The 56,179-nt window shown below is 69.6% G+C and carries 56 protein-coding genes (1 of these 56 cut by a window edge); 41 read left to right on the top strand and 15 right to left on the bottom strand.

What is annotated here, in order from left to right; translation table 11 throughout:
* Positions 1–188: the 3' portion of a hypothetical protein gene (locus Q0A34_RS00825; protein ID WP_291477516.1), read on the top strand. 640 nt of this gene lie to the left of the window's left edge; 188 of the gene's 828 nt are visible here — the last part of the coding sequence; its start codon lies off the left edge, out of view; its stop codon occupies positions 186–188.
* 127 nt (positions 189–315) lie between these two features.
* On the opposite strand, the gene Q0A34_RS00820 is transcribed toward Q0A34_RS00825, so the two are convergent.
* Genes Q0A34_RS00820 through purF form a run of 3 tightly spaced genes read right to left on the bottom strand, consistent with a single transcriptional unit; the run spans position 316 to position 3,669 of the window.
* Entirely contained in the window at positions 316–1,473 is a 1,158-nt protein-coding gene (locus tag Q0A34_RS00820) for an ABC transporter substrate-binding protein (RefSeq protein WP_291477514.1), read from the bottom strand.
* A 31-nt stretch (positions 1,474–1,504) separates the two neighbouring features.
* On the bottom strand, positions 1,505–2,158 hold the full coding sequence (locus Q0A34_RS00815; RefSeq protein WP_291477513.1) for a nucleosidase: 654 nt from the start codon (positions 2,156–2,158) through the stop codon (positions 1,505–1,507).
* Between the two features lie 17 nt (positions 2,159–2,175).
* Entirely contained in the window at positions 2,176–3,669 is a 1,494-nt protein-coding gene (gene purF, locus Q0A34_RS00810) for an amidophosphoribosyltransferase (protein WP_291477511.1), read from the bottom strand.
* A gap of 390 nt (positions 3,670–4,059) precedes the next feature.
* Between purF and rpsH the strand changes: the two genes are divergently transcribed.
* From rpsH to mgtE, 18 genes are all read left to right on the top strand, one after another.
* Positions 4,060–4,458: a 30S ribosomal protein S8 gene (gene rpsH / locus Q0A34_RS00805; RefSeq protein ID WP_244803616.1), complete on the top strand. Its 399-nt coding sequence runs from the start codon at positions 4,060–4,062 to the stop codon at positions 4,456–4,458.
* 15 nt (positions 4,459–4,473) lie between these two features.
* Positions 4,474–5,010 carry a 50S ribosomal protein L6 gene (gene rplF / locus Q0A34_RS00800; RefSeq protein ID WP_291477507.1) on the top strand — a complete coding sequence of 179 codons (537 nt, stop codon included), beginning with the start codon at positions 4,474–4,476 and terminating at the stop codon, positions 5,008–5,010.
* Between the two features lie 2 nt (positions 5,011–5,012).
* Positions 5,013–5,417: a 50S ribosomal protein L18 gene (gene rplR / locus Q0A34_RS00795; RefSeq protein ID WP_291477505.1), complete on the top strand. Its 405-nt coding sequence runs from the start codon at positions 5,013–5,015 to the stop codon at positions 5,415–5,417.
* Positions 5,418–5,457: 40 nt separating this feature from the next.
* Positions 5,458–6,105 carry a 30S ribosomal protein S5 gene (rpsE, locus tag Q0A34_RS00790; protein ID WP_244803619.1) on the top strand — a complete coding sequence of 216 codons (648 nt, stop codon included), beginning with the start codon at positions 5,458–5,460 and terminating at the stop codon, positions 6,103–6,105.
* A 5-nt stretch (positions 6,106–6,110) separates the two neighbouring features.
* Positions 6,111–6,296 (top strand): 50S ribosomal protein L30, encoded by a 186-nt coding sequence (gene rpmD, locus Q0A34_RS00785; protein WP_038551242.1) that lies wholly within the window; start codon positions 6,111–6,113, stop codon positions 6,294–6,296.
* A 2-nt stretch (positions 6,297–6,298) separates the two neighbouring features.
* The gene (gene rplO / locus Q0A34_RS00780; protein ID WP_291477503.1) at positions 6,299–6,748 is read left to right on the top strand and encodes a 50S ribosomal protein L15; all 450 of its coding nucleotides are present in this window, start codon (positions 6,299–6,301) and stop codon (positions 6,746–6,748) included.
* Positions 6,749–7,163: 415 nt separating this feature from the next.
* Positions 7,164–8,495: a preprotein translocase subunit SecY gene (gene secY / locus Q0A34_RS00775; RefSeq protein ID WP_291477501.1), complete on the top strand. Its 1,332-nt coding sequence runs from the start codon at positions 7,164–7,166 to the stop codon at positions 8,493–8,495.
* A complete protein-coding gene (locus tag Q0A34_RS00770; protein ID WP_291477500.1) occupies positions 8,492–9,037 on the top strand; it encodes an adenylate kinase in 546 nt (181 codons plus the stop codon). The genes secY and Q0A34_RS00770 overlap by 4 nt, the downstream gene beginning before the upstream one ends.
* A 52-nt stretch (positions 9,038–9,089) precedes the next feature.
* Positions 9,090–9,893, top strand: coding sequence for a type I methionyl aminopeptidase (gene map, locus Q0A34_RS00765; protein ID WP_291477498.1), 804 nt, complete (start codon positions 9,090–9,092; stop codon positions 9,891–9,893).
* A 201-nt stretch (positions 9,894–10,094) separates the two neighbouring features.
* Entirely contained in the window at positions 10,095–10,313 is a 219-nt protein-coding gene (gene infA / locus Q0A34_RS00760) for a translation initiation factor IF-1 (RefSeq protein WP_291477496.1), read from the top strand.
* 223 nt (positions 10,314–10,536) lie between these two features.
* A complete protein-coding gene (gene rpsM / locus Q0A34_RS00755; RefSeq protein ID WP_038546445.1) occupies positions 10,537–10,905 on the top strand; it encodes a 30S ribosomal protein S13 in 369 nt (122 codons plus the stop codon).
* Positions 10,906–10,908: 3 nt separating this feature from the next.
* Complete coding sequence (gene rpsK, locus Q0A34_RS00750; RefSeq protein WP_038546448.1) at positions 10,909–11,313, top strand: 30S ribosomal protein S11; 405 nt, start codon at positions 10,909–10,911, stop codon at positions 11,311–11,313.
* A 21-nt stretch (positions 11,314–11,334) separates the two neighbouring features.
* Positions 11,335–11,940 (top strand): 30S ribosomal protein S4, encoded by a 606-nt coding sequence (gene rpsD / locus Q0A34_RS00745; protein WP_038546451.1) that lies wholly within the window; start codon positions 11,335–11,337, stop codon positions 11,938–11,940.
* Between the two features lie 118 nt (positions 11,941–12,058).
* On the top strand, positions 12,059–13,072 hold the full coding sequence (locus tag Q0A34_RS00740; protein ID WP_244803626.1) for a DNA-directed RNA polymerase subunit alpha: 1,014 nt from the start codon (positions 12,059–12,061) through the stop codon (positions 13,070–13,072).
* Positions 13,073–13,178: 106 nt separating this feature from the next.
* A complete protein-coding gene (gene rplQ, locus Q0A34_RS00735) occupies positions 13,179–13,691 on the top strand; it encodes a 50S ribosomal protein L17 (protein WP_291477489.1) in 513 nt (170 codons plus the stop codon).
* 128 nt (positions 13,692–13,819) lie between these two features.
* Positions 13,820–14,713, top strand: a complete 894-nt coding sequence (locus Q0A34_RS00730; protein WP_291477486.1) for a DUF998 domain-containing protein — start codon at positions 13,820–13,822, stop codon at positions 14,711–14,713.
* Positions 14,710–15,570 (top strand): tRNA pseudouridine(38-40) synthase TruA, encoded by an 861-nt coding sequence (truA, locus tag Q0A34_RS00725; protein WP_291477479.1) that lies wholly within the window; start codon positions 14,710–14,712, stop codon positions 15,568–15,570. Before Q0A34_RS00730 ends, truA begins: the two co-directional genes overlap by 4 nt.
* A 219-nt stretch (positions 15,571–15,789) precedes the next feature.
* Entirely contained in the window at positions 15,790–17,148 is a 1,359-nt protein-coding gene (gene mgtE / locus Q0A34_RS00720; RefSeq protein WP_291477477.1) for a magnesium transporter, read from the top strand.
* Here mgtE and Q0A34_RS00715 read toward each other — a convergent pair.
* Complete coding sequence (locus Q0A34_RS00715) at positions 17,117–18,130, bottom strand: arsenic resistance protein (protein ID WP_291477476.1); 1,014 nt, start codon at positions 18,128–18,130, stop codon at positions 17,117–17,119. The two genes, mgtE and Q0A34_RS00715, sit on opposite strands and share 32 nt — an antisense overlap.
* Before the next feature lie 55 nt (positions 18,131–18,185).
* The gene (locus Q0A34_RS00710) at positions 18,186–19,040 is read right to left on the bottom strand and encodes a hypothetical protein (RefSeq protein ID WP_291477474.1); all 855 of its coding nucleotides are present in this window, start codon (positions 19,038–19,040) and stop codon (positions 18,186–18,188) included.
* Positions 19,041–19,210: 170 nt separating this feature from the next.
* On the opposite strand from Q0A34_RS00710, the gene eccB reads away from it, so the two are divergent.
* On the top strand, positions 19,211–20,452 hold the full coding sequence (gene eccB / locus Q0A34_RS00705) for a type VII secretion protein EccB (protein ID WP_291477473.1): 1,242 nt from the start codon (positions 19,211–19,213) through the stop codon (positions 20,450–20,452).
* Between the two features lie 17 nt (positions 20,453–20,469).
* Here eccB and Q0A34_RS00700 read toward each other — a convergent pair whose 3' ends face one another.
* Both Q0A34_RS00700 and Q0A34_RS00695 read right to left on the bottom strand, forming a co-directional pair.
* Entirely contained in the window at positions 20,470–21,594 is a 1,125-nt protein-coding gene (locus tag Q0A34_RS00700) for a S8 family serine peptidase (protein WP_291477472.1), read from the bottom strand.
* Between the two features lie 8 nt (positions 21,595–21,602).
* Positions 21,603–22,859 carry a hypothetical protein gene (locus Q0A34_RS00695; RefSeq protein WP_291477470.1) on the bottom strand — a complete coding sequence of 419 codons (1,257 nt, stop codon included), beginning with the start codon at positions 22,857–22,859 and terminating at the stop codon, positions 21,603–21,605.
* A 160-nt stretch (positions 22,860–23,019) separates the two neighbouring features.
* Here Q0A34_RS00695 and Q0A34_RS00690 point away from each other — a divergent pair, with 160 nt between their 5' ends.
* Entirely contained in the window at positions 23,020–26,373 is a 3,354-nt protein-coding gene (locus tag Q0A34_RS00690; RefSeq protein WP_291477468.1) for an FtsK/SpoIIIE domain-containing protein, read from the top strand.
* Positions 26,370–27,632 carry a type VII secretion-associated protein gene (locus Q0A34_RS00685; protein WP_291477467.1) on the top strand — a complete coding sequence of 421 codons (1,263 nt, stop codon included), beginning with the start codon at positions 26,370–26,372 and terminating at the stop codon, positions 27,630–27,632. The genes Q0A34_RS00690 and Q0A34_RS00685 overlap by 4 nt, the downstream gene beginning before the upstream one ends.
* Here the strand turns inward: Q0A34_RS00685 and Q0A34_RS00680 are convergent.
* Both Q0A34_RS00680 and Q0A34_RS00675 read right to left on the bottom strand, forming a co-directional pair.
* Positions 27,613–28,875 carry an alpha-hydroxy acid oxidase gene (locus Q0A34_RS00680; RefSeq protein WP_291477547.1) on the bottom strand — a complete coding sequence of 421 codons (1,263 nt, stop codon included), beginning with the start codon at positions 28,873–28,875 and terminating at the stop codon, positions 27,613–27,615. The genes Q0A34_RS00685 and Q0A34_RS00680 overlap by 20 nt on opposite strands.
* 90 nt (positions 28,876–28,965) lie before the next feature.
* Positions 28,966–30,651: an L-lactate permease gene (locus Q0A34_RS00675; protein WP_291477465.1), complete on the bottom strand. Its 1,686-nt coding sequence runs from the start codon at positions 30,649–30,651 to the stop codon at positions 28,966–28,968.
* Positions 30,652–30,812: 161 nt separating this feature from the next.
* Here Q0A34_RS00675 and Q0A34_RS00670 point away from each other — a divergent pair, with 161 nt between their 5' ends.
* The 9 genes from Q0A34_RS00670 to Q0A34_RS00630 all read left to right on the top strand — a co-directional run bounded on the left by Q0A34_RS00670 (position 30,813) and on the right by Q0A34_RS00630 (position 37,237).
* Entirely contained in the window at positions 30,813–31,535 is a 723-nt protein-coding gene (locus tag Q0A34_RS00670; RefSeq protein WP_291477463.1) for an FCD domain-containing protein, read from the top strand.
* Between the two features lie 144 nt (positions 31,536–31,679).
* A complete protein-coding gene (locus tag Q0A34_RS00665; protein WP_291477461.1) occupies positions 31,680–31,964 on the top strand; it encodes a WXG100 family type VII secretion target in 285 nt (94 codons plus the stop codon).
* 63 nt (positions 31,965–32,027) lie between these two features.
* Positions 32,028–32,309 (top strand): WXG100 family type VII secretion target, encoded by a 282-nt coding sequence (locus Q0A34_RS00660; RefSeq protein ID WP_291477459.1) that lies wholly within the window; start codon positions 32,028–32,030, stop codon positions 32,307–32,309.
* 306 nt (positions 32,310–32,615) lie between these two features.
* Positions 32,616–33,059, top strand: a complete 444-nt coding sequence (gene rplM / locus Q0A34_RS00655; RefSeq protein WP_291477458.1) for a 50S ribosomal protein L13 — start codon at positions 32,616–32,618, stop codon at positions 33,057–33,059.
* Positions 33,060–33,088: 29 nt separating this feature from the next.
* The gene (gene rpsI, locus Q0A34_RS00650; protein WP_291477546.1) at positions 33,089–33,604 is read left to right on the top strand and encodes a 30S ribosomal protein S9; all 516 of its coding nucleotides are present in this window, start codon (positions 33,089–33,091) and stop codon (positions 33,602–33,604) included.
* A 110-nt stretch (positions 33,605–33,714) separates the two neighbouring features.
* Complete coding sequence (glmM, locus tag Q0A34_RS00645) at positions 33,715–35,061, top strand: phosphoglucosamine mutase (protein WP_291477456.1); 1,347 nt, start codon at positions 33,715–33,717, stop codon at positions 35,059–35,061.
* Between the two features lie 135 nt (positions 35,062–35,196).
* Entirely contained in the window at positions 35,197–35,514 is a 318-nt protein-coding gene (locus tag Q0A34_RS00640) for a hypothetical protein (RefSeq protein ID WP_291477454.1), read from the top strand.
* Positions 35,514–36,983: a hypothetical protein gene (locus Q0A34_RS00635; protein WP_291477452.1), complete on the top strand. Its 1,470-nt coding sequence runs from the start codon at positions 35,514–35,516 to the stop codon at positions 36,981–36,983. Before Q0A34_RS00640 ends, Q0A34_RS00635 begins: the two co-directional genes overlap by 1 nt.
* On the top strand, positions 36,980–37,237 hold the full coding sequence (locus Q0A34_RS00630; protein WP_291477450.1) for a hypothetical protein: 258 nt from the start codon (positions 36,980–36,982) through the stop codon (positions 37,235–37,237). Before Q0A34_RS00635 ends, Q0A34_RS00630 begins: the two co-directional genes overlap by 4 nt.
* A gap of 11 nt (positions 37,238–37,248) precedes the next feature.
* Here Q0A34_RS00630 and Q0A34_RS00625 read toward each other — a convergent pair whose 3' ends face one another.
* Positions 37,249–38,145, bottom strand: a complete 897-nt coding sequence (locus tag Q0A34_RS00625; protein WP_291477449.1) for an alpha/beta hydrolase — start codon at positions 38,143–38,145, stop codon at positions 37,249–37,251.
* A 211-nt stretch (positions 38,146–38,356) separates the two neighbouring features.
* On the opposite strand from Q0A34_RS00625, the gene glmS reads away from it, so the two are divergent.
* The 5 genes from glmS (at position 38,357) to groL (ending at position 46,744) form a co-directional block, all read left to right on the top strand.
* Positions 38,357–40,231, top strand: coding sequence for a glutamine--fructose-6-phosphate transaminase (isomerizing) (gene glmS, locus Q0A34_RS00620; protein ID WP_291477447.1), 1,875 nt, complete (start codon positions 38,357–38,359; stop codon positions 40,229–40,231).
* Between the two features lie 18 nt (positions 40,232–40,249).
* Positions 40,250–42,043, top strand: a complete 1,794-nt coding sequence (gene alr / locus Q0A34_RS00615) for an alanine racemase (protein ID WP_291477445.1) — start codon at positions 40,250–40,252, stop codon at positions 42,041–42,043.
* A 223-nt stretch (positions 42,044–42,266) separates the two neighbouring features.
* On the top strand, positions 42,267–44,678 hold the full coding sequence (gene tsaD / locus Q0A34_RS00610; protein ID WP_291477444.1) for a tRNA (adenosine(37)-N6)-threonylcarbamoyltransferase complex transferase subunit TsaD: 2,412 nt from the start codon (positions 42,267–42,269) through the stop codon (positions 44,676–44,678).
* Between the two features lie 136 nt (positions 44,679–44,814).
* Positions 44,815–45,120 carry a co-chaperone GroES gene (gene groES, locus Q0A34_RS00605; protein WP_075811378.1) on the top strand — a complete coding sequence of 102 codons (306 nt, stop codon included), beginning with the start codon at positions 44,815–44,817 and terminating at the stop codon, positions 45,118–45,120.
* A 10-nt stretch (positions 45,121–45,130) separates the two neighbouring features.
* A complete protein-coding gene (gene groL, locus Q0A34_RS00600) occupies positions 45,131–46,744 on the top strand; it encodes a chaperonin GroEL (protein ID WP_291477443.1) in 1,614 nt (537 codons plus the stop codon).
* Between the two features lie 119 nt (positions 46,745–46,863).
* On the opposite strand, the gene Q0A34_RS00595 is transcribed toward groL, so the two are convergent.
* On the bottom strand, positions 46,864–47,181 hold the full coding sequence (locus Q0A34_RS00595; protein ID WP_291477442.1) for a WhiB family transcriptional regulator: 318 nt from the start codon (positions 47,179–47,181) through the stop codon (positions 46,864–46,866).
* Between the two features lie 321 nt (positions 47,182–47,502).
* Between Q0A34_RS00595 and Q0A34_RS00590 the strand changes: the two genes are divergently transcribed.
* Positions 47,503–48,087: a sigma-70 family RNA polymerase sigma factor gene (locus Q0A34_RS00590; protein WP_291477441.1), complete on the top strand. Its 585-nt coding sequence runs from the start codon at positions 47,503–47,505 to the stop codon at positions 48,085–48,087.
* Positions 48,087–48,962, top strand: coding sequence for a hypothetical protein (locus Q0A34_RS00585; RefSeq protein ID WP_291477440.1), 876 nt, complete (start codon positions 48,087–48,089; stop codon positions 48,960–48,962). Before Q0A34_RS00590 ends, Q0A34_RS00585 begins: the two co-directional genes overlap by 1 nt.
* Before the next feature lie 63 nt (positions 48,963–49,025).
* On the opposite strand, the gene Q0A34_RS00580 is transcribed toward Q0A34_RS00585, so the two are convergent.
* Entirely contained in the window at positions 49,026–49,433 is a 408-nt protein-coding gene (locus Q0A34_RS00580; RefSeq protein WP_291477439.1) for a DUF5319 domain-containing protein, read from the bottom strand.
* Positions 49,434–49,613: 180 nt separating this feature from the next.
* On the opposite strand from Q0A34_RS00580, the gene guaB reads away from it, so the two are divergent.
* A complete protein-coding gene (gene guaB / locus Q0A34_RS00575; protein ID WP_291477438.1) occupies positions 49,614–51,143 on the top strand; it encodes an IMP dehydrogenase in 1,530 nt (509 codons plus the stop codon).
* 7 nt (positions 51,144–51,150) lie between these two features.
* Positions 51,151–52,302, top strand: a complete 1,152-nt coding sequence (locus Q0A34_RS00570) for a GuaB3 family IMP dehydrogenase-related protein (RefSeq protein WP_291477437.1) — start codon at positions 51,151–51,153, stop codon at positions 52,300–52,302.
* Between the two features lie 57 nt (positions 52,303–52,359).
* Here Q0A34_RS00570 and Q0A34_RS00565 read toward each other — a convergent pair whose 3' ends face one another.
* Complete coding sequence (locus Q0A34_RS00565; protein WP_291477436.1) at positions 52,360–52,620, bottom strand: hypothetical protein; 261 nt, start codon at positions 52,618–52,620, stop codon at positions 52,360–52,362.
* Positions 52,617–53,924, bottom strand: coding sequence for a Na/Pi symporter (locus Q0A34_RS00560; protein WP_291477434.1), 1,308 nt, complete (start codon positions 53,922–53,924; stop codon positions 52,617–52,619). The genes Q0A34_RS00565 and Q0A34_RS00560 overlap by 4 nt, the downstream gene beginning before the upstream one ends.
* A gap of 240 nt (positions 53,925–54,164) precedes the next feature.
* Between Q0A34_RS00560 and guaA the strand changes: the two genes are divergently transcribed.
* The gene (gene guaA / locus Q0A34_RS00555; protein WP_291477543.1) at positions 54,165–55,709 is read left to right on the top strand and encodes a glutamine-hydrolyzing GMP synthase; all 1,545 of its coding nucleotides are present in this window, start codon (positions 54,165–54,167) and stop codon (positions 55,707–55,709) included.
* Between the two features lie 69 nt (positions 55,710–55,778).
* Here the strand turns inward: guaA and Q0A34_RS00550 are convergent.
* Positions 55,779–56,179, bottom strand: a 401-nt coding sequence (locus tag Q0A34_RS00550; protein ID WP_363316411.1) for a hypothetical protein, incomplete at its 5' end; no start/stop codon positions are given.

Genomic DNA, 56,179 nt, shown 5'->3' with positions numbered 1-56,179 from the left:
ACCAGGTCACCAGGTGGAACTGGTTGCTCTTGCGCTATGCGGACCACACTGTGAAGACCGTGCCGGGGTACGTGGGAGCCGAGGTGGCCGACACAGTGAGATTCGTGCTCGCCCATGACCGGCGCCGGCGGGAAGAGGAGGCACTCGACACCGACCGCCCGGTGCAGGACTGGTACCCGGACGTGTGAGTCAGGTGCCGACATCGGTCAGCCCTGACGCTCGGCGACGACTGCTTTCGACAGCTGGGTCGCACGGAGAACTGTCGGTCCTGCGCGGGCGCTCACCGGTGCAAGGGATTGACCGTCGCCAGGGAGCTCAGCCGCCGTACAGCGCGGCCGCGGCAGTGAGCAGCATCTCGCCGGACTGTGGCCCGAAGCTCAACGACTGACTGTCCGGAATGGCCAGGACCCGTTCGTTCTCGCCGGCGGTGGTCTGCGCGATCCCCGGCCTGGACAGCAGTCCGTCCAGCCCGCCGGCGGAGTCCAGGCCGTCCGCCATCATCACCAGTACATCGGGGTCGAGGTCCGCCAGCGACTCCGCGTTGGCGGGGGAGGCCTGCCCGATGCCCTCCTCCTTCGCGGCGTCGACGCCGCCGAGTGACTCGATGAGGTCGTCGGTGCCGTCGTCGGGGCCGAGGATGTAGAACACGCCGCCGTCGCCGCGGGCGTAGAGGAACGCCATGCGTAGCGGGCGGCCGGGGACGGCCCGGTCGGTGGCCTCACGGATGGCTGACGTGGCCTGGGCGATCTCCGAGTCGGCACGTTCGCCGAGGAGCTCACCGTTGCGCGGGAGGCCGACGATTCCCGCGACGGTGGCGATGTCGTTGCCCACGGAGTCCAGCGTGTGTCCGGGGCTGACCCTGACCACAGGTACCCCGGCGTCGCGGATCTGGTCGAGGGCCTCGGCCGGCCCGATGTTGTCGTCGACGAGGATCAGCGACGGGTTCAGGTTCAGCACGGCTTCGGCGTTGACGGAATGGCCGCCCCGGGTGACCACCGGGAGATCCCGCAGGGCGGGCTCGGTGGACGACACGGTGCGTCCGACGATGTTGTCCCGGAGCCCGAGTCCGGCGAGGGTCCGCGAGAGCGTGCCGTAGATGTCCAGGGGGATGATGCGCGAGATGTCGCCGACGGTGACGTCGTGCCCGTCGGCGTCCGTCAGTTCGACGGGGAGGTCGGCGTCCGCGGGGGACGTCACCCCGTCCCCGCTCACGGGGGTCACGTCGCCGACGGTCGCGGCGTGGGAGACCCCCTGCCTGTCACGGGCGTCCGGGAGGCCGTCCCCGACCAGGGAGTTGAACGTCCCGAGCGCCGTCCCGAAGGAGGTCTCCTGTGCCTGGGCGGTGCTTCCGGCACCGTTCTCCGCACCGATGCCGCAGGCGGTCAGTGAGCCCGCCACCAGTGCCGCGGCGGTGACGAGTGCGCTGATCGTGGCGCCGACGCGGCGCGGGGAGGTCGGTCGACGTGAGGGCATGGTCAGAAGTTAGCACATGCTTACCCGACGGTCAGGGGGCCGGGTGTGGCGGGCCTCCGAGCGCCTGGCGGGAGTGGTCCGCGAGCTGACGGGCCAGGGCGGGCAGCTCCCGGTGCCACGATGCCCCGGCCGTGTCGTCGGCCGAGTCGCTGACGATCTTCGCCAACTGCACCGGCACGCCGAACCACTGCGCGACGGCCGCCACGGCGTAACCCTCCATGTCCACCAGGTGGGCGTCCTGCGCCAGCCGGTCACGTGTGGCGGCGTCGTCGACGAAGACGTCGCCGGTGGCCAGGGTGAGGCCCGGGGAGGAGTCTGCGCCGGACGTCGCCAGGTCGATCGGCGGGTACTCGTCGCGGCCGGTCAGGGCGGCCACGCCGGCGTGGGAGAAGTCGTGCAGGATCACCCGGTCGACCCGGTGGACACCGGTGAGTCCCGGGCGCAGCGCACCGGCGGTGCCGATGTTGATGACCGCGCTGGGCAGCCCACCGGCCCGGAGGTACCGGTGCAGGCAGTCGGTCACCGCGAGTGTGGCGTTGAGACGTCCGATGCCGGTGATGAGGACCGGGGCGTCCTCGTCCATGTCGGCGGCCTCGGCCGCGACGGCGACGACGACCAGCGGCTGTCCGAGGGCCACCCGGCCCCGGAAAGTTCCCTGGAACCGTTCCTGGAAGAGTTCGAGCATGGTCCCCAATCTACCGCTCAGGACACCTGGTTGTCGCGGACCCACTCCAGGTACTCGTCGGTGACGGTGCCGGTGACGTACCGGCCGTCGAAGCAGCTCATGTCGAGGCCGTCGAGCCGGGTGTCCGTCTGCCCGTCAAGGATCGCACCCTCGAGGTCCTCGACCTTCTGGTAGACGAGGTGGTCGGCGCCGAGCACCTTGCAGACCTCCGGCACCGACCGTCCGGCGGCGACGAGCTCGTCCCTGTCGGGGATGTTGATGCCGTAGACGTGCGGGTGCCGGATCGGGGGAGCGGCGGAGGCGAAGCTGACCTTCCGGGCACCGGCGGCGCGGGCCATGGCGATGATCTCGTAGCTGGTGGTGCCGCGCACGATCGAGTCGTCGATGAGCAGCACGTGCTTGCCGGCGAACTCCGAGGACATGGCGTTCAGCTTCTGCCGCACGCTCTTCTTGCGCACCGCCTGCCCGGGCATGATGAAGGTACGTCCCACGTAGCGGTTCTTGAAGAAGCCCTCGCGGTAGGGGAGGTCCAGGACCCGGGCGACCTCCATGGCCGCCGGACGTGCGGAGTCGGGGATCGGCATGACCACGTCCACGTCCTCGGTGGGCACGTGTTCGGCGATGGTCGTCGCCAGCCGGGCCCCCATGCGCAGGCGGGAGTCGTAGACGCTGATGCCGTTCATCACGGAGTCGGGCCGGGCCAGGTAGACGTACTCGAAGGAGCAGGGCTCCAGGCGGGCGTCGGCGACACACTGACGCGAGTGCAGGACACCGTCGGTGGTGATGAACACGGCCTCGCCCGGGGCGATCTCGCGCTCGATCTCGTAGTCGGCGTTCTCCAGCACCAGCGACTCGCTGGCGACGACCCACTCGTCGTGCCCGCCGACGGCGCGCGATCCGCCGGTGGCCGTCGGACGACGCCGGCCCAGGACCAGGGGACGGATCCCGTTCGGGTCGCGGAAGGCCAGCAGGCCGTGGTGGGCGATCAGCGAGATCACACCGTAGGCGCCCTCGATACGTCCCATGGTGGCGGTCACCGCGTCGAAGATGCCGTCGGCGTTGAGCTCGTCCGGGCCGGTGGTGGACTGCAGCTCGTGTGCCAGGACGTTGAGCAGCAGTTCGGTGTCGCTGGAGGTGTTGAGGTGCCGGCGGTCGCGGTGGCGCATCTCCGTGGTCAGTTCACGGGTGTTCGTCAGGTTCCCGTTGTGCACCAGGGTGATGCCGTAGGGGGAGTTGACGTAGAAGGGCTGTGACTCCTGCTCGTTGGTCGCCGCGCCGCGGGTCACGTACCGCACGTGGCCCAGGCCGGCGGTCCCGAGCAGTGACCGCATGTCGCGGGTGCGGAAGGACTCCCGCACCATGCCGCGGGCCCGGAAGAGGTGCAGGTGTCCCCCCTCCTCGGCGGTGGCCATGCCCGTCGAGTCCTGCCCGCGATGCTGCAGAAGCAGGAGAGCGTCGTAAATGTCCTGGTTGACCGGCTGGTTTCCCACCATGCCGACGATGCCGCACATTGCGCTGGGGTGTCCTCACTGTGTCCCGGAAGATGGATGCAGGTCTTGAGCCTACGCCCATAGTTGACCACAACAACGGTCGGGCGGGGGAGTCGGAGGCCCGCAGGGCCACGGTTTTGCCTTTATTTTCCCTGGTTGGTAACGTGAACGGGTCTCGCTGTGGGGTCAACCGCGTCCGTCACGGACAGCACCGCACCACCGCAGCATGTCGAGACTCCTGAACATGAACCACTTTGTCGCAGGCCCACCGCCTATTGCGGCCGCGCGGAACACAAGGCAGCGAGCAAACCGGACTACTGAGTCCGGGGAGCGTGGAGTTGCCGGACACAAATGCGCGGTGACGCCCGGGTGGACGGGGAACCGTGACGAGAAAGGCTAGAGGTCACTTCCATGACCATGACTGACCCCATCGCGGACATGCTGTCCCGCGTGAGGAACGCGTCCAACGCGTACCACGACAGCGTCTCGATGCCGTCCTCGAAGATCAAGGCGAACATCGCCGAGATCCTCAAGTCCGAGGGCTACATCGCCGACTACGCCGTCGAGGACGCCTCGACCGGTAAGAAGCTCACCCTGGAACTGAAGTACAGTGCGTCCCGCGAGCGCTCGATCGCAGGGCTGCGTCGCGTGTCCAAGCCGGGCCTGCGCGTGTACGCCAAGTCCACCAACCTCCCGAAGGTCCTCGGCGGCCTGGGCGTGGCGATCATCTCCACCTCCCACGGCCTGCTGACCGACCGTCAGGCGACCGAGAAGGGCGTGGGTGGGGAAGTCCTCGCCTACGTCTGGTAGAAGGAGGACGAAGCAATGTCACGAATCGGTAAGAACCCCGTGGTCCTTCCCTCCGGCGTCACCGTCACCATCGACGGCCAGAACGTCGAGGTCAAGGGCCCCAAGGGAACTCTTTCGCAGGTCATCCCGGCTCCGATCTCCGTTGCCCAGGAGGGTAACGAGCTCATCGTCAGCCGTCCGGACGACCACCGCAAGAACCGCTCCCTGCACGGTCTGTCCCGCTCTCTCGTCAACAACATGGTTGTCGGCGTGACCGAGGGATACACCACGAAGATGGAGATCTTCGGAGTCGGCTACCGCGTCCAGGCCAAGGGCAGCAACCTCGAGTTCGCCCTCGGCTACTCCCACCCGGTCCTCATCGAGGCTCCGGAGGGAATCACCTTCGCGGTCGACGGAAACACCAAGTTCTCCATCACCGGTATCGATAAGCAGCTGGTCGGACAGATCGCCGCCAATATCCGTCGTCTCCGTAAGGACGACCCCTACAAGGGCAAGGGTATCCGCTACGCGGGCGAGCAGATCCGTCGCAAGGTCGGAAAGACGGGTAAGTAGAGATGGCACAGAGCACTGCAAGCAACAAGCGCATCCCGGTGGGCAAGGACATCTCCACCCGCCGCCGCGTCGCACGCGCACGTCGTCACTACCGTCTGCGCAAGAACATCTCCGGTACCCCCGAGACCCCGCGTCTCGTGGTGCACCGCACCTCCCGGCACATGCACGTCCAGGTCATCGACGACACCAAGGGCCACACCCTGGCCGCTGCGTCGACGATCGAGCCCGACGTCCGTGCGCTGGACGGTGACAAGAAGGACCGTGGCGCCCGCGTCGGTCAGCTGATCGCCGAGCGCGCCAAGGCCGCCGGCATCGAGACCGTGGTCTTCGACCGTGGTGGCTACCAGTACCACGGCCGTGTCGCCGCACTGGCAGACGCCGCACGTGAAGGTGGTCTGAAGTTCTAATGCGCAACGACAACATTTTCACCGACGGAAGGACTGCGTGATGTCGGAACGTGATCGTAACGGCGGACGCACCGCCGACAACAACAAGGACAACCGGGACAACCGGGGCCGCGGCAACAACGGTGGTCGCGACGACCGCCGCGGTGGCCGTCGTGACCAGCAGGACGAGCGCTCGCAGTACCTCGAGCGCGTCGTGACCATCAACCGCGTCTCCAAGGTGGTCAAGGGTGGTCGTCGCTTCAGCTTCACCGCCCTCGTCATCGTCGGTGACGGCCAGGGCATGGTCGGCGTCGGCTACGGCAAGGCCAAGGAAGTCCCCGCCGCGATCCAGAAGGGTGCCGAGGAAGCCCGCAAGAACTTCTTCCGCGTCCCGATGATCGCCGGCACCATCACCCACGAGGTCCAGGGCGAAGCCGCCGCTGGTGTCGTGTGGATGAAGCCCGCTGCACCGGGTACCGGTGTCATCGCCGGCGGTGCCGCCCGCCCCGTGCTCGAGTGCGCCGGCGTCCAGGACGTCCTGTCGAAGTCCCTGGGCTCCGACAACGCCATCAACGTCGTCCACGCCACCGTGGACGCACTCAAGCAGCTGGTCCGCCCCGAAGAGGTCGCCGCACGTCGTGGCAAGACCCTCGAAGAGGTCACCCCGGCACCGATGCTGCGCGCCCGCGCCGCAGGACAGGGAGCGTGATTGAGATGGCACTGAAGATCACCCAGCTCAAGGGCACTGTCGGAACCATTCCTAAGCAGCGGAACTCGCTGCGCTCGCTTGGCCTGAAGCGTATCGGCCAGTCGGTCATCCGTGAGGACGGTCCCATCGTCCGCGGTCAGATCAACACCGTGCGCCACCTGGTCCAGGTCGAGGAAGTAGCAGGGGAGTAACAATGAGCGAACCCATCAAGCTGCACGACCTCCGGCCGTCCAAGGGTGCCAACACCGCCAAGACCCGCGTCGGTCGTGGTGAGGCATCCAAGGGCAAGACCGCCGGTCGTGGTACCAAGGGCACCCGCGCCCGCAAGCAGGTCTCTGCCGCCTTCGAGGGTGGCCAGATGCCGCTGCACATGCGGCTGCCGAAGCTCAAGGGCTTCAAGAACCCGGCGAAGGTCGTCTTCCAGGTCGTCAACGTCTCCGACCTGGCCAAGGCCTTCCCCAAGGGTGGCGACGTGACCGTCGCGGACATCGTGTCCGCCGGCCTGGTCCGCGCGAACCAGCCCGTGAAGGTCCTGGGCGACGGCGAGATCTCCGTGGCACTCAACGTGACCGCTGACAAGTTCTCCCGCTCCGCCAAGGAGAAGATCGAGGCCGTAGGCGGCACCGTCGCCGACGCCTCGTAAGCAGGATCCTCCGCAGGGCACGTCAGTGCCCGCCGTGGGGAGACCCCCGATTCCGCCGGACTTTCCGGTGGGGCCGGGGGTTTCTGCGTGTCCGGGCCCGTGTCCCGGGCGGGTACGGGGCAGGGGAGAAGGGGGTGCGTCCGGGCAGTCGGCGCGACTTTCACCCCGGGAGAGGACGGGCCTGTGGGGCCCGTTGTCGGCGACCGAACGGCGTAGTTGGTCACGGAAGTGTAACCTTCCAGGCGACCCCTGCTATCCTTGTGCAGTTGTCTGTCCCCCGCGGGCCGCGTCCACCTGACACCGGGCGCCACCGGCAGGGGATTCCTTGACCGAACACTTACCCCAAGTAGAAACCTTCGGCGGCCCGCCCCGGGAGTGGAACTCCCGACAGTGACTGCCGAGCCAGGAGGCAAACGTGACCGCCTTGCTCTCGGCGTTCCGGGATGCTGATCTGCGCAAGAAGATCTTCTTCACCCTTGCGATGATCATCCTCTACCGGATCGGAGCACAGATCCCGACCCCCGGTGTCGACTACGCGGAAGTCACCTCACAGGTCCGTTCCCTGACCGAGGACGGCGGGAACAGCATGTACACGCTGATCAACCTGTTCTCCGGTGGTGCACTACTTCAGCTGTCGGTCTTCGCGATCGGCATCATGCCGTACATCACCGCCTCGATCATCGTGCAGCTTCTGACCGTGGTGATCCCCCGCTTCGAGCAGTTGAAGAAGGAGGGGCAGTCCGGTCAGGCGAAGATGACCGAGTACACCAGGTACCTCACCGTCGCCCTGGCGCTGCTGCAGTCGGCGGGCATCGTCGCCCTTGCCGACCGGCAGCAGCTGCTGGGCACCAACGTCCGGGTCCTCCACGAGGACATCGGTGTGTTCGGTCTGGTCATGATGGTCACCATCATGACCGCCGGTGCCGTGCTGGTGATGTGGTTCGGTGAGCTGATCACCGACCGTGGCGTGGGCAACGGCATGTCGCTGCTGATCTTCGCCGGTATCGCAACGCAGCTGCCCGCCCAGGGCATGCAGATCCTGCGCAGCTCCGGCGGCTTCGTCTTCGCCGGCGTCGTCGTCGCGGTGCTGCTGCTGGTGATCGCGGTGATCTTCATCGAGCAGGGGCAGCGTCGTATCCCGGTGCAGTACGCCAAGCGCATGGTCGGACGTCGCCAGTACGGCGAGACGTCGACCTACCTCCCGCTGAAGGTCAACCAGGCGGGCGTGATCCCGGTGATCTTCGCGTCGTCGATCCTCACCGTGCCGATCCTGATCACCCAGATCATCCAGTCCGGCAACGCCGGGCAGGAGGACAACTGGTGGAACCGCAACGTGATGACCGTGCTCTCGGACCCGTCGAGCTGGCCCTACATCCTGATCTTCGCGTTGCTGATCATCTTCTTCTCGTACTTCTACGTGTCGATCCAGTACGACCCGAACGACCAGGCCGAGAACATGAAGAAGTACGGTGGGTTCATCCCGGGCATCCGTCCGGGCCGCCCGACCGCCGAGTACCTCTGGTACGTGATGACCCGGCTTCTGCTCGTCGGTTCGGTGTATCTCGCCGTTATCGCCGTCCTGCCGAATGTCGCGATTACGATGGGACTCGCCTCTGACGGCGCAGCCTCCAGTCTGGGCGCGTTCGGTGGTACCGCTATCCTGATTATGGTCTCGGTCGCTCTGACCACCGTCAAGCAGATCGAGTCCCAGCTCATGCAAGCCAACTACGAAGGATTCCTCAAATGAGACTCGTTCTCCTCGGCCCTCCCGGTGCAGGTAAGGGTACGCAGGCCGCCATCCTCGCCGACTCGCTGGGCGTGCCGCACATCTCCACGGGTGATCTCTTCCGCGAGAACATCTCCAAGGAGACCGACCTGGGCCGTCAGGCACAGGAGTACATGGACGCCGGCAAGCTCGTCCCGACCTCCGTCACCGCGGACATGGTCAGCAAGCGTCTCGACCAGCAGGACGCCGCCGACGGCTTCCTGCTCGACGGTTTCCCCCGCACGGTCGAGCAGGCCGAGATTCTCTCTGAGATCCTGGAGCGCAAGGGCACCTCGCTGAACAACGTCCTGAACTACCAGGTGTCCGAGGACGTCGTGGTGGAGCGGATGCTCGCCCGTGGCCGCAGCGACGACACGGAGGAGACCATCCGTACCCGTCTGCAGGTCTACCGGGACGAGACCGCCCCGCTGATCGACTACTACTCCGACATCATCATCAACGTCGACGCCGAGGGCACGGTGGAGGACATCTCGTCGTCCACGCTGGACGCCCTGGACCGCTGACCCAGCTGCAACTACGGCGACACGACGGCGACACGACACAGACAGGCAGTTGATGGGATTCCGCAGGAAGAGCAAGGTCATCAAGGGCAAGACCCCGGGTGAACTCGACGCCATGCAGGCGTCGGGGGAGATCGTCGGCCGCGCACTGCAGGCGGTTCGGGCGGCCGCGGCCGCAGGTGTCAGCACCCTCGACCTCGACGCCGTCGCGGAGGAGACCATCCGTGCGGCGGGGGCCGTGCCCACCTTCAAGGGCTACGGCGGGTTCCCGGGGAGCATCTGCTCGTCGGTCAACGACATGATCGTGCACGGGATCCCGGACGCCGCCACCGTCCTGAAGGACGGGGACCTCGTCTCCATCGACTGCGGCGCCACGCTCGACGGCTGGGTGGGTGACTCCGCCTGGACCTTCGCCGTGGGCGGCGACGACACGCTGGCGCCGGAGACCCTCAAACTGAACCAGGCCACCGAGTGGGTCCTCCACGAGGGTCTGAAGGCCATGGTCCCCGGCAACCGTCTGACGGACGTCTCCTGGGCTCTCGAGGAGGCCACGGAGCGCGCCGAGGAGAGGTTCGGTGTCTCACTCCACATCGTCGACGGCTACGGCGGTCACGGTATCGGGCACGAGATGCACGAGGAACCGTACCTCGCCAACGAGGGTGCGCCCGGCAAGGGACCGCACATCGAGGTGGGCAGCACGCTGGCCATCGAGCCGATGCTCGCCCTCGGTACGACCGACTCCTACGTGCTCGACGACGACTGGGGTGTGAAGACCCTGGACGGTTCCCCCGCCTCGCACTGGGAGCACACGGTGGCCGCCACGGAGGACGGTCCCCGGATCCTCACCCCCAGGTACTGAGCCCCGCCTGCCGGCACCGCCGGTCCCGTCGGCCCTGGGCATGACGAATGCGTCCGCATTTGTCATGCCCAGGGCCGATGCCGTATCGTGAGTCGTTGGTGTGGACACGTGGGCACTGCGAGACCGCAGAACGCCCGTCCCATCAACGCAGACCAGACCTAATGGTCCGTCCCCAGTGGCGGGCCGGGAAAAGTGGAGGATATGGCTAAAGAAGGCGCCATCGAGGTTGAGGGCAAGATCGTCGAGCCCCTGCCGAACGCGATGTTCCGCGTTGAGCTGGACAACGGGCACAAGGTGCTCGCACACATTTCCGGCAAGATGCGTCAGCACTATATCCGTATCCTCCCCGAGGACCGGGTCGTCGTGGAGCTCTCGCCCTACGACCTGACCCGTGGCCGGATCGTCTACCGCTACAAGTAGGCCGTCCGACCGTTCGCACTGGTCGCACAGTCATTCAGCCTCCACACATCCAGCCGGTGGCCCGCCGTCCCCTTCACAGGGGCGTGACGGGTACCGGACAACCACCTTCGGCCGCGGCGGCTGAAGCCCGCCGTCCCCCGTGCCACCTCCGGGTGGGGCAGGGGACGGAAAACCGGGACGTGTGTGGAGAAAACCGCCGCTGTAATCCGGAAGGAACTGCCATATGGCACGCCTTGCTGGTGTCGACCTCCCGCGCGACAAGCGCATGGAGGTTGCACTCACCTACATCTACGGTATCGGCCCCGCCCGTGCCGCCGAGCTGCTGGAGAAGACCGGCATCTCTCCCGACCTGCGGTCCAAGGACCTCACGGACGAGCACATCTCCACTCTGAGGGACGCGATCGAGAGCACCTGGAAGGTCGAGGGCGATCTTCGCCGCGAGGTCCAGGCTGACATCCGTCGCAAGATCGAGATCGGTTGCTACCAGGGCATCCGCCACCGTCGTGGCCTGCCTGTGCGCGGTCAGCGCACGAAGACCAACGCTCGTACGCGTAAGGGCCCGAAGAAGACGATCGCAGGAAAGAAGAAGTAGTCTATGCCTCCCAAAGCTCGCTCCGGCGCGCGCCGTACCGGCCGTCGCGTCGTCAAGAAGAACGTGGCGCACGGCGCCGCGTACATCAAGTCCACCTTCAACAACACCATCGTGTCCATCACGGACCCGAAGGGTGCTGTCATCTCCTGGGCCTCCTCGGGACACGTCGGCTTCAAGGGCTCCCGTAAGTCCACGCCGTTCGCCGCCCAGATGGCCGCTGAGTCCGCCGCCCGCAAGGCGATGGAGCACGGCATGAAGAAGGTCGACGTTTTCGTCAAGGGCCCGGGCTCCGGCCGCGAGACCGCCATCCGTTCCCTGTCCACCGCCGGCCTCGAGGTCGGCACGATCTCCGACGTGACCCCGCAGCCGCACAACGGCTGCCGTCCGCCGAAGCGTCGTCGCGTCTAGAAGAAAGGATAGGGATACCACATGGCTCGCTATACCGGATCCGCCACCCGTAAGTCCCGTCGTCTCCGCGTCGACCTCGTCGGCGGGGACCGCTCCTTCGAGCGCCGCCCGTACCCCCCGGGACAGGCCGGCCGCACCCGCATCAAGGAGTCGGAGTACCTGACCCAGCTGCAGGAGAAGCAGAAGGCCCGCTTCACCTACGGTGTCATGGAGAAGCAGTTCCGCCGCTACTACGCGGAGGCCAACCGTCGTCCCGGCAAGACCGGTGACAACCTGGTCATCCTCCTGGAGTCCCGGCTGGACAACGTCGTCTACCGTGCAGGCCTGGCCCGCACCCGTCGGCAGGCACGTCAGCTCGTCTCCCACGGTCACTTCACCGTGAACGGCAAGAACATCAACGTGCCGTCCTTCCAGGTCTCCCAGTACGACATCATCGACGTCCGGGACCGTTCCCGCTCGATGCTGTGGTTCGAAGAGGCCCAGGAGCTCCTGGTCGACGCCGTCGTCCCGGCCTGGCTCCAGGTTGTGCCGTCCTCCCTGCGCATCCTCGTGCACCAGCTGCCCGAGCGCGCCCAGATCGACGTGCCGCTGCAGGAGCAGCTCATCGTCGAGTTCTACTCCAAGTAGGACGTTCGGTCGCACCACCGCCGTCCACCGCCGCACCTGTGGCCGGTGGCGGTTCCCGTCAAGATCAGTTGTTCATCTCTACGGCGTCAAATAGCGGTCGCCACCAAGGAGAAGCAGAATGCTCATTTCACAGCGCCCGGCGTTGAGCGAAGAGTTCGTCAGCCCGTCCCGTTCCCGGTTCGTCATCGAGCCGCTGGAGCCCGGTTTCGGCTACACGCTCGGAAACTCGCTGCGCCGTACCCTGCTGTCGTCCATCCCGGGCGCAGCGGTCACCTCCATCCGGATCGAGGGTGTGCTCCACGAGTTCACCACCATCCCCGGCGTGAAGGAGGATGTCTCCGACATCATCCTGAACATCAAGTCCCTGGTCCTCTCCTCGGACTCCGATGAGCCGGTCACGATGTACATCCGCAAGGAAGGCGCCGGTGAGGTCACCGGGGCAGACGTCGTCGCCCCGACCGGTGTGGAGGTCCACAACCCGGACCTGCACATCGCGACCCTCAATGAGCAGGGCAAGATCGACATCGAGCTCGTCGTCGAGCGTGGCCGCGGGTACGTCCCGGCCGCCCCCACCACCGGTGAGATCGGCCGTATCCCGGTCGACCAGATCTACTCCCCGGTGCTGAAGGTCAGCTACAAGGTCGAGGCCACCCGTGTGGAACAGCGCACGGACTTCGACAAGCTGGTCATCGACGTCGAGACGAAGAACTCCATCACCGCCCGCGACGCCATGGCGTCCGCCGGCAAGACCCTGGTGGAGCTGTTCGGTCTGGCCCAGGAACTCAACCTGGCTGCTGAAGGTATCGAGATCGGCCCGTCCCCGATGGAGACCGAGCACATCGCCGCCTACAGCACCCCGATCGAGGACCTCGACTTCTCCGTGCGGTCCTACAACTGCCTGAAGCGTGAGGACATCCACACCGTCGGCGAGCTCGCCGGCCGGACCGAGTCCGACCTGCTGGACATCCGCAACTTCGGTCAGAAGTCCATCAACGAGGTCAAGGTCAAGCTCGCCGAGCTGGGCCTGGGTCTCAAGGACGCGCCCGAGGGCTTCGACATCAACGACATCGAGGGCTACGACCCGGAGTCCGGCGAATTCGTCGACACCGAGGGCGAGGACATCGCCGAGTAGTCCCTCTTCACGGGAACCGCCGTCGGCTGTGCCCGGTGGCCCACCGGTGGGAACACCGACATCGCGCTTGACACAGTCTGACTAGAGAAACACACGAGGAGAAGTTATGCCTACCCCGAAGAAGGGTGCCCGCCTCGGCGGATCTGCTTCCCACCAGAAGAAGATCCTCGCCAACCTGGCAGCTCAGCTGATTGAGCACGGCGCCATCAAGACCACGGACGCGAAGGCCAAGGTCCTGCGCCCGTACGTCGAGAAGATCATCACCAAGGCGAAGAAGGGTACTGTCGCCGACCGCCGCAACGTGCTGAAGCTCATCACGGACAAGGAGGTCGTGGCCTACCTGTTCAACGAGCTCGCGCCGAAGTTCGAGGGCCGTAACGGTGGTTACACCCGCATCATCAAGCTCGAGAACCGCAAGGGTGACAACGCTCCGATGAGCCAGATCTCCCTGGTCCTCGAGGAGCTCGCCTCCACCGAGGCGACCCGCGCGACCCGCGCCGCCGCATCCAAGGCAGCCGAGGAGGCTCCGGTCGTCGAGGCCGACGAGTCCACCGACGCCGCTGCCGCCGACGAGGCAGCCGAGGCCGAGGCCGCCGAGGAGTCCACCGAAGAGAAGTAGTTCTCTCACGGTAGGCCCTTCCCGGCCCGTCACCGTCGACGCCCGTCCCCGCTGTCACCGCAGGGGGGACGGGCGTCGACGTGTCTGGTGGCACGTCCGCGGCGGTCATCTTGGTAGAGTCATGGCTTGTGTTGACCTACCGACTTGCCGGCGTGCTGCTGTTCCTCAGCGGTCTTGTCACAGGTTTCGGGCACATCGTCGCACTGTGGAGCTGGCGGGGACTGTACTCGTTCACCGACAACCGCATCAGCGACTTCACGGTGACCGAGTGCCAGGTCCTGCGGGACAACCTGGGGACCAGGTACGTCTGCAACCCCGCCTACATGCTGACGAACGCGGCCTACGTCACCGCGGCGTTCATCATCGTCGTCGCCGCCGGGGTGATGTGGCTGGCCGCCGGGCGGGAGGGGCACCGGTCCGTGCGGATCCCTGCGGCGCTCGCCGCGGCCGCGGGGGCGGCGGCGATGCTGGCGGGGTTGTTCCCCTACGACGTGTCCCCGGCGATCCACGACCTCTCGATGCTGGTCCACGCGATCCTGATGTGGTCCTTCATGGCGTTCCTCACCGGGGTGGGGTCGGCGCGGAGTGCCGGGGGACGTGGCCCCCACCCGTTGATCTACGGTGCCTACCTGCTCATCACCCGCTTCATGCTCACCGCCTCGGTGGTGGGGTTGCTCGCCCTGCTGCTGCTCGGGCCGCGCGGACTGCCGGGGGCGTACGAGCGGATCGCCTTCGACACGTTGACGGTGTGGCTGATGGTGATCGGCGTGTGCATGTACTCTCTCGGCGGGGCCGCCGACCAGGAGAGCCGCAGGGTCGCGGACATGGAGGCCGCCGGGCTGACCGGCGTGCCGGCGCCGGCTGAACCGGAGGGTACCGGCGCCACCGGCGCGACCGGCACAGCTCCGCGCCGGTACCCGGGATTCACCGGGGCGTGGACACAGGGGTGGGGCCGTCGGCGTCACCCGGACGAGAACACCGAGAACCGGGGCAGCCCGGGGAGCAGGGGGTACAGGAGATGACGGAGGGCACCGGGACGGTACGCGTCCGGCTGGACGTGGCCTACGACGGGACCGACTTCCACGGCTGGGCGCGGCAGAAGGGCCCGCAGGCGGGGCTCCGCACCGTCGCCGGTGTGCTGGAGGACGCCCTGTCGCTGGTCGTCCGTGAGCAGGTGGAGCTCGTGGTCGCCGGGAGGACGGACGCCGGTGTCCACGCCAACGGCCAGGTGGCCCACGTCGACCTGCCTGGGTCAGCGTTCCTCCAGCGATCGCTGGACCGTCCGGAGGCGCTGGTCCGCCGGCTGTCCCGCATGCTGCCGGAGGACATCCGGCTGCACGGCGCGACGGCGGCACCGGCGGGGTTCGACGCCCGGTTCTCGGCGTTGTCGCGACGGTACGTCTACCGGGTGACGACCGCTCAGGCCGGGCCACTGCCGCTGCGGGTGCGTGACACCGCCGTGTGGCGGCACGACGTCGACCTCGACGCGGTCCAGGAGGCGTCGGACGTCCTGGTCGGCCTGCACGACTTCGCCGCCTTCTGCCGGTACCGGCCGAACGCCACCACGGTGCGGGACCTGCAGGAGTTCACCTGGCGTGACGTGTCGACCACCACGGAGCCCCGCACCTACGAGGCGACGGTGGTGGCGGACGCCTTCTGCTGGTCGATGGTGCGCTCGCTGGTCGGTGCCGTTCTCACTGTGGGGGAGGGGCGTCGGGGCGCCGGGTTCACCGGTGGACTGCTGGAGGAGCGGTCGAGGAGTTCGGCGGTGCCGGTCGCCCCGGCGTGCGGGTTGAACCTCGTCTCCGTGCAGTACCCGCCGGAGGAGGAGATGGCGGCCCGGGCGGTGGTAACGCGGGACCGCCGGGCACCGCTTTGAGACTCTCCGGGATCTGTGGCACGGTGGTCGCGGTAGAGGACCGACCCGGAGCAGGGAAAGGCAGGTGAGGATTCGTGAACAGTGACAGTTCCCCTCACAGACATCGCAGCGCGCCTTCCCTGCGGTACGGTCAACCGGTCTGACCCGGTGCCGTGTGCACGCGTGGGCGCGTAACCCCGCCCCGACGTGACCGCACACGAGAACCCGGTAGGACCCCGTATGAACACCCGGCACATCAACCACGCCATCGATCTTTCCGACACCGTCGAGGAGCTCGTGGAGGTCAAGGACTTCCCCGGCATCGTCGAGACGGTCACCCCGTTGTCCGCCGAGCAGCTCACTGCGCTGCTGGAACGCCTGCCGACCGGGCAGCGGGCCATCGTGTACCGGCTGCTGCCGAAGGACAACGCCATCGACGTCTTCGAGCGCTTCTCCCCGGCGCTGCAGCGTGACCTGATCCAGGGTCTGCGCGACGGGGAGGTCGCCACCATCTTCAGCGACCTCGACCCGGACGACCGGGTGTGGCTGCTCGACGAACTGCCTGCGGCCCTGGCACCGCGGCTGCTCCACGGACTCTCCGCGAAGGACCGGCAGCTGACCTCGGAGGTGCTGGGCTACCCGAAGGGCTCGGTCGGGCGACGCATGACCCCGGAGTACGTCTCCACCCGGGTCGACGCCACTGTGGGGCAGGCGCTGCAGCGGGTGCACGCCCAGCTCGACGACGCCGAGACCGTGTACACCCTCCCCGTGCTGGACGGCAGTCGCCGGCTGGTCGGGGTGGTCAGCCTGCGTGACCTGCTGCGTCACGACGACGACCTGCTGATCTCGGAGATCATGCAGGACGTCAGCGCCATGACGGCCTACCAGACGGCGGAGGCGGCGGCCCGGCGCTGCGCCGAGCTCGGTTTCCTCGCGCTGCCGATCGTCGACCGGGAGGGCCGGCTCGTCGGTGTGCTCACCATCGACGACGCGGCGAGGATCCTCGAGCACGAGGAGACCGAGGACGCCGCCCGCCAGGGTGGTGTCGAACCGCTGCGCCGCCCCTACCTCGCCACACCGGTGCGCTCGCTGGTGGGCTCGCGCATCGTGTGGCTGCTGGTGCTGGCCATCGGTGCGACGCTCACCGTCCAGGTGCTGTCGGTGTTCGAGGCGACACTGGAACAGGTCACCGTGCTCGCCCTGTTCATGCCCCTGCTCATCGGCACCGGCGGCAACACCGGCAACCAGGCGGCCACCACCGTGACCCGCGCCCTGGCGCTGGGGGACGTCCGGCCGCGGGACGTGTGGAAGGTGCTCCTGCGGGAGCTGGGCGTGGGGGTGTCACTGGGTGCGTTGCTCGGGCTGCTGGGCGGTGGCGTCACGACGGTGGTCTACGACCCGTCGGTGGGGCTGATCATCGGGCTGACGCTCCTGGCGGTGTGCAGCATGGCCGCGGCGATCGGCGGCATCATGCCCATGGTCGCCCGCGCGGTCCGCGCGGATCCGGCCGTCTTCTCCAACCCCTTCATCAGCACCTTCGTCGACGCCGCGGGCCTGGTCGTCTACTTCATGATCGCCCGGGCCGTCCTGCACCTGTGACCACCTGTGGCCCGGGGCCGGTGGGGAGCAGCAGCGGCACCACCCGGACCAGGACCACCATGACCAGCAGCTCCACGAGCGTCTGGTTCACCACCACCAGCGGTGCCAGCGCATAGCCCCCAGGCAGGGCGAGGACCAGCGGCAGCACCACCAGCGAGTTACGGGTCACCCCGGTGAACACCACCGCGCGCTGCGCCGGGACACCGGTGCCCGCGACACGCCCCGCAACCCGTCCGGCGACCAGGCCCACCGCCGTCATCACCACGGCGAACAGCACGTAGACGGGGACGACCCGCACCAGGGACGACCACTGTCGGTTCACGTCGGCGATCTGTGAGGCGACGACCACCGCAAGGGTCAGCATCATCAGCGGGACCATCGTCCCGCCCACCACGGACCGGGCCAGCCCGCCGGCCCGGCCGGGGACCGCCTGTGTCAGTGCGGCGGAGCACAACGGCAGCAGGATCAGGACGACGAACGCCTCGATGAACGGGGCGACGTCGAAGTCGGCCACCACCTCGGAGCCGAGGAAGGCCCACAGGAAGACCGGCAGCAGCACCATCTGCACCAGCATCAGCAGCGGGGCCGCGGCCAGCAGCCGGTCGGCCGCGCCCCCGGCCAGGCCGGTGAACACGATGACGTAGTCGATGCACGGGGCGAGCAGCACGAACAACGCCCCGACCAGCAGCACCCGGTCTTCCGCCACGGGCCGGGTCACCAGCCACACCACCACGGGCACCGCCACGAAGTTCACCACTCCGACGGTGGCCAGGAACGACCCGTCCCGCAACGTCGAGAACGCGCCTCGCAGGGGTATGCCCAGGAAGGTGGCGTACAGCAGCAGCGCCAGCACCGGGTTCACCGCGGCCCCCAGCCCCTCGCCGGCACCGGGGAAGACCGTCCCTGCGAGCCCGCCCACCAGCAGCGCGACGAGGTAGAGCGCGACCTGGTGCCGCTCCATCCGATCCACGAAGGTTCCCATTGCAGTCAGGGTAGCCGACCGATCGTGGCGCTCCCGGATCTCCCTGTCGGCCCGGTCACGGGCGAAGCGGCAGGGGAGTGACCTCGATGACCGTCCGACCTGCCTGCACGGTCCCGGCGGTGAGGTCGAGGGTGACGCCTGGGGTGACGCCTGGGGTGACGCCTGGGTTTGTGTCCGGCCCGGCACCGGTGTCCACGATCACCCGGCAGCGTTGCGGATGCCAGGCAGCCTCCCACTCACCCCGGGAGGTGACGACGTCGACGTCCTCGCCGGGGATCCGGCCCGACGGCGGAAGCGTCAGCGCAACGAGCGCCGCAGTGGACCCACGGACCAGGGTGGTCGTCCCCGGGGGAAGGTGCAGCACCACCGGCTCCCCGTAGACGTCTGTGCCGACCATCCACCCGGGCAGCGGGCCGATCCGCAGCGCGGACGTGCCGCCGGTGGCCCCGGTGCCGTCACCGGTAGTGGTGCGCAGGCGCGCCCCCGCGGGCAGGGCGTCCACACGCGACGCCAGCAGCCCGCACCCGGCGGCGGCCCACCTCATCCGGGGGGCGGCGTCCTCGGGGACACCGACCAGACACTGCGTGGGCTGCCTTAGCAGCGACGCGATCCCCGCGTACGAGCGCTCCACCCGGGAGGTCGCCCGCGGTGCCGGGGCGAGTGCCGTCCGCAGGCCGGCCGTCCCCTCGCGCACCCTGAGACCCTCGGCCAGGCGTAGGAGGGTCGCCGGGTCCAGGAGCACGACAGGCACCGGGGCGGCCTCGTCCGGACGACCACGTCCGTCGCCCCACAGGCGCGGGTGCGGCACATGCACCCTGAACCACACCACCGGCTCGTCCCCGCCGCCGTGGATGAGCCGGTGGTACCGGCGCACCTGCGACACCACCGCTGACATTGCTGACCTGACCATGTATCCCCCTCGTGAGACGTTCCCCTGCAGCCGCACACCCCGACCACCCCTGAGCTTCCCGGGGCATCCCGGGGCATCCCGGGGCATCCCGCCCCGTGCCCCGCCCCTGTGAGGTAGCATCCGCAAGCATAGGCACAGTGTGCCGGGGGAAACAACAGGGGGATCGATCAATGAGGACCACAGGTCTGCAGGTGTCCGGCTACGCCTTCCTGCTGCGGCGGACGGAACTGGCGCTCGTCACCGGGGACGCGCGAATGGCGCAGGACCCGCTGCGCACCCAGCGCCGGGCGACAGGCGTCGGCGTCCTGCTGACGCTGCTCGTCAGCGGGGGCATCCTGCTGGTGGCGATGCTGCGGCCGCAGCCGGCCATCGACGACGCCGGCCTGGTCGCCGACGAGGCCGGCACTCTGCACGTCCGCATCGGCGACGCATTCCACCCGGTGACCAACGTCGCCTCCGGGCGGCTGCTGCTCGGCACCGCCGAGGACGTCACCACCTCGACCTCGGCACAGCTGGCACGGTTCGGCACCGGTCCCGCCCTCGGCATCCCGGACGCGCCGGGGCTCGTGCCCGCGCCGACGTCGGCCTGGGCACGCTGCGCCCACGGGGTCGTCGCCGCACCGACCCTGCCGGACGCCGGGGCGGTGGTGCTGGAGGCGCCGTCAGGGATGTGGCTCGTCGTCGACGGCAGGAGACTGCTGCTCGAGGAGGGGACCGTGCTCGCCCGGGCGCTCGGGGCGACCCCCGTGCCCGTCGCCGAGGACGTCCTGGCGGTACTGGACCGGGGACCGGACGTGGCCCTGACCTCGATGCGGCACACCGCCCGCACCGGGGACCGGGTGTTCCTCACCGGGGAGGACGGTGTCGCCGAGGTCACAGGTGCGCGTCGCGCCGTGGCCGAGGCGTTGACCGGGCCACCGGAGGCCGAGGATCTTCCGGCCCTGCTGTCCCGGCCTGAGTCCGGCGGTGTCGCCGCACTCGACCACGTGCCCGTCGACCTGGAACTGGCCGACCTCGGGGCGACGGACGAGGTGTGCACCGGCGAGCATGTCGTCGCAGTGCGCGACCTAGAGAAGCTCGAGAACCTCGAGAACTTCGGGCAGACCGGGAGTCACGGGACTTCCGCAGGGGCCGGGGTGCCGGTGCCCGGTGCCCACTACGTCGGCCCGCGTGGCACGTCCACCGTGGTCACCGACCGGGGTTACGTCCTGGTCAGCGAGTCCGGTGTGCGGTACTCGGTGACGTCGGAGGAGGACCTGCGGGTGCTGGGGATGACCGGTTCGGATGAGCTGGGGGACTCCGGTCCGGCGGCCCGCCCCGTGGCGTTCCGTGTGCTGGAGGGACTTCCGGACGGGGGCGTGCTCACCGAGGAGCGGGCAAGCCGCACGGTGTCCGCGGCGGCGATGCCTTAGCGGGGAGCACCTTCCGACTAGCGTCGGCCACGCAGGACAACCCCGGTGAGGACCGCCACCGCCACAGCACCGGTCAGCAGCATCGGCACCCGGAGGTCGCGGGGAGCAGGCGGCGTCCGCGTCACGGTGACTTCCTCGGCGACGGGGTACCGCGGGCCGCGCGTCACCGGGGGTGAGCCCGGCCGGGCGTCCAGTGCCGCGCTCACCGCCGCCGTCGGGGAGACCACGGGCACCACACCCTGCTCCGCGGTGTCGACGAGCAGTGAGCGGACCTGCGCGGCGGTGAACTCGGGGCGGACCTGCCACACCAGTGCAGCGGTACCGGCGACCACCGGGGCGGCGAAACTCGTCCCGGTGAACGGGGAGGGGTCGCCGACGACGGTCCGTGTCCGCGGCGTCCCCGCCCCGCCCCGGTCGTGCACGGGACCTTCCAGGAGGGCGGAGACCGGTCCGCCGGGTGCGTGGAGGTCCACCCAGTCGCCGGGCACGGAGTAGTCGGCGGGCCGACGTCCGGCGTCGAGGTCGTCGCGGTGACGGGCGTCGACCCCGCCGACGGTGAGGACGCCGGGCAGCGCCGCAGGGTAGGGCGTCCGGCCGTCCTGGCACTGTCCGGTGTTGCCGGCGGCGGCGACCAGGAGGAGCCCCGCCTCCTCGGCGGCGGCCACGGCCTCACGCAGCTCGGCGGTGTCGTCGCAGGCGATGACGGAGATGTTCACGACCCTCACACCGTGGTCCGCGGCACCGGCACGTGCCCGGTCCAGGGCGGTGACCAGGTCGGCGACGGTGGTGTCGTGGCCGCCGTCGCCCTGCCGGACGGAGACGACCCGGCTGCCGGGGGCGACGGTGCGTAGTGTGCCCGCCACGGCGGTGCCGTGCAACAGACAACGGTCCCGGTCCCCGGGCCGGTCGGCGATGACCCCCGGGGCGGCGGCCCCGGTGTCGACCACGGCGACACCGACCCCGACACCTGTGGACAGGTCGTGGGACAGCGCCACGTCGAGCGGGATCGGGTCACCGAAGACGGGCTGGTCGCACCGGGGCTGGGCGTGGGACTGCGGTACCGGTGCCGTGGCCAGGACCAGCGAGGTGAGCAGCAGGGCGTCCCGCCACCGGACCAGCTGCGCCTGCCGCATCAGCCGCATCAGCCGCATCAGCCTATGCCCCGGACGACGCCGAAGATGCCGGTGGTCGCGATGAGCAGCGGGACACAGGCGGTGAAGGCCAGGGTCTCCAGGATGTCGAGGACCCGTCCCGCCAACGGCGAGGTGACCCGGACGGCCGGCAGCGCCACCGGTGCCAGGGCCAGCAGCATCCAGGGCAGGGGCAGATGCAGTGCGACCCACAGCACCAGAGCGGTGGAGGTCAGGGTCACCGCGACCGCGTGGACCGGTCGGGTGGCCCGTGCCGACAGGCCCGAGGTCGCCACCGCCAGCAGTGCGCCCGACTCCCACCCCGTACCGGCACCCACCCCTGGCGGGACCAGCTGGACGGCACCGGCGAGGATGATGACGCAGCAGGTCACGACGACGGCGGAGTGCAGTCGCACCGCCCGTGCGGCAGCCACCGCGCCGGGCGTCGCACCGTCGGCCCCCGACGGGTCGTCCCCCGTGCTGACGTCCGCAGAGCCCCGCCGGCCGGTGAAGAGTCCGGTCGCCGGGATCCGCGGCAGCCTGATCCCCGCCAACCCGACGGCGAGCTGCCCGGCGAAGGTCAGGGCCACCACCGCGGACAGCGTCGTCAACCCGGGCGCCGCGTTCACCGCCGCAGCCAGCGAGAGACCCACGGTCACCGTGCGGACCACACCGCCGCGCCACACCGCGAGAGCGGCGATGACACAGGCGGCCAGTACGTTGACCTGCAGCCCCAGACCGGAACCGAGGACCGCGGCAACGCTGACGTAGCGCCGGTCGGCCAGCGACCCCGCCGCGGCGGCCAGGGTGGCCAGCAGCAGCACCGCGACGACAGGCAGGGCACCGGCGGGGTCGTCGCCGGCGAGCAGGCCGCGCGCTGTGTCGCTGATGTCCAGCGGGTGCCACCGCATCCGCTCGCCGGGACCCCACACCGGGGCCCACGCCACCGCGCAGACGGCCGCGGCGGCCAGGGCGGCGACCCACACCGCCGGGGAGGCGGCGACCGGCGTGCTCAGGTGCCCGACGTCGTCGACCGGTGGTGGTGGCAGACTGTCCCGGTCCAGGGTGAGACGTTCACCGGGCCGGACGTCGGAGTCGGCGAGGGAGTGCTCGGGGCGCAGCACCCCGAGCGGGCCGGACAGCCGCCAGACGTCGCCGGGGGCGGCGTCGACGAGATGCGGGATCAGTTCGGCGACAGGCACGGTGTCGGCGACGGTGGCCTCGACGGTGCGGGCGTCGTCACCGCCCGGACGGACGGTGATGCTGACGGCGATCATGGTTGGGTCCTCCCCCTTGTGGTGGTGCGTCCCGCGACCGTCCGCGTCCCCCTGACGCGTCCCCGACGGTCGTGGCCGGTTGCCTCGAGAGTGTACAGTCTGTGGGCGACAGCTGTCGCGCAGGGGGCGCGGCAGGGGGACGCGAGGGGGAAGTGCGCCTATGAAGCCGTCGTTGAAGTCTCAGGCTCCACCGACACTGCCGAAGAACAGGCAGCCGTTCATCCGGATACTCATGCCGGTGGTGATGGTCGTCGCCGTGGTCGGCATGGTCGCCGCGATGGTGCTCTCGGGGATGGGGCGCTCACCCATGGCCTTCATCTTCCCGTTGATGATGCTCGGCAGCCTGGCGATGATGGTCAGCCCCGGCGGGCAGGACGTCGACGAGGTGCGCAGGGGGTTCCACCGGCACCTGGACGCGTTGTCGGACGCCCTTCACCGGGCACGCCGGGACCAGTGGGAACGTGCGGCGGTGGAGCAGCCGCACCCTCAGGCGCTGTGGACGATGACCGGGGACGGCGGGGGCGTGTCCGAGGTACGCGCGACCGAGCCGGGTGTGGTGCGCATCGGCACCGCGGTGCAGGTTCCGGACGAACCGCTGGAGATCCCCGTGGACGCCCCGCCGGAGGACCTGGAACCGGTCTGCGCCACCACGCTGCGCAACCTGGCCGGGAGCTACGCCACCATCGAGGCGCCGGTGGCGGTGGACCTGCGGGAGTTCGACTGTGTTGTGGTCACCGGCGAGGGGGCACCCGGTCTGGTCAGGGCGATGCAGGGGCAGGCGGTGGTCCGCGGCGACTCGGCGGTGCGCGTCACCGGACCCCACGACCGGTGGCTACCGGACGAGGGCTCCGTCCACGTCCGTTTCGTGCACGTCGACGACCCGGCGCAGGACGTCCCGGTCCCGCTGTCCGGCACGGTCACGGTGGTGGCGGACCCGGGGTCGGTGGCGCCGGCGTGGCATGAGCTGGCGGCCGCCGGCGGCCTGCTGCTCCACGCGCAGGACGGTTCACTGTCCGCATGGACGGTGGACGGGTGGCGCCCCTTCGCCACGGCCGACGGGTTGAGCGACGTGGAACTCGCCGGACTGTGCCGTTCCCGGGCGGTGGCCCGGTCCTCCCGTTCGGTGCTGGACGTCGCTGGCGGGGGCCTGCGCGCGGCCATCGGCTTCTCACCGTCCCCGGTGCACCTGGACATCCGCGAATCGGCCCAGGGCGGCATCGGCCCGCACGGGCTGTGCATCGGGGCGACCGGCAGCGGCAAGTCCGAGCTGCTGCGGGCGGTGGTCACCAGTTTCGCCCACCAGCATCCCCCGGAGGAGCTGAACTTCGTGCTGATCGACTTCAAGGGTGGGGCGGCGTTCGCCGGGATGGAGCGGCTGCCGCACACCTCGGCGGTGATCACCAACCTGTCGGAGGAGGCGGTGCTGGTCGACCGGATGCAGGATTCCCTGCTGGGGGAACTGCACCGTCGTCAGGAGCGCCTGCACGCCGCGGGGCTGGCCACCGCCGCGGAGTACAACAGGACCTACCCGGGGACCATGCCGGCGCTGTTCGTGATCGTCGACGAGTTCTCCGAGCTGCTGCACGCCCGCCCGGAGTTCGCGGAGGTCTTCGCCGCCATCGGGCGGCTGGGGCGAAGTCTGCAGATCCACCTGCTCCTGGCCAGCCAACGGCTGGAGGAGGGCAGGTTGCGCGGGCTGGAGTCGCACCTGTCGTACCGCATCGCACTGCGGACGTTCTCCGCGACGGAGTCTCGCCAGCTCATCGGGTCGACAGCGGCCTACGAGCTCCCGTCGACGCCTGGTGCGGCGATCCTCAGCTCCGTCGGACAGGTACGTTTCCAGGCCGCCTACGTCTCCGGCCCGGAGTCCCCGCTGGACTCCCGGCTGGTGCGTGAACTGGGTGTGGAGCCGGAGTCGACGGGCACCACGATGGAGCTGGTGATCGACCGGCTCGCGGGCCCGAACCGCACCCCGATCTGGCTGGAGCCGTTGCCGGAACAGCTGCCGGCCAGCGCCGTGATGGGCGGCGATGGGGCGACGGCCCCCCTGACCGTCCGGCTGGGGCTGGAGGACCTGCCCTTCGACGGGGTCCAGCGCCCTTTCGTCCTGGACCTGCGTCGCCGGCACTGGGCGGTGGTGGGGCAGCCGGGGACGGGGAAGACCACACTGGTGCGCTCGCTCGTGCTCGGCCTGGCGCTGGGGTCGCCCGGGGTGGGGATCTACGTGGTGGACCCGGGAGGCTCCCTCCGGGACCTCGGGCGCCTGCCGCAGGTGGCGGCGGTGGTGGGGGCCGACCTGCTGCCGCGGCTGCTCGACGAACTGGAACAGGACGACCCGGCGGACGTCCCGTGGGCGTCCAGGCACCGGGTGCTCGTGGTCGACGGTCTGGACGCCGTCGGCGAGGAGGACCGCAGGCTCGCCGCACTCGTCGCCGCAGGGATGGAGCGGGGCGTGCACGTGGTGGTGACGTCCCTGCGGTGGACGTTCCGTCCGGCGCTGCGTGACCTGCTCACCGGGGCTGTGGAGCTGCGGCTCACCCCGTCGGAGTCGATGTTCCGCGACGCCCAGCGCACCCTGCCCGACCACCCGGGGCGCGGCGTGTCACCCGACGGGAAGCACCTGCAGGTGGCGTACTCCGACGCGCAGGACGTCGAACACGTCCGCAAAGTCAGTGCGGACCGCGGGGAACACCCACGGAGCATGCGGGTCCTGCCGGAACTCGTGCACGTCGACGAACTGGGGGAGATCACCGGGAGGGGTCTGCCCGTCGGCGTGGGTGGCGCACGGCTGGCCACGGTCGGCTGGGACATCGACACCTTCCCCCACCTCACGGTCGTCGGGCAGTCGCGCGCAGGGGCGACGACCACGCTGCACACCGTCACGCACGCCGCGACACGACGGGCGGACACCGAGGTGCTGGTGACCGATGTGCGCCGCGGTCTGCTCGGCGCGCCGGGGTACCGTCCGGTGGCGGCGTTCGCCACGGTGCTGGCGAGGTGGGTGGAGGAACTCACCTCCCGGATCCCGGGGGAGGACGTGGAGCTCACACCGGAGAGTCTGCGGGAACGTTCCTGGTGGAGCGGTACCGACCGGGTGGTCGTGGTCGACGACCTGGACCAGTCCGCCGACCTGGCGGCGGTCGTGGACCGGCTGGTCCCGCTGCTCCCGCACGCCGCGGACATCGGACTGCACCTGGTGACCGCGCGGCGGAGTGCGGTGGTCGGGCGCAGCGCGTTCACCCCGCTGATGCAGGGCACCCGGGACCTGACGGCGTGGGTGCTGCTGTCGGCGCCGAGGGAGGACGGGCCGGTCGCCGGGCAGGTGCTGTCGCCGCGTCCGCCGGGCCGGGCGGTGCTGGTGCAGGCCGCACCGGAGGAGATGCAGGTGGCGGTCTGTGGCCCGGACGCCACGGCGGCACGGGCAGACGGTGCAAGGGACGCAGGGGACACAGTGGACACAGGGGACGCAGTGGACGCAGTGGACACAGGGGACACAGGGGAGGTCGGGGCATGAACACAGGGATGGTCGCGTCCGCGGTCGCGCTCACGGAGTCGGGGGTCCTGGTCAACGGCCTGTGCGCCACCGACCTGCTCAGCGGTTTCGAGGTCCGGTGCGCTGACGGGGACGGCGCCGGGGACCCCACCGGCCCGGAAGGCCCCGACGGCCCCGACGGCCCCGACGGCCCGGCGGGGCCGGTGTTCCGTGGGTCGCAAGTGCCGTTGCGGCGCCTGGAGGCGGTCCGGGAACTGGTGGCGGAGGTGCTCGACGTCCGGGCGTCGGACCCGGAACTCACCAGTGCCAATCCGGTCGTGCCGCGCACGGTGTTCCCCTGGGGCATCGGGTCGTCGGTCAGTGATGTCCTGGTGGCGGGGCCCGACAAGGACGCCACCGCCGCCTACCTGAGGATGACGGGGCTGCGGGCCCGCACGGTGGACGTCAGCTCGGCCCTGCGGCTCGCCGGCGACCTCGCCGAGGCCCGGGAGGAGGTGGAGGACCGGGGAACTGACGCTCCCGACGAGGACTCCGACGAGTACCCCGCCGGGCAGGCCGGTGAGGAGCGGGGCCGGACAGTCCGCGACGGTACCGGGCGTGCCGGGGCGTCCCGCCGGGTACCTGTCCTGGCGACGGTGGTGGCGGTGACGGCGGTGGTGCTGGTCGGTCTTGTGGCGGGGAACCTGGCCCTCCGCACGGTGGATCCCGGGCTCCCCGGCGAGACAGCGACCGCTGCCCGGGGTGCACCGGAGCGGGACCGGGGCCCCAGACCTGAACCCGGACCTGAACCCGGACCTGAATCCGCCACCGCGCCGGGGGCGGAGGACGGGGCGTCGTGGCGTGACATGAGTGCAGGCGGTCCCGATGCGGAGGGTGCAGCCGGTACGCCGGACGCGGTGGTGTCGGTCGACGTCCCCGGGTGGAGGATGACCGAGAGCACCCCGGACAGCGAGATCTGGACGTCCGGGGACGAGGGGATGCGTGTCCTCGTCGCCGCGCGTCCGACGCCGGTCGGTACGCAGGACGAACTGGACGCGGTGATGCTCAGGGCGCTCGACGGGCTCGGCGGTGACGGCGGTGACGGCGGAGTCGTGGTGACGGACCGGTCGCCGGTGGCCTACGAGGAACGCTTCCCGGACTCGACGACGTCCTGGCGGGTGCTGCTGGTGGACGGCCACCAGGTGTCGGTCGGTTGCCAGTACCGGGAGCTCACCGAGGGACGGCGGGAGAACTGTGACCGGTTCACGGCCACCGCCAGGGTCACCGCCGGGCCCGGGTGACCGGTTCGTCCCGGCCGACCCGGTTGAACCGGGTGAGCTGGGTGACGTGTCCGGGGCCGAGCTCGTCGAGCGAGGTCACCTGAAGCAGCTTCATGGTGCGTTCGATCTGCGAGCGCAGGATGGCGATCGTCCGGTCGACCCCGTCGCGTCCGCCGGCCATGAGACCGTAGAGGTAGGCGCGGCCGATGAGGGTGAAGTCCGCGCCCAGGGCGACGGCCGCCACGATGTCCGCGCCGTTCATGATTCCGGTGTCCACGATGATCTCCATGTCGTCGCCGACGGCGCGTCGCACCTCCGGCAGCAGCTGGAAGGGGACCGGGGCGCGGTCGAGCTGGCGTCCGCCGTGGTTGGACAGGACGATCGAGTCGACCCCGAGTTCCGCCAGGGTCACGGCGTCCTCCACGGTCTGGACTCCCTTGACGGAGATGGTGCCGGGCCACATGTCACGGATGACCTCGAGGTCCCGGTAGTTGATGGTGGGGTCCATCGCGGAGTCGAGCAGTTCACCGACGGTTCCTCCGGTGGAGGACAGGGAGGCGAACTCCAGCGGTGGGGTGGTGAGGAAGTCGTACCACCACCACGGGCGCGGGATGGCGTCCAGGACGGTCTTCGCGGTGAGCTGCGGCGGGATGGAGAAGCCGTGCCGGGTGTCGCGCATGCGGTTGCCGGCCACGGGGGCGTCGACGGTGAAGAAGAGGGTGTCGAAGCCCGCCTGGGCGGCACGGTCGACGAGCCCGTAGGAGATGTCGCGGTCCTTCATCACGTAGAGCTGGAACCAGTTGCGCCCGTGCGGGTTCGTGGCCTTGACGTCCTCGATGGACGTGGTTCCCAGCGTCGACAGGCTGAACGGGATGCCGGCGGCCGCCGCGGCTCCGGCGCCGGCGATCTCGCCCTCGGTCTGCATGAGCCGGGTGAATCCGGTGGGGGCGATGCCGAAGGGCAGGGCGGAGGTGCCGCCGTGGACGGTCGCGGTGGTGTCGATGACCGACGCGTCCTTGAGGATGGAGGGGTGGAACTCGATGTCCTCGAAGGCCTGCCGGGCCCGGGCGATGGAGATCTCCTCCTCGGCGGCTCCGTCGGTGTAGTCGAAGGCGGAGGCCGGGGTGCGTCGTTTGGCGATCCTGCGCAGGTCGTGGATGGTCAGCGCGGAGTCCAGGCGACGTTTCCTCGCGTTGAACTCGGGCTTCTTGAACTGCATGAGGTCGAGGATCTCGGAGGGGTTGGGGAGTTGGCGTCTGACCATGGTCGTGTCCTTGTCGTCGGGTGGGGCTGTAGGTTTCATGGTGTGGCTCCTGTGGTCGGACCACAGTAACCGTGGTGTCGAGGGTACGGGTCAGGGGAGCATCCAGTGCAGGACCGTGGCCTGGAGCCCGTTGATGACGCAGATGGCGGCCAGCATCCCGATGCTCCACCACATCACCTTCCGGAGGATCTCCGACTCTCGTCCCGCGAGTCCCACGGCGGTGGCGACGATGGTCAGGTTCTGCGGGCTGACGAGTTTGCCGACGACGCCACCGGAGGTGTTGGACGCCACCATCAGTGCCGGGTCCAGGTCCGCCTGGGTGGCGGCGGTCTGCTGGAGGGTGGCGAACAGGGCGTTGGCACTGGTGTCGGATCCCGTGACGGCGGTCCCGAGCCATCCCAGCACCGGTGCGAAGAACGCGAAGGCGGCGCCGGCACCGGCGATCCAGTGACCGACGGTGATCGTCTGCCCCGACTGGTTCATCACGTACGCAAGGGACAGGACGGCGGCGACGGTGAGGATCGAGAACCGCATCTTCACCAGGTTCTCCCAGTAGGCCCTGGCGGCGACGGCGGGGGAGACCCGGTAGACCACGGCCACGATCACGCCGGTGAGCAGGAGCAGGGTCCCCGGTGAGGAGAGCCAGGGGAACCCGTAGACGGTCGCCGACGAGACGTCCCCCTCTGCGGTGAGGACGTTGCCGTCGAGGCCGGGCCAGGCGAGTGAGAGGTCGGTGGAGGTCAGGAGGTCCTTCACCGGGTCCCACAGCTTGGCGACGGAGAACACGGCGATGACCAGCAGGTAGGGGAACAGCGCCATCAGGGTGCGGGCGGTCGTCAGCTCACGGGTGCCGGTCACGTTGCTGGTCACGGTGCCGGTCACGTCCTGGACTTCGCCGCCGGCCTCTTCGTCGCGGCGTTCGGTGAGCAGGCGCCGCCGGGCCTCGTCGGTGCCCTCGGGGCGCCAGAACCGCAGCATGGCCACGGCGACCGCGAGGCCCGCCAGTGCCGAGATGATGTCGGTGAGCTCGACGGAGATGTAGTTGGCGGCCACGAACTGGGTCACGGCGAAGACGGCCCCGATCACCAGCGCGATCGGCCAGCACTGCCGCAGCCCCTTCCTCCCGTCCACCAGCAGGCAGAGGAAGAGAGGGACGACCAGTGCGATGAAGGGGGTCTGCCGGCCGACGATGCTGCCGATGTGCTCGTAGTCGATGCCGGTGAGCGCCCCTGCCGTGATGATGGGTGTGGCGATGGCGCCGAAGGCCACCGGTGCGGTGTTGGCGACGAGGACGGCGACGGCGGCGCGCATCCGGGCGAAGCCGACGGCCAGGAGCATCACCCCGGTGATGGCCAGGGGGGCGCCGAAACCGGCGAGGGCCTCGAGCATGCCGCCGAAGCAGAACGCGATGAGGATCGCCTGGATCCGCGGGTCGTCGGAGATGCGGTCGATCACGGCCCGCAGGTCGAGGAACCGTCCCGACCGTACCGTCAGCTCGTAGAACCAGATCGCGGACACCACGATCCACATGATCGGGAACAGGCCGAAGACGGCGCCCTGGGTCGCGGACAGGCCAGCGAGGCCGACGGGCATGCCGTACACGGTCACGGCGACGACCAGGGCCACGGCGAGGGCGGTGAGGCCGGCCCAGTGGGCCCGCCACCGCAGGACGCCGAGTGTGACGAACACGGTGACCAGTGGCAGGAGTGCGACCAGTGACGACAGGAACAGGTTGTCCGCGACCGGCGCGAGATCGGGGAGGTAGGGGGAGCTCATGGGGTCCTCGTGGATGTCGGGGGTGTGGGTGCGACGTAGGCCGCAGCGTGGTGATTCAGACCACACCAGTGGTCAGACCACAGCGTAGAGCACGTCAAGTTTTGCCGTCAAGACTTTCTCCTGTCGCCGCCGCAGGTGGAGCGGCATGGTAGAAAAAGACCATGACTGACCAACCTGCCTGGACACCGGTCCCGCGGATCCGGACCCACCAGATGGTCGTCGAGGCCATCGAGAACCAGATCCTCTCCGGCGCACTGCATGTCGGCGACCTCCTCCCCGCGGAGCGCACGCTCTCCGAACAGCTGCAGGTCAGCCGGGCCGCGGTCCGTGAGGCGATCAGGGTCTTGGAGGGGCAGGGGGTGCTGGAGTCGAACGTCGGGTCCGGGCACCGGGCGGGGACGTTCATCGCCGCGATGCCCTCCGAGGCGCTGTCGAGGTTCCTGCGGCTCCACGTCGCCCTGTCCAACTTCGGGCTGGAGGAGGTGGTGCAGACCCGCACCATCCTGGAGGTCGAGAGTGTCCGGCTCGCCGCCGCGGAACAGGACGCCGCCGCCCTGGAGGCGATGCGCGCCGCGATCGCCGACATGGACCGTCCGGGGGTGAGCCGGGAGGAGTTCAACGACGCCGACACCCGGTTCCACATCGCACTGGCCCACGGTTCCGGCAACCGGCTGTTCGCCGACATGACCCAGGCGATCCGGGAGTCGCTGAGGCTGCCGATCCTGAAGGGGTTCCGTGGGCAGGATGACTGGGCCACTGTGGCGGACACGCTGCGGGGGCAGCACAGCGCCATCCTCGCCGCGGTCGAGGCGGGCGACGTCGACCGTGCCGGTGCCCTGATGTCCGAGCACATCACCACGGCGTACCGGGCGTTGCTGGAGTAGCCGGGGAACCTTTCCGGGGGCTGGTGAGTCTCTCTACGGTGACCTTCCCCCGTGGATGACGGGGGAGCGGTACACCGAGTCTTCACGACGGCGGGCGCGTCTAGCGCGTCACACGCGTCAACACACATCTAGGGGGAGGGACCCATGAGCTTCAGAACGACAACCGAGGTCATGCAGGCCACGGCAGGGAAAGTCGACACGGTCAATGACCAGGTGCAGTCCGAGCTGACTCGTTTGCAGGGGACGGTCGATGGCGTGGCCGGGGCATGGAAGGGGGACGCGCAGGCGGCGTTCACCCAGCTCATGCTGCGGTGGCACGAGTCCGCGCGGGAGCTGCGTCAGGCACTCGACGGCATCTCGGAGAACATCCGGGGCAATGCGAGGGCCTTCCAGCAGGTGGAGGACGACAACATCGCGGCGTTCCGCTGAGTCTCCACGACGACAACCGACCGCCACTGAAAGCGCTACTGAAGCAATGACAGGAACAACACCGTGATCAAGTACGACTTCGCACACATCGCCCAGGCCTCCGCCGACATCCACGCCACCAACCGCAACATCAACGGCATGCTCGACCAGCTCAAGGGTGACATCGCCCCGATGGTCGCCGAATGGGAGGGGGAGTCCGCGACCGCGTACCAGGCGGCGCAGAAACGGTGGGACGCCGCAGCCGAGGAGCTCAACCAGGTGCTGCAGACCATCGCCCGTGCCGTGGACAACGCCAACTCGCGTATGAGTCAGATCAACTCCAGCGCCGCGAACAGCTGGGCCTGACACCAGACACCACGCCACCGCAGCCACCGCAGCCGCCGCCGTCCCCTCGTCCGGGGAAGGCGGCGGCTGTGTCGGTGTGGCGTAGGTTGTGCCGGTGCGGTGCCGGGTGGCCGACTTGGTCAGACCGGGGTACGTCCGGTAACCTCCTTCAGGTTGCGACCATCCATGTCCGTTTCGCGGAGTTTCGTGGAACAGTGGTGGTCGGCCCGCAGGTCCCCACCGGCCGCTGCGGGCACCTCTCCCGGTGATTCTCCGGGGACGAGGGGTCTCCCGGCTGGCAGTTCCATGAAGACCAAGGAGTCATACATGACTACTTTCCACCCGAAGAGCGGTGACCTGACCCGTAAGTGGTACGTCATCGACGCCACTGACGTGGTCCTGGGTCGTCTCGCCACCCACGCGGCAGACCTGCTGCGCGGCAAGGGCAAGCCGATCTACGCCCCCAACGTCGACTGCGGTGACAATGTCATCATCATCAACGCGGACAAGGTTCACATCTCGTCCAACAAGCGGGACCGTGAGTTCCGTTACCGCCACTCCGGTTACCCGGGCGGCCTCAAGACGATGTCCCTGGGTCGCTCCATGGAGCTGCACCCGGAGCGCGTCATCGCTGACGCCGTCGTCGGCATGATGCCGCACAACCGGCTCAACCGCGAGTCCGCCAAGAAGCTCCGCGTCTTCGCCGGCTCCGAGCACCCCTTTGCGGCTCAGAAGCCCGAGTCCTACGAGATCAAGAAGGTGGAACAGTGACCGACAACGAGAACTACGAGGCCGAGTCCGTGGACGAAGAGGTCTTCGCCGCCACTGACGCCGTCAACGAGGAGTTCGTCGCCAGCATCGGTGACTCCATCGCCGAGGTTGCCGAGCCGGCCGAGGGTGACGACTTCGTCGCTGCCCCCACCGTCTTCGACGGCCCGATCCAGACCGTCGGTCGCCGCAAGCAGGCCGTCGTCCGCGTCCGTATGGTGCAGGGCTCCGGCCAGTTCACCTGCAACGGCCGCACCCTGGAGGAGTACTTCCCCAACAAGCTGCACCAGCAGCTGATCAAGGCTCCGCTCGTCCTGCTCGAGCGCGAGAACCAGTTCGACTTCCAGGTCAACCTCAAGGGCGGTGGCCCGTCCGGTCAGGCCGGTGCGATGCGTCTCGCGATCGCCCGCGCGCTGAACAAGTACAACCCGCAGGAGCGTTCCGAGCTGAAGAAGGCCGGCTTCCTCACCCGTGACGCCCGTGCCGTGGAGCGCAAGAAGGCCGGTCTGCACAAGGCCCGCCGCGCACCGCAGTACTCCAAGCGCTGATTCTTCCGCGCTTCACGACGCCGTCCCGTTCCCGCACAGTGTGCGGGGTGGGGGCGGCGTTGCCTGTCGTTCAGGGGTGTCTGCGGCGCGACGGTCTAGACTGGCACTCCATGAGCAGACTTTTCGGTACGGACGGGGTTCGGGGCCTCGCCAACAGGTCTCTGACGGCACCACTGGCGCTGCGGCTGGGGGCGGCGGCGGCGCGTGTCCTCACCACGACGGGGCAGGGGTCGCAGCGTCGGCCCACGGCGGTGATCGGGCGTGACCCCCGGGTGTCGGGGGAGATGCTGGCGGGGGCGCTCTCCGCCGGGATGGCGTCGCAGGGTGTCGACGTGCTCAACGTGGGTGTGCTGCCCACCCCGGCGGTCGCCTTCCTCACCGACGACTACGGTGCGGACATGGGCGTGATGATCTCCGCCTCGCACAACCCGATGCCGGACAACGGCATCAAGTTCTTCGCCGCGGGGGGCCGCAAGCTCGACGACTCCGTCGAGGACGAGATCGAGGCGGCGATGCTGGAGCTCGAGGAACAGGGCCCCACCGGTGCCGCCATCGGCCGGGTCATCGAGGAGTCCGGGGACGCCCTGGAGCGCTACCTGTTCCACCTGCAGGACGCGGCCCCACGTCCGTTGGACGGTATCCGTGTGGTCGTTGACTGCGCCAACGGTGCGGCGAGTCTCGCCGCGCCGATGGCCTACGAGGCGGCCGGCGCGGACGTCGTGGCGATCCACAACTCCCCGAACTCCTTCAACATCAACGACAACTGCGGTTCGACGCACATCGAGGTCATCCAGCAGGCCGTTCTCGAACACCAGGCGGACCTCGGGTTGTCCCACGACGGTGACGCGGACCGGTGTCTCGCGGTGGACTCCGAGGGCAACGTGATCGACGGCGACCAGATCATGGCCGTCCTCGCCGTGGCCATGAAGGAGTCCGGGGAGCTGCGCAAGAACACCCTCGTGGCGACGGTGATGTCCAATCTCGGCCTGACCCTGGCGATGAAGGAGCACGACATCACCCTGCGGCGGACCAAGGTCGGTGACCGGTACGTGCTGGCGGACCTCATGGCGAACGACTTCTCCCTGGGCGGGGAGCAGTCCGGCCACATCGTGATCCCCTCGCACGCGACCACCGGGGACGGCACACTCACCGGCCTGCGTCTCATGGCGCGGATGGCGGACACGGGCAAGTCCCTGAGGGAGCTGGCCGACGTGATGACGGTCCTCCCGCAGACGCTGGTCAACGTCCCGGTTGAGGAGAAGGAACGGATCCACACGTCCGAGGTCGTGCGCGAGGCCATCGTGGAGGCGGAGGCCGAGCTGGGGGACACCGGCCGGGTGCTGCTGCGTCCCAGCGGTACGGAGCAGGTCTACCGGGTGATGGTCGAGGCCCCGACCTCCGCGGAGGCGAAGCGGGTCGCTGGACGGCTCGCCGCCATCGTCGTCGCCGAGGGGTAGGGGAACCTTTCGGGGCTCCGGGGAGTCTCTCTCTGTCACGGACCAGCGAATGCGCTGGCGGCATGTGCCGGTGCCCACCGGCATGCGGCAGGAGAGACCGTGCAGCGTCACGGGGGAGAGATGAAGGGGGTACCTGTGGCACCGGATATCGGGAAACTCGACGTCGATGTCGCCGCGGCTCAGTCGGCGGTGTCGGACGCGCTCAGTGCGGTCGGGACGCGGCAGGAGCAGATCCTGGGGGACAGCCCACGGCGCACGGCGGCCAGTTACGGGAACGGGCTGGCAGACCGTGCGACGAGGCTCGTGGAGCTGCGGCGCCGCGCCCATGAGGTGAGGCTTGCGCACATCGACAGGCTGCAGCGGGGGCTGGAGAACGCCGCCGGGACAATCACCGCGGTGGCCGGCACCGACGACCGGTCGCGCCGCGTCTTCAGCGAAGGGGAAGGACGCTGATGCCGGTGCAGGCGGACCAGGCGCGGCTCGCCGCCTCGGTGGGGAAACTCGACGGGGCAGGACGTACCGTGACGAAGGCGGCGCCCGCTGCGCTTCCCTGGGTCGTCACCGGGGTGTCGATGCTGCTGGACTTCGCCGACGGAATGTCACTCGGAGGCAGTGGGAACTCCGGGGACTCCGGGGACGCGACGGGGGACGGTACGGCGGACGGTTCCTCCGGCAAGGGCAAGGGCGGCATGAAGGGGTTGGTCGGCGAGGTGCTGTCCACGCTGAAGGACTACGTGGTGGGCATCAGCGGGGGAATGCTGGCGAACAAGCTGGGCACAGGAGGAAGCGACCACGAGTCCCACGAGGACTCGGTGGAGCAGGCCGATGACGCGGTTCTGACCTGTGACCGGGTGCTGGAGGCGATCCAGTCGCTGTGCGCCGACGAGGTCGAGGCCTGTGTCGACGGTGCAGTGGACGTCGCGATGGGCCTGTACGTGGCGGCGAAGGCGTTGCAGCCGACCGACCCGGTCGCGGCCCAGGCCATGCTGGAGTCCGCCGCGCAACTGCTGTGTTCGGCCCTTGACGGGGTCGGAGCTCTGGTGGAGGGACGGAACACTCAGATGGGGGAGTGCATGGACCTCACCATCGCCGAGTGTCTGCCGGCGGCCGAGGAGGGGCGGTGCCGGGTCCCGTTGGCGACGGACCCCGCGCCTGAGGTGGACGTGCCGGACTGCGATGTCGCTCCTGTGCCGGCGGAGGTCGCCACCGTCGGGGCGGCCGCCGCGCCGGTCCCTGCCGCAGCGTCGGCGGGGAGCGTGTCGGCGGCCACGTCTGTGGCGTCGGTGGGGTCGGTGGGGGTCGTGCCACAGGCACCCTGCCCACCGTCACTGTCTGTCCCCGGTCTTGCCGGGGAGATCAGCGGCTGGGTCGAGGGGGCGGTCAAGGGGGCGGTCGAAGGGGCTGTGGCCGTCGCAGTGGAGAACGCGGGGTCACTGATCGACATCGACCTGAACCTGTGCCCGCCAGACAGTCCGGACGGGGGAGACGACGCCTGTTCTGAACCCGAGCCGACGCCGGAGCCGTGTGACCCGGAGCCGGAACCTGAACCTTGTGAGCCAGAGCCGGAACCTTGTGAGCCGGAATCAGAACCGGAGCCGGTACCGGAGGCGCCGGCACCTCCGACCGTGGACCCGGAGAAGGGCTTCGACAAGAGCACCTACCTGCAGGCCGCCGAGGAACCCGGCGCAGATGCCCCGTCACCTGCCCCGGGTGACGGGGATACCCGGGCGACGTCTCCCGCACCCGTGGATCCGGCGGCGGCGGACGGGCCCTCCGGGGCGACCCCCGACCCCGCCGGTGCGACTGTCCCTGACGAACTACCGGAGAGTCCTGCCAACCATGACGGGTGGACCCCTGACGTCTGGACGACCGGGGAGAAGTCCGGCGACGCACCGTCAGTGGCGAGGAGTGGACAGTGGTGAACACCAGAAGCCCCATAGAGTCCGCGTTGGACAGCTACGTGCAGATCGTCGGCGCAGCGACCGAGAAGTTCCAGAACCAGATGGAGGAGGCCACGCGCCTGCTCGCCGAGGCTGACACTGCCGGCGGCGGAGAAGAAGACAGGGAAGACGCGGCCGAAAGGGCGGGCGGCTCCCCGTCTGACCAGACAGAGGAGACAATGCGGTCGCCCGCCGACCGTGGGTCAGCCCGTCGCCGCCCGGGGATCTTCGACTGACGACCGTCCGGTCAGAGCCGCAGCGCGGAGTTCACGGCCTCCAACGGGTCGGCGAACTCCGGGAGCTTCTCGAAGAGCTCACCACGGGTCGCCACCTCGGAGTTCTTGATCTCGGCCTCGGGATCCCGGAAGGCGGCGTAGTGCTTGTCGTCCTCGGCCAGGATGAACCCGGTGGTCAGTGCGCGGATGAAGTCCTGCGCGGCGAACTCGAATCCGCTGTTGGTGGTCAGGAACTTCCTGGTCAGCTTCTCGTGGAACCCTGACGCCGACGCCTTCGAGATCCGGCGGAACACCACCCTGCCACCCCACAGGGCCGCGATGCGCTCCGGTTCACCGGCCTCCACACCCAGAGTGCGGCCAGGGGCCAGGACCAGGCCGGGGGCCTGCACGTGCCGCGCGGCCTGGTAGCAGCTCGGGGAGGTGTCCGACGGGTGGATGGCCACCACTCCGGCGACAGTCGGGCGGTCCCGGTAGCGCTTCTTGGACGGCTGGGCGGGTGCCCGCCCGGTCGCGGCCAGGATCGCGGCGCCGGCGCCCATGCCGTGGCCCGCGAAGAACAGCTTGCCCGGGTCGACGGTGATGTTGCCCACGCCCAGGCGCACGCCGGAGAGGATCTGCAGACAGGACTCCAGGTCCGAGGCGAAACCCCGGTGGTTCGGCAGCACGCCCCGCTCGGTGTCCGGTGCGGCCACGGCGATCCCCCAACTGGCGAGGTGTCGCAGTGTGGCGTGGTAGCCGTCCACACCGACCCGCCAGTCATGGCCGAAGGCCACACCGGCGATCGCCTTGCCTTCGGCAGGCGTGTAGATACGGCCGGGGATACCGGCGAAGTCGAGTTCGCCGACCAGGACCCTGTGCGGGCCCCGCTTCTCCAACCGGGGGACCAGGTTCTTCACGTTGTCTGCCACGGTTCTCAGCCTAGTAGATAGAACCGCCCCGCGGGGCGAGAGGTGCAACGCCCGAGCCAGTCACCGAGCCAGTCACCGAGCCTGTCCCCGCCACCGGTCCCCGCGGACCCCGCCGGTGCGTGGGCGTGGGACGGTGACGGAGACGGTGGCGGGGGCGGTGAACCGGGACGCGGTTCACGGGCGGGGAAGGCGACCAGTATTGTTGTCCGGTATGTGTGGCATCGTTGGATACATCGGAAGCGCCCGGAGCTCCGCCAAGGCACTTGACGTCGGTCTGGAGGCCCTGGCCAGGATGGAGTACCGGGGCTACGACTCCGCCGGTATCGCCGTCATCTCGGACGGGGACATCGAGGTCGAGAAGAAGGCAGGCAAGCTGGCGAACCTGCAGCAGCGGATCGCCGAGACCGGTGCGGACAGGTTCGACGGGAAGGCCTGCATCGGCCACACCCGGTGGGCCACGCACGGGCGTCCCAACGACGTCAACGCGCACCCGCACGTCTCCTTCGACGGCAAGGCCGTGATCGTCCACAACGGCATCATCGAGAACTTCGCCCCGCTGCGCGCGGAGATCGAGGCCGCGGGCATCGAACTGACCAGTGAGACCGACTCCGAGGTCGCCGCCCATCTGCTCGCCCTGGCATACGCCGGCGGGCCGACGGCGGGGGACCTGGAGGCGTCCGCCCTGTCGGTGCTGCGGCGTCTCGAGGGCGCGTTCACCGTGCTGTTCGCCCACGCGGACGAGCCGGGCATGATCGTCGCCGGCCGCCGCTCCACCCCCCTGATCGTCGGCGTCGGCGAGGACGGCATGTTCCTCGGCTCCGACGTCGCTGGTTTCATCGCTCACACCCGTGAGGCGGTGGAGCTCGACGAGAACAACGCGGTGGTGATCACCGCCGACGGCTACCGCGTCATGGACTTCGACGGCACCCCCACCGAGGGGCGTCCCTTCACCATCGACTGGGACCTCGCCGCCGCGGAGAAGGGCGGATTCGACTCCTTCATGATGAAGGAGATCTTCGAGCAGCCCGCCGCGGTGCGCGACACGCTCGCCGGACACTTCGTCGACGGGCGGGTGGTGCTCGACGAGCAGCGGCTGTCCGACGACGACCTGCGGCAGGTCGAGAAGGTCTTCGTGGTGGCCTGCGGTTCGGCCTACCATTCCGGGCTGCTGGCGAAGTACGCCATCGAGCACTGGGTGCGGCTGCCCGTGGAGATCGAGGTCGCCAGCGAGTTCCGCTACCGCGACCCGGTCCTCGACCGGCAGACGCTCGTCGTCGCGGTGTCCCAGTCCGGCGAGACGGCCGACACCCTGGAGGCCGTCCGGCACGCCAAGAAGCAGGGCGCCCGGGTGCTCGCGGTGTGCAACACCAACGGATCGCAGATCCCCCGCGAGGCGGACGCCGTGCTCTACACCCACGCCGGCCCCGAGATCGGCGTCGCCTCCACCAAGGCCTTCCTGGCCCAGGTCGCGGCGAACTACATCGTGGGCCTGGCACTGGCGCAGGCGCGCGGGACGAAGTTCTCCGACGAGATCGAGGCGACCTACCGGCAGCTCGAGGAAATCCCGGGCAAGATCGAGAAAGTGCTCGAGCTCAAGGACACCGTCCTGGAACTGGCGGCGGAACTCGGCCCGATCCCCACGATGCTCTTCCTCGGCCGCCACGTCGGCTACCCGGTCGCGCTCGAGGGTGCGTTGAAGCTCAAGGAGCTGGCCTACATCCACGCCGAGGGGTTCCCCGCCGGGGAGCTCAAGCACGGTCCCATCGCCCTGATCGAGGATGACCTCCCTGTGGTCGTGGTGGTGCCGTCACCGCAGGGCCGGGAGATCCTGCACTCGAAGATCGTGACCAACATCCAGGAGATCCGGGCACGTGGTGCCCGCACCATCGTCATCGCCGAGGAGGGCGACGAGGCTGTGCGGCCCTTCGCCAACGACCTGCTGGAGATCCCGCAGTGCCCGACACTGCTCCAGCCGCTGCTCTCGACGGTGCCGCTGCAGTTCCTCTCCGCCGAGATCGCCCGTCAGTGCGGGAACACCGACATCGACAAGCCGCGGAACCTGGCCAAGTCAGTGACCGTGGAATAGGCCCGGGGTGCAGTGGTGATGACTGAACAGTCCGGCCGTGCCCCCCACGACCTCCCCGACCCCGCCGACCCTGTCGACCACTGTCTCGCCGAGGTCGTCGTCGACCTCTCCGCCGTGGCGCACAACGTGCGCACCCTGGCACGTGTCGCCGCCCCGGCCGGTGTGATGGCGATCGTGAAGGCTGACGGTTACAACCACGGCATGGTCGACGTCGCCCGCACCGCGTTGGACGCCGGTGCGGTCGCCCTCGGCGTGGCGACACTAGGTGAGGCACTGGCGTTGCGTGAGGCCGGGATCACCGCGCCGGTCACCGCGTGGATGTGGCTGCCGGACCCTGCACTGGAGGACATCTCCGCAGCCTGTTCCGCCGGGATCACCCTGGGGGTGCCGTCGGTGGAGCACCTCACCGCGGCGGTGGAGGCGTCACGCGGCGCGGTGGCGCGTGGGGAGGCCCCGCTGTCCGTCGGGCTGATGGCGGACACGGGTCTGTCCCGTTCCGGCATCGAGGCGGCACGGTGGGGTGAGGCGGTGTCGTCGGCGGCGGCGGCCGTCGGGGACGGTGTGCTCACCGTCACCGGGGTGCTGTCCCACCTGGCCAGTGCCGACGACCCGTCGTCCCAGGTGACCGATCTGCAGGCACGTCGTTTCGTCGCGGCGGTGGAGGCGTGCCGGGCGGCCGGTCTGGACGTGCCGGTCAACCACATCGCGAACACCCCGGCGACGCTGTCGCGGCCGGACCTGCGGCACGAGATGGTCCGTCCCGGGGTGAGCGTGTACGGCGTGTACGCCGTGGACCCGGCGGTGATACCGGCCGGGGAGAGCGGTCCGGTGGAGCTGCGTGAGGCGATGACCGTCCGGGCGAGGGTGGTCACCACCCGTGTCGTCCCGGCCGGTGAAGGGGTCAGCTACGGGCACCTGTGGCGGGCGGAACGCGACACACGTACCGCGGTCGTGGCGATGGGCTACGCCGACGGGCTGCCGCGGAGCATGTCGGGACGTTTCGGCGTCACTGTCGACGGGACGTGGTACCCGCAGATCGGCCGGGTGTGCATGGACCAGATCGTCATCGACCTGGGGCCGGCGGACGGGGAGGGCCCCGGTGCGTCCGTGCGTCCCGGGGACTGGGCGGTGGTCTTCGGGGCCGGGGGTCGTTCGGTCGAGGAGATCGCCGCCGCCGCGGACACGATCGCCTACGAGGTGCTCACCCTGCCGCGTGGCCGGGTGCGCCGGCGCGTCGTGCCCGCCGACGGTGGGGCGGGTGCGGCAGGTGCCGCCGACGTGTTCGCGTCGGGGTCCGGCAGCGTCGAGGTGCCCTCCGCTGACGCGATGCGTGGTCTCGGGCGTGAGCTCGGGGCCCGGTTGCGCGCCGGTGACGTCGTCGTGCTCACCGGGGCGCTCGGGGCGGGGAAGACGACCGTCACCCAGGGCATCGCAGCCGGGCTGGGGGTGAAGGGCCGGGTGCAGTCGCCGACGTTCACGATCGTCCGTGAGCACCGTCCCGGCAGCGCCACGGGGGAACGGCCCGGACTGCTGCACATGGACGCCTACCGTCTGCTCGGTGCCGGCGCTCACGGCGGGGGCGACGGTGCGCCGTCGCGGGAGGCGGTCCTCGACGCCCTGGAGTCCCTGGACATCGACGCCGACCTGGAGGACCGGGTGCTGGTGGCGGAGTGGGGCCGTGGTGTGGTCGAGACCCTCGCCCCGGAGCGTTGGATCGACATCGAGATCGACCGTGCCACCGGTGCCCCGGATGACGGCGACCTGCAGGACGACACTCCCCGTGTCCTGCGTTGGCGCTGGTCACGCGGGTAGCACATCTGAATCCCCCCGATAATATCCCCCATAAGCAGGATTGATTGGCGAGATTCTGTCCGCGGTGCCAAAATGGGTGACGGATCACCGTGAGGGGTGTATCCAGAGGCCCCGTCGCAATTGGAGAGTGCGACGGGGCTTCGCCTGTTCCGGGACAGTCCTCCGCAGGGGGCCGGTTCGTCGACTGTCCGGAGCCACGCACCGCGGACTAGGATCACTTGCCATGCATGTTCTCTCGGTCGACACCTCCACCTCCTTCGTCGTCGCGGGGGTGGTGGACTGTCCCCCTGGCACCGGTGGCGCCGGGAGCGCTTCCGTGGCGCCGCGTCTGCTCGCCGAACGGGTGGAACTCAATCCGCGGGGGCACATGGAGGTCCTCACCCCGAACATCCTGGCCTGCCTCGACGAGGCCGGCCTGACCCCGGACGACCTGGACGCGGTCGTGGTCGGTGTCGGCCCCGGCCCGTTCACCGGCCTACGGGTGGGGATGGCCACCGGCGCCGCCTTCGGTGACGCCCTCGGCATCCCCGTCCACGGCGTCCCGGGGCACCTCGCCACCGCCGCGGGGACGGGGGAGCGCCACCTGGTGGTGAGCGACGCCCGTCGCCGTGAGTGGTACTGGAGCCTGGTCGACGGTGCGACCGGGACGGTGCTCGACGGCCCGTCGGTCGCCGCGCCTGACGACGTCGTCGCCGGCCACCCCGGGGCGGACGTCCTGGCGTCCCGCGAGGTCGCCGCGCGTGCCGCGGAGGTGCCGGGGTGGACGGTGGCGGACGCCGACGCCCGACCCACCCCGGTCGGGCTCGTGACGGCGGCGGTGCAGCGTCTCGGGGGACCCGAAGGGCTGTCGCGGCCCGGCGAGCCGCTGCGGGCGCTGTACCTGCGGCGCCCCGATGCTGTGGAGCCGAAGAAGGTGCAGGTCTCCGCGGCGCTCGACTTCAGCGGCGTGGAGTCCGGCCCCACCGGCGCGCAGGACGCGCCCGGCACCGCGCCGTCGGACGGTGACGTGCGGCAGGAGGCCCCGGCCGTGGGGCCGCTGTCCCCGGAGGCTGCAGCCCGGTGCGCCGAGATCGAGGCGGAGCTCTTCGCCGGCGACTCCCCGTGGCCGGAGGCCGGCTTCGTCGGCGAGATCACCGCGCCCAACACCGTGTACCTCGGGCTGGTCACCGGGCAGGGAACCCCGCGGGAACGGCTGGTCGGCTTCGCCGGTCTGGCGAAGAACGGCCCGGCCGGTGACCCCGAGTTCGAGGTCCACACCATCGGGGTCGAGGCGGCAGCGCAGGGACGCGGGTGGTCCCGGCTGCTGATGGACCCGCTGATGGAGCTGGCGGACCGGGAGGACGGCCCTGTCTACCTCGAGGTCCGCACCGACAATGACGCGGCGGTCAGCCTCTACCGCAGCTACGGCTTCGAGATCACCGGAACCCGCCGCAACTACTACCGTCCCTCCGGTGCGGACGCCTACACGATGTGCCGTCCGCCGCTTTCCCGGCGGGTGGCCGAGGCGCCGCAGCTGATCATGGGGATCGAGAGCTCATGCGACGAGACCGGCGTGGGGATCGTCGAACTGCACGCCGACGGCACGGTCCGGCAGGTGTCGAACCGGGTGGCGTCGTCGATGGAGCAGCACGCCCGCTTCGGCGGGGTGGTCCCGGAGATCGCCTCCCGCGCGCACCTGGAGTCGACGGGCCCGACCATGGCGGCGGCGTTGGGCGACCTGGAACGGGCCACCCGGGCCCGGTGGGGCACCGGCCGTCGGCGTCCGGACGCGGTCGCGGCGACCGTCGGGCCCGGTCTCGCAGGGGCACTGCTGGTCGGTGCGGCGGCGGCGAAGGCCTACGCCGCCGCCTGGGGCGTGCCGTTCTACGGCGTCAACCACCTCGGCGGGCACGTCGCCGTGGGCACACTCGAGGTCGACGGGGGCGCCGACAGTGCCGACAGTGCCGACAGTGCTGTCGGGGACCTCGACCGTGCCGTCGCGTTGCTGGTCAGCGGCGGGCACACCCAGATTCTCCGGGTCAACGGCGTGGGGCGTCCGATGGAGGAACTCGGCTCCACCCTCGACGACGCCGCCGGGGAGGCCTACGACAAGGTGGCACGTCTGCTCGGGCTCGGTTACCCGGGCGGGCCGGTGATCGACCGTCTGGCCGCTGCGGGCGACCCCGCGGCGATCGCCTTCCCGCGGGGTATGAGCCGGCCGGGGGACGCCGCCTACGACTTCTCCTTCTCCGGGCTCAAGACGGCCGTCGCACGCTTCGTGGAGAAGGCTGCGGCGGAGGGGCGCAGTGTGCCGGTCGAGGACGTGTGCGCCTCCTTCCAGGAGGCGGTGGTGGACGTGCTGACCGCCAAGGCGGTCCGTGCGTGTGTCGACACCGGTGCCACGGTGATGCTGCTCGGCGGGGGAGTGTCCGCCAACCGGCGTCTGCGGGCGCTGGCGCAGGAGCGGTGTGCGGCGGCCGGGGTGCGTCTGGTCGTCCCCGCACTGCCGTTGTGCACGGACAACGGGGTGATGGTCGCGGCGTTGGCGGCGCGTCTCATCGAGGCCGGTGCGCCGGCCAGCTCGCTGGATGCCGCGACGGACCCCTCGATGGATGTGGAGGTGCCGGTGTTGGCACCCTCCCCGGTTGAGGGCTAGCACTTGGCAGGGTAGAGTGCCAAGTGGTTGTGTGACACACAGTTGTTCACCCGCGACGACGGCTGTGCAGGATATACCAACCGGAAAACAAGACAATTCCGATCACTGCATGTACGCAAACACGGAGGTATTCAACGTGGCTAACGTCAACATCAAGCCGCTCGAGGACCGCGTCCTCGTCCAGATCGTCGAGGCCGAGACGACCACCGCATCCGGTCTGGTCATCCCGGACTCCGCGAAGGAGAAGCCGCAGGAGGCCACCGTCGTGGCCGTCGGCCCGGGCCGTTGGCACGACGATGACGACCGCATCCCGATGGACGTCGAGGTCGGCGACACGGTCGTGTTCTCCCGCTACGGCGGCACCGAGCTCAAGTACGACGGGGAAGAGTACCTGCTGCTCAACCAGCGCGACATCCTCGCCGTCGTCGACTCCGCGAAGTAGGGCGTGACGCATGGCTAAACTCATCGCATTCGACGAGGAGGCCCGCAAGGGGCTCCAGCGCGGTGTGGACACGCTGGCGGACTCGGTGCGCGTCACCCTCGGCCCCAAGGGCCGTAACGTCGTCCTCGACAAGGCCTTCGGTGGTCCGACCGTGACCAACGACGGTGTGACCATCGCCCGCGACATCGACCTCGAGGACCCCTTCGAGAACCTCGGTGCGCAGCTGGTCAAGTCCGTCGCCGTGAAGACCAACGACATCGCCGGTGACGGCACCACGACCGCCACCCTGCTCGCGCAGGCTCTCATCAACGAGGGCATGCGCATCGTCGCCGCAGGCGGCAACCCGATCGCCGTCAACGAGGGCATCTCCGTGGCCGCCGACAAGGTCATCGAGCTGCTCCAGCAGCGCGCCGAGCCGGTCGCCGACTCCGCCGCGATCGCCAACGTCGCCACGGTGTCCTCGCGTGACGAGGGCATCGGCGCCAAGGTCGCCGAGGCCATGGAGACCGTCGGCAAGGACGGTGTCCTCACCGTCGAGGAGTCGCAGTCCCTGGTGGACGAGCTCGTCGTCACCGAGGGCGTCTCCTTCGACAAGGGCTACCTGTCGCCGTACTTCGTCACCGAGGAGGAGTCGGCCCAGGCGATCCTGGAGAACCCGGCCATCCTGCTGGTGCGCGACAAGATCAGCTCCCTGCCCGACTTCCTGCCCGTGCTCGAGCAGGTCGCCAAGGCAGGCAAGGAACTGTTCATCGTCGCCGAGGACGTCGACGGCGAGCCGCTGCAGATGCTGGTTGTCAACTCCATCCGCAAGTCCATCAAGGCAGTGGCCGTGAAGTCCCCGTACTTCGGTGACCGCCGCAAGGCGTTCATGGACGACCTCGCCGTCGTCACCGGTGCCACCGTGGTGGACAAGGAGATCGGGCAGTCGCTGTCCGAGATGACCCTGGAGCAGATGGGTTCGGCCCGTCGCATCACGGTCACCAAGGACGAGACCGTCATCGTCGACGGTGCCGGTACCGCCGAGGACCTCGAGGCACGTCGTGCCCAGATCCGTTCGGACATCGAGCGCACCGACTCCACCTGGGACCGCGAGAAGCTCGAGGAGCGTCTGGCGAAGCTTTCCGGCGGTGTCGCCGTCATCCGTGCCGGCGGTGCCACCGAGACCGAGGTCAACGAGCGCAAGCTGCGCGTCGAGGACGCCATCAACGCCGCCCGTGCCGCCGCACAGGAGGGCGTGATCGCCGGTGGCGGATCTGTCCTGGTGCAGATCGCCACCGAACTCGAGGAGTTCGCCGCCGGTTTCGAGGGCGACAAGGCCGTCGGTGTGAAGGCACTGGCACGCGCCCTGCGTCGTCCGGCCTACTGGATCGCCGACAACGCCGGTCTCGACGGGGCCGTCGTGGTCTCGAAGATCGCCGAGCTGGGCAACGGTGAGGGCTACAACGCCGCCACCGGTTCCTACGGCAACCTGCTGGAGCAGGGGATCATCGACCCGGTGAAGGTCACCCACTCCGCCGTCGTCAACGCGACCTCCGTGGCACGCATGGTGCTCACCACAGAGACCGCCGTCGTCGACAAGCCTGCGGAGGCAGCCTCCGCCGCCGGCCACGGACACCACCACTAGTGGTGCTCCGCCGTCGCGGCTGAGCCCGTCCCGCGGGTGGCTCCCGCGGTTGGCTCTGAGGCCCCCGCCCCCGGTCACGTCGTTGACCGGGGGCGGGGGCCTCTCTCCGTGTGCCGGGGTCAGGACGCCAGGCGGCGGTTCTCCCGGGCGGGGCGGAGGCGGCCCCGCCCTCCCTGGGCGGCGGCGCGCTCGGACTCGCCCATGCCGCCCCAGATCCCGTAGACCTCGCCGACACTGAGGGCGTGTTCGCGGCACTGGGCCAGCACCGGGCACTCGTTGCAGATTGCCTTGGCGCGGTGCTCGCGGAGGGCGCGGGCTCGGCCACGCTCCCCGTCAGGGTGGAAGAAGACGGCGGACTCTGCCCCACGGCAGGAGCCGTGGAGCTGCCAGTCCCAGAATGCGGTGGCGGGGCCGGGGAGGTCGCTCGTCTGTGGCATGGCTGTTCTCCTGTAGTAGATCGCGGTTGCTCTCGCGGATGCCGGTGTTCCTTCGTTCTGTCTCCACCGTTCTCCGACGCTCCCCAGGGTCGTCCCCGTGTGTGAACAACAGGTGTCCGCAAGCTGTTCACGGTGTGACATTTTCCGGCCCCCTCCTGCGGCGGGCGTGTCGCGGTGGGTTCCGGACGGTTTGTCCGCGGTCGTCGGCTATCCCCGGGTGAATCCCGGGTGCGAGGAATGCTGTGGTAATTTCAGCCCACAGGCAGGTGAGCTTCACCGGCGTACCCACAACCTGCCCTGACCGTGGTTTGCACGAGGACTATGACAGCGACAGATGACATCGACGAGGCACTGCCCCGTCTCGTACCCTCCGCAGTGGAGGGGGACGGGCGGGCGCTCCAGCGCATCATCGATCTCATCCACCCGCCGGTCGTGCGTTACTGCCGGGCGCGGGTCCCGTCCACGAAGTACCCCACCCCCGAGGACCTGGCGCAGGAGATCTGCCTCGCGGTGGCCCGGGCGATCCCCGGGTACGAGGACCAGGGGAAACCCTTCATGGCGTTCGTGTACCGCATCGCCGCGAACAAGATCGTCGACGCGCGTCGTTCGCAGTCCCGGGACCTGTCCATGCCCACCGACGAGGTGCCGGACCAGGAGGTGGTGACGACCACCCCGGAGACGGTCGCCATGGACATGAGCTCCTGTAACGAAGTGGTCCAGCTGCTCGATACGCTCAGTGACAAGGCACGGCAGATCGTCACTCTCAGGGTCTTCGGCGGCTACTCCGCCGAGGAGACGGCGGAGATCGTCGGCTCGACCGCCGGTGCGGTGCGTGTCGCACAGTTCAGGGCGTTGGCCAAGATGCGGGAGACTCTGGAATCCCGTGAGACTTCGAGGACGGAATGATGGACGAGCACAGGTGGGACCCGCAGGGTTTCGACGACGACACCGCGAACGGTGCCGACGTCGATGCCGTGCACGCGGCCGACCGGATGCTGGACGCCATCGCCGCCGGGGGGAAGGTCGACGGGGACGACCGGCTGGTGCGGCTCCTCGTCGAGGCGCGTGCCGCGAGTGAGCGGGACATCCCGGCGCCGCCCGTCGTCGACCCTGCGCAGCTGGAGGACGCTGACCCGCAGGTGACGTCGCTGGCGGGCCGTCGGCGACGGCGCGCGATGCGGCGCGCCGGAGGGGTCGCGGCGCTGGGGGGAGTGTCCCTGACCTCCCTGCTGGTCGGCAGCGGTGTCGCTGCGGCGCTCGTCGTCGGCGGCTTCACCGTTGGTGCGTTGACGACGGGGAACTCCGGTGATTCCGGCCAGTCCGGTTCCGTCGTCGCCGGTTCGGCCGGTCAGGACCAGGACGGTTCGACGGGCACGGCACGGCGTTCCGGCGGGTCCGCCACGGAGTCCTCGGAGCCGGGGCCCGGCGAGCACGGCGCCCCGGCGGACCGGGCCACCGACGACGACACCGTGGACCCTGGCGCCGACGCCGGTGGAATGGTCCTGGCGGAGCCGGAGTCCGGTGAGGACGCCCAGTCCGTCGAGCAGACCGACACGACCGGTGACGGCGGTACGGGTGCCGACGGGGGAGAGGTCGAGGGTGACGCCGACGGTGCCGAGACCCCCGGCGACGCGGCGGTGCCGGGCGGGCCGATGATCATGGCGGAACCGCAGCAGCGGGGCGAGGCGGCCCCGTCGAAGAGCTCCTCGTCGAGCTCCACCAGCCCGAGCAGCACGCCGAAGGCGCAGCGCGACTCGGACGAGGGCGAACCCACCCCCTGACATTCCCCGGGGCCGCCCGGCCCCACCCTGTGCCGGCCTGTGCGGCTCTCCCCGCGTGGTGCTCTAACGTCCCCAGGTGCGGAAGGTCCGCGGTCCCCGGCTCAGCCAGTCGGCCGCGTCCGCGTAGCCGGCACAGTAGTCCCAGGGCACGTAGAAGTCCGGGTCGGGGTCGGCGCCGGGCTCATGGACCGGGACAGGTCCGTCGTTGAGCATGGTCGACAGGTTGGACACCAGGATCGGCCAGTCGTAGTAGTGCAGCTCCTGGCAGTCGTCACAGGTCATCGCGATACCCAGGATCCCACGGGGCTCCAGCAGTTCACGGAAGCGGCGGACGTTGGCCAGGTCCTCGCGCAGGGCGTCGCGCTCCTCGTCGGACAGTGGCTCGTCCACCTCGTCGTCGAACAGGGCCGCCGGATCCTCCGGGTCATCGGCGAAGGGGTCCGGGGGCATCAGAGAGTCGTCGAAGTCCACGTCCTCGAGAGTACCCGCTGTGTACGGTGAGGGGAACAGCACCGTGCGCCCCGGGCGGTGTTCGGGGGTTCTGATGTCGGATAACGGTCGGCGAGGGGTTATCCTGTCCCGTAGAACCCCGACGACAGTTCCGGCTGATTCCGGTACGGACGTGTAAAGGATGCAGGAGGCCTGAACGGCATGACCGATGCCCAGCTTGTGACCACTGGTGGCGACGACCCGAGGAAGGTGGAGCTGGTCGGTCTGACGTTCGACGATGTCCTCCTGCTGCCCGCGGCGTCCGACATCATCCCCAACGAGGTCGTGACCACGACCCGGCTGACCCGGAACATCACCCTGAACGTCCCGGTGATCTCCGCGGCGATGGACACCGTCACCGAGGCGCGGATGGCCATCGGCATGGCGCGCCAGGGCGGCATGGGTGTGCTGCACCGCAACCTGTCGATCGAGGAGCAGGCCGAACAGGTCGAGATCGTCAAGCGCAGCGAGGCCGGTATGGTCACCGACCCGGTGACCTGCTCCCCCGAGATGACCATCGGCGAGGTCGACGAGATGTGCGCGCGCTACCGCATCTCCGGGCTGCCCGTCGTGGACGCCTCGGGACGGCTCGTGGGCATCTGCACCAACCGCGACATGCGTTTCGAGGAGGACTTCTCGGCGAAGGTCGCCGATGTCATGACCCCGATGCCGCTCGTCGTCGCGGAGAAGGGTGTCTCGGCCGACGCCGCGCTGCGGCTCCTGCGCGAGAACAAGGTCGAGAAGCTGCCCATCGTCGACGGTGAAGGAGTGCTCACCGGCCTGATCACGGTCAAGGACTTCGCGAAGCGGGAGAAGTTCCCCAACGCGGCCAAGGACTCCTCCGGACGGCTGCTCGTCGGCGCCTCGATCGGCACCGGCGAGGATTCCTGGCGACGGGCCGGCGCCCTGGTCGAGGCCGGTGTGGACGCCCTGGTCGTCGATACCGCCCACGCCCACAACACCGGTGTGCTGGAGATGGTCTCCCGGGTGAAGAAGGAGTTCGGTGACCGGGTCGACGTCATCGGCGGCAACCTCGCCACCCGCGGCGCCGCCGAGGCCATGATCGAGGCAGGGGCGGACGCCATCAAGGTCGGTATCGGCCCCGGCTCCATCTGCACCACCCGCGTCGTCGCCGGGGTCGGTGCACCGCAGATCACCGCGATCCTCGAGGCGGCGGTCCCGGCCCGCAAGGCAGGCGTCCCGATCATCGCCGACGGCGGTATGCAGTACTCCGGCGACATCGCCAAGGCGCTGGCGGCCGGTGCGTCCTCGGTGATGCTGGGCTCGCTGCTCGCCGGCACCAGCGAGGCGCCCGGTGAGATCACGGTCATCAACGGCAAGCAGTACAAGATGTACCGCGGCATGGGCTCGCTCGGGGCGATGAAGGGCCGTGGCCTGCACGGTGAACAGCGCTCCTACTCCAAGGACCGCTACTTCCAGGCCGACGTCACCAGCGAGGAGAAGCTGGTCCCCGAGGGCATCGAGGGGCGCATCCCCTTCCGCGGCAACGTGGAGACCATCATCTACCAGATGGTCGGCGGGCTCCGCGCCGCCATGGGCTACACCGGCTCCAAGACGGTCGAGGAGCTGAACGACGCGCACTTCGTCCAGATCACCGGTGCAGGGTTGCGCGAGTCGCACCCGCACGACATCCAGATGACCGTCGAAGCCCCGAACTACTACCAGCGTTAGGAAACCCATGCAGGAACAGGTGAACATCGGGATGGGACGGACGGCGCGCCGCGTCGTCGGATTCGACCAGATCAACATCGTGCCGTCACGGCGTACCCGGTCGTCCCACGACGTCGACACGACCTGGCGCATCGACGCCTACCGTTTCGACATCCCCTTCATGGCACATCCCTCGGATGCCGTGGTGACCCCGGAGTTCGCCGTGGAGTTCGGCAGGCTCGGCGGACTTCCCGTCATCAACGCCGAAGGGCTGTGGGGGCGCCACAGCGACCTGGAGGGCGCACTGGCGAAGGTGCGTGCCGCCGCCGGCGACTCCGACCCGCTCGGCCTTCCCGCCCCGGCCCACGCCGCACAGCGCGTCCTGCAGGAACTGCACTCCGCTCCGGTGGACCGCGGTCTGCTGGCCGAGCGTCTGGCCGAGGTCCGGGACTCCGGCGCCACCTTCGGTGTGCGTGTCTCCCCGCAGAACGCCCGTGACTTCGCCCCCGAACTGATCAAGGCCGGGATCGACCTGCTGGTGATCCAGGGGACCCTGGTGTCCGCCGAGCACGTGTACTCCAACGGTGAGCCGCTGAACCTCAAGGAGTTCATCGGGTCGGTGGACGTGCCGGTCATCGCCGGTGGTGTGGTGGACTACACCACGGCGATGCACCTCATGCGTACCGGTGCCGCCGGTGTGATCGTGGGCTCCGGCACCACGACGAACAGCCAGGCCCTGGGCATCGACGTGCCGATGGCCTCCGCCGTCGCCGACGCCGCGGCCGCCCGGCTGGACTACCTCGACGAGACCGGTGGCCGGTACGTCCACGTTATCGCCGACTCCCACCTGGAGGTCGCCGGTGACATCGCCAAGGCCATCGCCTGTGGCGCGGACGCGGTCTCACTGGGCGCACCGCTGGCGATGGCGGAGAGCTCGGGCGGGAAGGGCCACTTCTGGCCCTCTGTCGCGGCGCACCCCGGTCTGCCGCGCGGCGAGGCCGAGGCGGTCTACGGCACCTTCGGCTCCCGTGAGCCGCTGCCGCTGGAGAAGCTGCTGTTCGGCCCCACGGACAACCCCTACGGCGAGGAGAACCTGGTCGGCGGGCTGCGCCGGTCCATGGCCAAGTGCGGTTACACCGACCTGAAGAGCTTCCAGAAGGTCCCGCTCGCCGTCCGCTGACGGCTCCTGACGGTTCCTGACCGCTCCCGCCCGGGATCCGGCCGGTGCCTCGGCCGGTCAGCCGTCGGCCTGGCGGTCCACCCTGGGTTCCGCCCTGAGTTCCTCCAGGAGCTCCTCGAGGAACAGGCGGGTGTTGGCCCACTTCTCCGACGTGGCGTCGAGCAGGTGGGGGAGCTGCTCCACGGCGTCATGCTGTTCCCGTAGCCGACGGTGTTCGGCGAGTTCCTCACGCAGCGCCTGCAGGGCGTCCTCGGCGTCGCTGAGGACGCGTTCGAGCTGGTGCCCGGCGGGGTCGGGCGTGGCGCCGGAGGGGGTCACAGCACCACCGTCAGCAGGATCAGGGTGGCGGGCAGGACGAGGAAGACCCCGATGACCCACCCCGCCACGTACAGCTTGTTCCGGGCGCCGAGGCGGGCCAGGGTGGACGCCCCGGCGAGCGGGATCCACCGCAGGAAGGGCGTCCCGTAGATCAGCAGCAGGGCGAAGACGTTGTACAGGACGTGGACGAGTGCCGCCTGGAGGGCGAACTGCGCCTCCGGGCCGGTGAACGCGAAGGCGGCGATCAGCGCGGTGAGCGTGGTCCCGACGTTCGCACCGAGGGTGAAGGGGTAGACCTGCCGGAGGGAGAAGGTCCCGGACCCCGCCAGCGGCACGATCAGGGAGGTGGTGGTGGAGGAGGACTGCACCATCACCGTGATCAGCGTCCCGGAGGTGATGCCGGAGACCGGGCCACGCCCGATGGCGGTGTGCAGGACCCGTTTCGCGCGCCCGACCATCACCACCTTGAGCAGCTTGCCGATGACGTTGATCACCGCCAGGATCATCGCGATGCCCAGGAGGATGAGGATGACGCCGTCCCAGGGGCCGGGTACGGCGGAGAAGGCAGCGGTGATGGCGTCGCCCAACGGGTCGGTCACGCCGGTGACGGCGTTGCCGAGCCCGCCGAAGACGGCGGCGAGGATCCCGCCGTCGCTCCCCGCCATCCGGGTGGACAGCCAGTCCGAGCTCTTCTCCAGAACGCCGAAGACCAGTTCCAGGGGCAGGAAGATGACCACGGCGAGCAGGTTGTAGCAGTCGTGGATCGACGCCGCGGCGAAGGCCCGTCGGAAGGACTCGCGGTCGCGGACCATGCCGAGACTCACCAGGGTGCTGGTGAGGGTGGTGCCCACGTTGGCGCCCATGAGCATAGGGATCGCGGCGGCCATCGGCAGTCCGCCGGCGCACAGTCCGACAATGATGGCCGTCACGGTGGTGGAGGACTGGATCAGGGCGGTGGCCAGCAGTCCGATCATCAGGGCGACGAGGGGGTTGGAGGCGAAGGCGAAGAGTTCCTCCGCCTGTCCGCCGGTGGCCGCCTTGAATCCCCCGCCGACCACGGAGACCGCGGTGACCAGCAGGTAGATCCCCAGGGCGACGCAGAACCAGTTCGCCCAGGCGAGGGGGCGCCCGCGGAGTCCGAGGTTGCTGAGGCGGCCGGGCTGGTCGAACGGGCCGTGCGCCGGGGCGGACGGGGTGGTGCTGGCGACCTTCCCTTCCTCGGCACTGTCGACACTGTCGACGCTGTCGGCGCCGTCAGGGACGTCGGTGGTGGCGGGTGAGCGGTCGGTGACCTCTGCCGGCACGTGGGGCTCCATTCATGGTCGACGACGTGTCGAGGGGTGCTCCCGGTGAGTGTATGTCGTTCACCGCGCTGCGTGAAGTCCGGAGGTGAACAGGGGATGAAGTCTGCGGCGGGCGGTTGGCCGCCACCGACGGTCGCGGCCGGCGCGGTGTTCGGTAGAGTGAGCGTCGTGACACAACAGCAGCAGTCCGGAACATCCACCGGCAGTCCCCGTCCTGAAACCCGGCCGGCCCCGCGTCCTGTGCTGGTCGTCGACTTCGGCGCCCAGTACGCGCAGCTCATCGCACGTCGTGTGCGTGAGGCGCGGCTGTACTCCGAGGTCGTCCCCCACTCCATGTCCGTCGAGGAGGTGGCCGCGAAGAACCCGGCGGCCCTGATCCTCTCCGGCGGGCCGTCCTCCGTCTACGCCGACGGCGCCCCGGCGCTGCAGAAGGAACTGCTGGAGCTCGGCGTGCCGGTCCTCGGCATCTGCTACGGCTTCCAGGCGATGACCCACGCCCTCGGCGGCACGGTCTCGCACACCGGCGACCGCGAGTACGGCCGTACCGAGATCTCGGTCGACGGCGGTTCACTGCACGACGGCTTCGAGGCCACCCACCAGGCGTGGATGAGCCACGGCGACGCGGTGAGCGAGGCCCCGGAGGGCTTCACCGTGACCGCTCACTCCGACGGTGCCCCGGTGGCGGCCTTCGAGTGCCTGGACAGGCGTATGGCGGGCGTGCAGTACCACCCGGAGGTCCAGCACTCCCCGCACGGCCAGGAGGTGCTGACCCGCTTCCTCTACGATGTCGCGGGCCTGGAGCCCACCTGGACCGCCGGCAACATCGCCGAGCAGCTCGTCGAGGCCGTGCGTGAGCAGGTCGGCCCCGAGGGCCGTGCCATCTGCGCCCTGTCGGGCGGCGTGGATTCCGCGGTGGCTGCCGCGATCGTCCAGGAGGCCATCGGCGACCGTCTGACCTGTGTCTTCGTCGACCACGGGCTGCTGCGCGCCGGCGAGCGTGAGCAGGTGGAGCATGACTTCGTCAGCGCGACCGGCGCGAAGCTGGTCACCCTGGACGAGCGTGCGGCGTTCCTGGGCAAGCTCGCCGGCCTTACCGACCCGGAGGCCAAGCGTAAGGCGATCGGCGCGGAGTTCATCCGTTCCTTCGAGCGCGCGGTCGCCGGTGTGCTGGAGGATGCCCCGGAGGGCTCCTCGGTGGACTTCCTGGTCCAGGGGACGCTGTACCCGGACGTGGTGGAGTCCGGCGGCGGGTCGGGCACGGCCAACATCAAGAGCCACCACAATGTCGGCGGGCTGCCGGACGACGTGGAGTTCACCCTCGTCGAGCCTCTGCGTCTGCTGTTCAAGGACGAGGTCCGTGCGGTGGGCCGCGAGCTGGGGCTGCCGGAGGTCATCGTCGGCCGCCAGCCGTTCCCCGGCCCGGGCCTGGGTATCCGCATCATCGGTGAGGTCACCGAGGACCGTCTGGAGACCCTGCGTGCCGCGGACGCCATCGCCCGTGCGGAGCTCACCGCCGCCGGTCTGGACAACACGATCTGGCAGTGCCCGGTCGTGCTGCTCGCCGACGTGCGCTCGGTGGGTGTGCAGGGTGACCACCGTACCTACGGTCATCCCGTCGTCCTTCGTCCGGTGACCAGTGAGGACGCCATGACGGCGGACTGGACGCGGGTGCCCTACGAGACGCTGGAGCGGATCTCGACCCGGATCACCAACGAGGTGGCCGAGGTCAACCGGGTGGTGCTCGACGTCACGAGCAAGCCGCCGGGAACCATCGAGTGGGAGTAGGCGCCTCCCGCGCAGGTGACCCCCGTGGTCCGGACAGTGTGTCCGGACGACGGGGGTTTTCCGTGTGTCTCAGGCGGTGCGGGCGGTGCGGGCGGTGCGGGCGTCGAGGGCTGCGAGGTCCTCGAGTTCGCGGGTGCCGTCGAGGCGGGGGACGACCTGCCAGGAGTACACCCCGGCGACGGCCCAGACGATGACGGCGACGGCCCAGTTGTCGAACTCGAACGCGGGGACGAGCATCAGCGCGAGCCAGAGGGGGAACAGGGGGACCACCTGCTTGACGCGGGTGGTGTAGCGGTCGCCACGGGCCTCGACGGCGGCGCGGACGTCGCGACGGTACGGGTGGCTGAAGAGCCAGAGCAGCCCGGCGGCGAGGAACACCAGCATCAGCACGACGCGGAACCCGGTGGACAGCGGTGTGGCCAGCGCACCCACCCCGGCGCCGATGAGCACCGCGACGCCCGCGCGCAGGG

The organism is Corynebacterium sp. (assembly GCF_022712195.1).
In the GTDB taxonomy this organism is placed as follows: Bacteria; Actinomycetota; Actinomycetes; order Mycobacteriales; family Mycobacteriaceae; genus Corynebacterium.
Note: the sequence above shows the minus strand (reverse complement) of the source record. Positions and strands in the feature narration are given on the sequence as shown.

What these genes read in the sequence shown, in the direction of transcription:
- Q0A34_RS00680 (WP_291477547.1), bottom strand. Translation starts at nt 28,875, where the DNA reads ATGGTCAGACGCCAACTCCCCAACCCCTCCGAGATCCTCGACCTCATG.
- rpsH (WP_244803616.1), top strand. Translation starts at nt 4,060, where the DNA reads ATGACCATGACTGACCCCATCGCGGACATGCTGTCCCGCGTGAGGAAC.
- rplF (WP_291477507.1), top strand. Translation starts at nt 4,474, where the DNA reads ATGTCACGAATCGGTAAGAACCCCGTGGTCCTTCCCTCCGGCGTCACC.
- Q0A34_RS00595 (WP_291477442.1), bottom strand. Translation starts at nt 47,181, where the DNA reads ATGCCACAGACGAGCGACCTCCCCGGCCCCGCCACCGCATTCTGGGAC.
- Q0A34_RS00770 (WP_291477500.1), top strand. Translation starts at nt 8,492, where the DNA reads ATGAGACTCGTTCTCCTCGGCCCTCCCGGTGCAGGTAAGGGTACGCAG.
- Q0A34_RS00685 (WP_291477467.1), top strand. Translation starts at nt 26,370, where the DNA reads ATGAACACAGGGATGGTCGCGTCCGCGGTCGCGCTCACGGAGTCGGGG.
- eccB (WP_291477473.1), top strand. Translation starts at nt 19,211, where the DNA reads ATGAGGACCACAGGTCTGCAGGTGTCCGGCTACGCCTTCCTGCTGCGG.
- Q0A34_RS00700 (WP_291477472.1), bottom strand. Translation starts at nt 21,594, where the DNA reads ATGCGGCTGATGCGGCAGGCGCAGCTGGTCCGGTGGCGGGACGCCCTG.
- Q0A34_RS00670 (WP_291477463.1), top strand. Translation starts at nt 30,813, where the DNA reads ATGACTGACCAACCTGCCTGGACACCGGTCCCGCGGATCCGGACCCAC.
- truA (WP_291477479.1), top strand. Translation starts at nt 14,710, where the DNA reads ATGACGGAGGGCACCGGGACGGTACGCGTCCGGCTGGACGTGGCCTAC.
- rpsK (WP_038546448.1), top strand. Translation starts at nt 10,909, where the DNA reads ATGCCTCCCAAAGCTCGCTCCGGCGCGCGCCGTACCGGCCGTCGCGTC.
- Q0A34_RS00570 (WP_291477437.1), top strand. Translation starts at nt 51,151, where the DNA reads ATGCAGGAACAGGTGAACATCGGGATGGGACGGACGGCGCGCCGCGTC.
- Q0A34_RS00635 (WP_291477452.1), top strand. Translation starts at nt 35,514, where the DNA reads ATGCCGGTGCAGGCGGACCAGGCGCGGCTCGCCGCCTCGGTGGGGAAA.
- Q0A34_RS00715 (WP_291477476.1), bottom strand. Translation starts at nt 18,130, where the DNA reads ATGGGAACCTTCGTGGATCGGATGGAGCGGCACCAGGTCGCGCTCTAC.
- Q0A34_RS00710 (WP_291477474.1), bottom strand. Translation starts at nt 19,040, where the DNA reads ATGGTCAGGTCAGCAATGTCAGCGGTGGTGTCGCAGGTGCGCCGGTAC.
- groL (WP_291477443.1), top strand. Translation starts at nt 45,131, where the DNA reads ATGGCTAAACTCATCGCATTCGACGAGGAGGCCCGCAAGGGGCTCCAG.
- Q0A34_RS00690 (WP_291477468.1), top strand. Translation starts at nt 23,020, where the DNA reads ATGAAGCCGTCGTTGAAGTCTCAGGCTCCACCGACACTGCCGAAGAAC.
- map (WP_291477498.1), top strand. Translation starts at nt 9,090, where the DNA reads ATGGGATTCCGCAGGAAGAGCAAGGTCATCAAGGGCAAGACCCCGGGT.
- alr (WP_291477445.1), top strand. Translation starts at nt 40,250, where the DNA reads ATGACTGAACAGTCCGGCCGTGCCCCCCACGACCTCCCCGACCCCGCC.
- mgtE (WP_291477477.1), top strand. Translation starts at nt 15,790, where the DNA reads ATGAACACCCGGCACATCAACCACGCCATCGATCTTTCCGACACCGTC.
- rpsM (WP_038546445.1), top strand. Translation starts at nt 10,537, where the DNA reads ATGGCACGCCTTGCTGGTGTCGACCTCCCGCGCGACAAGCGCATGGAG.
- infA (WP_291477496.1), top strand. Translation starts at nt 10,095, where the DNA reads ATGGCTAAAGAAGGCGCCATCGAGGTTGAGGGCAAGATCGTCGAGCCC.
- rpsE (WP_244803619.1), top strand. Translation starts at nt 5,458, where the DNA reads ATGTCGGAACGTGATCGTAACGGCGGACGCACCGCCGACAACAACAAG.
- guaB (WP_291477438.1), top strand. Translation starts at nt 49,614, where the DNA reads ATGACCGATGCCCAGCTTGTGACCACTGGTGGCGACGACCCGAGGAAG.
- Q0A34_RS00675 (WP_291477465.1), bottom strand. Translation starts at nt 30,651, where the DNA reads ATGAGCTCCCCCTACCTCCCCGATCTCGCGCCGGTCGCGGACAACCTG.
- Q0A34_RS00820 (WP_291477514.1), bottom strand. Translation starts at nt 1,473, where the DNA reads ATGCCCTCACGTCGACCGACCTCCCCGCGCCGCGTCGGCGCCACGATC.
- rpsD (WP_038546451.1), top strand. Translation starts at nt 11,335, where the DNA reads ATGGCTCGCTATACCGGATCCGCCACCCGTAAGTCCCGTCGTCTCCGC.
- Q0A34_RS00665 (WP_291477461.1), top strand. Translation starts at nt 31,680, where the DNA reads ATGAGCTTCAGAACGACAACCGAGGTCATGCAGGCCACGGCAGGGAAA.
- Q0A34_RS00740 (WP_244803626.1), top strand. Translation starts at nt 12,059, where the DNA reads ATGCTCATTTCACAGCGCCCGGCGTTGAGCGAAGAGTTCGTCAGCCCG.
- rplR (WP_291477505.1), top strand. Translation starts at nt 5,013, where the DNA reads ATGGCACAGAGCACTGCAAGCAACAAGCGCATCCCGGTGGGCAAGGAC.
- glmM (WP_291477456.1), top strand. Translation starts at nt 33,715, where the DNA reads ATGAGCAGACTTTTCGGTACGGACGGGGTTCGGGGCCTCGCCAACAGG.
- tsaD (WP_291477444.1), top strand. Translation starts at nt 42,267, where the DNA reads ATGCATGTTCTCTCGGTCGACACCTCCACCTCCTTCGTCGTCGCGGGG.
- Q0A34_RS00585 (WP_291477440.1), top strand. Translation starts at nt 48,087, where the DNA reads ATGGACGAGCACAGGTGGGACCCGCAGGGTTTCGACGACGACACCGCG.
- rplO (WP_291477503.1), top strand. Translation starts at nt 6,299, where the DNA reads ATGAGCGAACCCATCAAGCTGCACGACCTCCGGCCGTCCAAGGGTGCC.
- rpmD (WP_038551242.1), top strand. Translation starts at nt 6,111, where the DNA reads ATGGCACTGAAGATCACCCAGCTCAAGGGCACTGTCGGAACCATTCCT.
- Q0A34_RS00695 (WP_291477470.1), bottom strand. Translation starts at nt 22,859, where the DNA reads ATGATCGCCGTCAGCATCACCGTCCGTCCGGGCGGTGACGACGCCCGC.
- rplQ (WP_291477489.1), top strand. Translation starts at nt 13,179, where the DNA reads ATGCCTACCCCGAAGAAGGGTGCCCGCCTCGGCGGATCTGCTTCCCAC.
- Q0A34_RS00815 (WP_291477513.1), bottom strand. Translation starts at nt 2,158, where the DNA reads ATGCTCGAACTCTTCCAGGAACGGTTCCAGGGAACTTTCCGGGGCCGG.
- Q0A34_RS00590 (WP_291477441.1), top strand. Translation starts at nt 47,503, where the DNA reads ATGACAGCGACAGATGACATCGACGAGGCACTGCCCCGTCTCGTACCC.
- rplM (WP_291477458.1), top strand. Translation starts at nt 32,616, where the DNA reads ATGACTACTTTCCACCCGAAGAGCGGTGACCTGACCCGTAAGTGGTAC.
- purF (WP_291477511.1), bottom strand. Translation starts at nt 3,669, where the DNA reads ATGTGCGGCATCGTCGGCATGGTGGGAAACCAGCCGGTCAACCAGGAC.
- glmS (WP_291477447.1), top strand. Translation starts at nt 38,357, where the DNA reads ATGTGTGGCATCGTTGGATACATCGGAAGCGCCCGGAGCTCCGCCAAG.